This is a genomic window from Campylobacter sp. BCW_4341, from assembly GCF_001764255.1.
Classification (GTDB): Bacteria; Campylobacterota; Campylobacteria; order Campylobacterales; family Campylobacteraceae; genus Campylobacter_D; species Campylobacter_D jejuni.
Window position 1 is genome coordinate 1 of the sequence record NZ_MKAH01000052.1, and the last position, 57,671, is coordinate 57,671.

The 57,671-nt window shown below is 30.9% G+C and carries 61 protein-coding genes and 2 pseudogenes (1 of these 63 running past the window's edge); 12 read left to right on the plus strand and 51 right to left on the minus strand.

What is annotated here, in order from left to right; translation table 11 throughout:
• The 4 genes and pseudogenes from gmhA to gmhB form a co-directional block, all read right to left on the minus strand.
• On the minus strand, positions 1-554 hold a 554-nt coding region (gene gmhA / locus AJN70_RS08435), incomplete at its 3' end, for a D-sedoheptulose 7-phosphate isomerase (protein ID WP_070232981.1).
• Entirely contained in the window at positions 551-1,936 is a 1,386-nt protein-coding gene (rfaE1, locus tag AJN70_RS08440) for a D-glycero-beta-D-manno-heptose-7-phosphate kinase (protein WP_070233528.1), read from the minus strand. The genes gmhA and rfaE1, both read right to left, overlap by 4 nt.
• Positions 1,929-2,882 (minus strand): ADP-glyceromanno-heptose 6-epimerase, encoded by a 954-nt coding sequence (gene rfaD, locus AJN70_RS08445; protein ID WP_070233529.1) that lies wholly within the window; start codon positions 2,880-2,882, stop codon positions 1,929-1,931. Before rfaD ends, rfaE1 begins: the two co-directional genes overlap by 8 nt.
• Positions 2,883-3,444, minus strand: a pseudogene (gene gmhB / locus AJN70_RS08450) (D-glycero-alpha-D-manno-heptose-1,7-bisphosphate 7-phosphatase).
• Positions 3,445-3,524: 80 nt separating this feature from the next.
• Here gmhB and AJN70_RS08455 point away from each other — a divergent pair.
• Entirely contained in the window at positions 3,525-3,827 is a 303-nt protein-coding gene (locus tag AJN70_RS08455; protein WP_002870485.1) for a c-type cytochrome, read from the plus strand.
• Between the two features lie 22 nt (positions 3,828-3,849).
• Here the strand turns inward: AJN70_RS08455 and ccoS are convergent, their stop codons facing one another.
• On the minus strand, positions 3,850-4,056 hold the full coding sequence (gene ccoS, locus AJN70_RS08460) for a cbb3-type cytochrome oxidase assembly protein CcoS (protein WP_002852798.1): 207 nt from the start codon (positions 4,054-4,056) through the stop codon (positions 3,850-3,852).
• Positions 4,053-6,410 (minus strand): heavy metal translocating P-type ATPase, encoded by a 2,358-nt coding sequence (locus AJN70_RS08465; protein WP_083262339.1) that lies wholly within the window; start codon positions 6,408-6,410, stop codon positions 4,053-4,055. Before AJN70_RS08465 ends, ccoS begins: the two co-directional genes overlap by 4 nt.
• A 108-nt stretch (positions 6,411-6,518) precedes the next feature.
• Between AJN70_RS08465 and rho the strand changes: the two genes are divergently transcribed.
• Together rho and AJN70_RS08475 are read left to right on the plus strand one after the other, a co-directional pair.
• The gene (gene rho / locus AJN70_RS08470) at positions 6,519-7,817 is read left to right on the plus strand and encodes a transcription termination factor Rho (RefSeq protein WP_002853705.1); all 1,299 of its coding nucleotides are present in this window, start codon (positions 6,519-6,521) and stop codon (positions 7,815-7,817) included.
• 3 nt (positions 7,818-7,820) lie between these two features.
• A complete protein-coding gene (locus tag AJN70_RS08475) occupies positions 7,821-9,347 on the plus strand; it encodes a DNA polymerase III subunit gamma/tau (protein WP_002870483.1) in 1,527 nt (508 codons plus the stop codon).
• Here AJN70_RS08475 and AJN70_RS09435 read toward each other — a convergent pair.
• From AJN70_RS09435 to AJN70_RS08535, 13 genes and pseudogenes are all read right to left on the minus strand, one after another.
• Positions 9,344-9,717: pseudogene (locus tag AJN70_RS09435) on the minus strand (DUF2165 family protein). The gene AJN70_RS08475 and the pseudogene AJN70_RS09435 sit on opposite strands and share 4 nt — an antisense overlap.
• Positions 9,695-9,814, minus strand: a complete 120-nt coding sequence (locus AJN70_RS10080) for a DUF2165 family protein (protein WP_353477116.1) — start codon at positions 9,812-9,814, stop codon at positions 9,695-9,697. Before AJN70_RS10080 ends, AJN70_RS09435 begins: the two are co-directional and overlap by 23 nt.
• 90 nt (positions 9,815-9,904) lie before the next feature.
• Positions 9,905-12,004 (minus strand): copper-translocating P-type ATPase CopA, encoded by a 2,100-nt coding sequence (copA, locus tag AJN70_RS08485; RefSeq protein WP_070274778.1) that lies wholly within the window; start codon positions 12,002-12,004, stop codon positions 9,905-9,907.
• Complete coding sequence (locus AJN70_RS08490; RefSeq protein WP_070247796.1) at positions 12,004-12,198, minus strand: heavy-metal-associated domain-containing protein; 195 nt, start codon at positions 12,196-12,198, stop codon at positions 12,004-12,006. Before AJN70_RS08490 ends, copA begins: the two co-directional genes overlap by 1 nt.
• Positions 12,188-13,138, minus strand: a complete 951-nt coding sequence (gene czcD / locus AJN70_RS08495; protein WP_070261264.1) for a CDF family cation-efflux transporter CzcD — start codon at positions 13,136-13,138, stop codon at positions 12,188-12,190. The genes AJN70_RS08490 and czcD overlap by 11 nt, the downstream gene beginning before the upstream one ends.
• 74 nt (positions 13,139-13,212) lie before the next feature.
• Positions 13,213-13,476: a zf-TFIIB domain-containing protein gene (locus AJN70_RS08500; RefSeq protein WP_002870479.1), complete on the minus strand. Its 264-nt coding sequence runs from the start codon at positions 13,474-13,476 to the stop codon at positions 13,213-13,215.
• A gap of 72 nt (positions 13,477-13,548) precedes the next feature.
• Complete coding sequence (locus tag AJN70_RS08505) at positions 13,549-14,043, minus strand: threonine/serine exporter family protein (protein ID WP_070261265.1); 495 nt, start codon at positions 14,041-14,043, stop codon at positions 13,549-13,551.
• Positions 14,040-14,816: a threonine/serine exporter family protein gene (locus AJN70_RS08510; RefSeq protein ID WP_002881600.1), complete on the minus strand. Its 777-nt coding sequence runs from the start codon at positions 14,814-14,816 to the stop codon at positions 14,040-14,042. Before AJN70_RS08510 ends, AJN70_RS08505 begins: the two co-directional genes overlap by 4 nt.
• Positions 14,817-14,897: 81 nt before the next feature.
• A complete protein-coding gene (locus AJN70_RS08515; protein ID WP_070295693.1) occupies positions 14,898-15,497 on the minus strand; it encodes a DedA family protein in 600 nt (199 codons plus the stop codon).
• 80 nt (positions 15,498-15,577) lie between these two features.
• Positions 15,578-15,805 (minus strand): hypothetical protein, encoded by a 228-nt coding sequence (locus AJN70_RS08520; protein ID WP_002894642.1) that lies wholly within the window; start codon positions 15,803-15,805, stop codon positions 15,578-15,580.
• A gap of 10 nt (positions 15,806-15,815) precedes the next feature.
• Positions 15,816-17,258 carry an outer membrane tyrosine kinase gene (gene omp50 / locus AJN70_RS08525; protein ID WP_070295694.1) on the minus strand — a complete coding sequence of 481 codons (1,443 nt, stop codon included), beginning with the start codon at positions 17,256-17,258 and terminating at the stop codon, positions 15,816-15,818.
• A gap of 145 nt (positions 17,259-17,403) precedes the next feature.
• Positions 17,404-17,877 carry a peptidylprolyl isomerase gene (locus AJN70_RS08530; RefSeq protein ID WP_070295695.1) on the minus strand — a complete coding sequence of 158 codons (474 nt, stop codon included), beginning with the start codon at positions 17,875-17,877 and terminating at the stop codon, positions 17,404-17,406.
• A gap of 10 nt (positions 17,878-17,887) precedes the next feature.
• Positions 17,888-18,595 carry a YebC/PmpR family DNA-binding transcriptional regulator gene (locus AJN70_RS08535; RefSeq protein WP_002787769.1) on the minus strand — a complete coding sequence of 236 codons (708 nt, stop codon included), beginning with the start codon at positions 18,593-18,595 and terminating at the stop codon, positions 17,888-17,890.
• Positions 18,596-18,700: 105 nt separating this feature from the next.
• Here AJN70_RS08535 and AJN70_RS08540 point away from each other — a divergent pair, with 105 nt between their 5' ends.
• Entirely contained in the window at positions 18,701-19,042 is a 342-nt protein-coding gene (locus AJN70_RS08540; protein ID WP_070278201.1) for a DMT family transporter, read from the plus strand.
• Positions 19,042-19,350 carry a DMT family transporter gene (locus AJN70_RS08545; protein ID WP_070277821.1) on the plus strand — a complete coding sequence of 103 codons (309 nt, stop codon included), beginning with the start codon at positions 19,042-19,044 and terminating at the stop codon, positions 19,348-19,350. Before AJN70_RS08540 ends, AJN70_RS08545 begins: the two co-directional genes overlap by 1 nt.
• Positions 19,351-19,367: 17 nt before the next feature.
• Here the strand turns inward: AJN70_RS08545 and argS are convergent, their stop codons facing one another.
• From argS to cetC, 17 genes are all read right to left on the minus strand, one after another.
• Positions 19,368-20,960 carry an arginine--tRNA ligase gene (gene argS, locus AJN70_RS08550; protein ID WP_070295696.1) on the minus strand — a complete coding sequence of 531 codons (1,593 nt, stop codon included), beginning with the start codon at positions 20,958-20,960 and terminating at the stop codon, positions 19,368-19,370.
• 11 nt (positions 20,961-20,971) lie between these two features.
• Positions 20,972-21,211: a twin-arginine translocase TatA/TatE family subunit gene (locus AJN70_RS08555; protein ID WP_002852866.1), complete on the minus strand. Its 240-nt coding sequence runs from the start codon at positions 21,209-21,211 to the stop codon at positions 20,972-20,974.
• A 1-nt stretch (position 21,212) separates the two neighbouring features.
• Positions 21,213-21,830, minus strand: coding sequence for a guanylate kinase (gene gmk / locus AJN70_RS08560; protein ID WP_070295697.1), 618 nt, complete (start codon positions 21,828-21,830; stop codon positions 21,213-21,215).
• A 2-nt stretch (positions 21,831-21,832) separates the two neighbouring features.
• The gene (locus AJN70_RS08565) at positions 21,833-23,464 is read right to left on the minus strand and encodes a highly acidic protein (protein ID WP_070295698.1); all 1,632 of its coding nucleotides are present in this window, start codon (positions 23,462-23,464) and stop codon (positions 21,833-21,835) included.
• A 56-nt stretch (positions 23,465-23,520) separates the two neighbouring features.
• A complete protein-coding gene (gene fliR, locus AJN70_RS08570; RefSeq protein ID WP_002855878.1) occupies positions 23,521-24,288 on the minus strand; it encodes a flagellar biosynthetic protein FliR in 768 nt (255 codons plus the stop codon).
• Positions 24,275-24,910: an ABC transporter ATP-binding protein gene (locus tag AJN70_RS08575; protein WP_044780077.1), complete on the minus strand. Its 636-nt coding sequence runs from the start codon at positions 24,908-24,910 to the stop codon at positions 24,275-24,277. Before AJN70_RS08575 ends, fliR begins: the two co-directional genes overlap by 14 nt.
• 12 nt (positions 24,911-24,922) lie before the next feature.
• The gene (gene tsf, locus AJN70_RS08580; RefSeq protein WP_070295699.1) at positions 24,923-25,996 is read right to left on the minus strand and encodes a translation elongation factor Ts; all 1,074 of its coding nucleotides are present in this window, start codon (positions 25,994-25,996) and stop codon (positions 24,923-24,925) included.
• Positions 25,996-26,787: a 30S ribosomal protein S2 gene (gene rpsB, locus AJN70_RS08585; RefSeq protein WP_070287571.1), complete on the minus strand. Its 792-nt coding sequence runs from the start codon at positions 26,785-26,787 to the stop codon at positions 25,996-25,998. Before rpsB ends, tsf begins: the two co-directional genes overlap by 1 nt.
• 115 nt (positions 26,788-26,902) lie before the next feature.
• Positions 26,903-28,066, minus strand: coding sequence for an SAM-dependent methyltransferase (locus AJN70_RS08590; RefSeq protein ID WP_002861892.1), 1,164 nt, complete (start codon positions 28,064-28,066; stop codon positions 26,903-26,905).
• 127 nt (positions 28,067-28,193) lie between these two features.
• Entirely contained in the window at positions 28,194-29,318 is a 1,125-nt protein-coding gene (locus tag AJN70_RS08595) for a cytochrome c1 (RefSeq protein ID WP_070287570.1), read from the minus strand.
• Entirely contained in the window at positions 29,315-30,565 is a 1,251-nt protein-coding gene (locus tag AJN70_RS08600) for a cytochrome b (RefSeq protein ID WP_002852758.1), read from the minus strand. The genes AJN70_RS08595 and AJN70_RS08600 overlap by 4 nt, the downstream gene beginning before the upstream one ends.
• A 1-nt stretch (position 30,566) precedes the next feature.
• Positions 30,567-31,070: a ubiquinol-cytochrome c reductase iron-sulfur subunit gene (gene petA, locus AJN70_RS08605; RefSeq protein WP_002852880.1), complete on the minus strand. Its 504-nt coding sequence runs from the start codon at positions 31,068-31,070 to the stop codon at positions 30,567-30,569.
• Between the two features lie 89 nt (positions 31,071-31,159).
• Entirely contained in the window at positions 31,160-32,446 is a 1,287-nt protein-coding gene (locus AJN70_RS08610; RefSeq protein ID WP_070295700.1) for an arsenic transporter, read from the minus strand.
• Positions 32,447-34,306 carry a tRNA uridine-5-carboxymethylaminomethyl(34) synthesis enzyme MnmG gene (gene mnmG, locus AJN70_RS08615; protein ID WP_002861896.1) on the minus strand — a complete coding sequence of 620 codons (1,860 nt, stop codon included), beginning with the start codon at positions 34,304-34,306 and terminating at the stop codon, positions 32,447-32,449. It abuts the gene before it with no gap.
• Between the two features lie 87 nt (positions 34,307-34,393).
• Positions 34,394-34,891: a bipartate energy taxis response protein CetB gene (gene cetB, locus AJN70_RS08620; protein WP_002861897.1), complete on the minus strand. Its 498-nt coding sequence runs from the start codon at positions 34,889-34,891 to the stop codon at positions 34,394-34,396.
• Positions 34,892-34,908: 17 nt separating this feature from the next.
• A complete protein-coding gene (cetA, locus tag AJN70_RS08625; protein WP_002861898.1) occupies positions 34,909-36,288 on the minus strand; it encodes a bipartate energy taxis response protein CetA in 1,380 nt (459 codons plus the stop codon).
• A gap of 119 nt (positions 36,289-36,407) precedes the next feature.
• Positions 36,408-36,902, minus strand: coding sequence for an energy taxis response protein CetC (gene cetC, locus AJN70_RS08630; protein WP_070242795.1), 495 nt, complete (start codon positions 36,900-36,902; stop codon positions 36,408-36,410).
• Positions 36,903-37,163: 261 nt separating this feature from the next.
• On the opposite strand from cetC, the gene AJN70_RS08635 reads away from it, so the two are divergent.
• On the plus strand, positions 37,164-38,540 hold the full coding sequence (locus tag AJN70_RS08635) for a cation:dicarboxylate symporter family transporter (RefSeq protein ID WP_070287568.1): 1,377 nt from the start codon (positions 37,164-37,166) through the stop codon (positions 38,538-38,540).
• On the opposite strand, the gene AJN70_RS08640 is transcribed toward AJN70_RS08635, so the two are convergent.
• A complete protein-coding gene (locus AJN70_RS08640) occupies positions 38,537-39,343 on the minus strand; it encodes an inverse autotransporter beta domain-containing protein (protein WP_070233543.1) in 807 nt (268 codons plus the stop codon). The two genes, AJN70_RS08635 and AJN70_RS08640, sit on opposite strands and share 4 nt — an antisense overlap.
• Before the next feature lie 141 nt (positions 39,344-39,484).
• Between AJN70_RS08640 and AJN70_RS08645 the strand changes: the two genes are divergently transcribed.
• Positions 39,485-41,011, plus strand: a complete 1,527-nt coding sequence (locus AJN70_RS08645; protein ID WP_044794129.1) for an inorganic phosphate transporter — start codon at positions 39,485-39,487, stop codon at positions 41,009-41,011.
• Between the two features lie 7 nt (positions 41,012-41,018).
• On the opposite strand, the gene AJN70_RS08650 is transcribed toward AJN70_RS08645, so the two are convergent.
• From AJN70_RS08650 to AJN70_RS08685, 8 genes are all read right to left on the minus strand, one after another.
• Positions 41,019-42,197 (minus strand): metal-dependent hydrolase, encoded by a 1,179-nt coding sequence (locus tag AJN70_RS08650; RefSeq protein ID WP_070295701.1) that lies wholly within the window; start codon positions 42,195-42,197, stop codon positions 41,019-41,021.
• 9 nt (positions 42,198-42,206) lie between these two features.
• A complete protein-coding gene (locus AJN70_RS08655) occupies positions 42,207-43,103 on the minus strand; it encodes an NAD(P)H-dependent glycerol-3-phosphate dehydrogenase (RefSeq protein WP_074468983.1) in 897 nt (298 codons plus the stop codon).
• A complete protein-coding gene (gatB, locus tag AJN70_RS08660; protein ID WP_070240412.1) occupies positions 43,100-44,518 on the minus strand; it encodes an Asp-tRNA(Asn)/Glu-tRNA(Gln) amidotransferase subunit GatB in 1,419 nt (472 codons plus the stop codon). Before gatB ends, AJN70_RS08655 begins: the two co-directional genes overlap by 4 nt.
• 118 nt (positions 44,519-44,636) lie before the next feature.
• Positions 44,637-44,822: a hypothetical protein gene (locus AJN70_RS09950; protein WP_053872368.1), complete on the minus strand. Its 186-nt coding sequence runs from the start codon at positions 44,820-44,822 to the stop codon at positions 44,637-44,639.
• The gene (locus AJN70_RS08670; RefSeq protein ID WP_002858390.1) at positions 44,819-45,499 is read right to left on the minus strand and encodes a F0F1 ATP synthase subunit A; all 681 of its coding nucleotides are present in this window, start codon (positions 45,497-45,499) and stop codon (positions 44,819-44,821) included. The genes AJN70_RS09950 and AJN70_RS08670 overlap by 4 nt, the downstream gene beginning before the upstream one ends.
• A gap of 68 nt (positions 45,500-45,567) precedes the next feature.
• Complete coding sequence (gene radA, locus AJN70_RS08675; RefSeq protein ID WP_053872367.1) at positions 45,568-46,908, minus strand: DNA repair protein RadA; 1,341 nt, start codon at positions 46,906-46,908, stop codon at positions 45,568-45,570.
• Positions 46,908-47,774, minus strand: a complete 867-nt coding sequence (gene ftsY / locus AJN70_RS08680; protein WP_053872366.1) for a signal recognition particle-docking protein FtsY — start codon at positions 47,772-47,774, stop codon at positions 46,908-46,910. The genes radA and ftsY overlap by 1 nt, the downstream gene beginning before the upstream one ends.
• Complete coding sequence (locus AJN70_RS08685; RefSeq protein WP_053872365.1) at positions 47,774-48,331, minus strand: TlpA family protein disulfide reductase; 558 nt, start codon at positions 48,329-48,331, stop codon at positions 47,774-47,776. Before AJN70_RS08685 ends, ftsY begins: the two co-directional genes overlap by 1 nt.
• An 82-nt stretch (positions 48,332-48,413) precedes the next feature.
• On the opposite strand from AJN70_RS08685, the gene AJN70_RS08690 reads away from it, so the two are divergent.
• Genes AJN70_RS08690 through AJN70_RS08705 form a run of 4 tightly spaced genes read left to right on the plus strand, consistent with a single transcriptional unit; the run spans position 48,414 to position 52,339 of the window.
• Positions 48,414-49,040, plus strand: coding sequence for a 5-formyltetrahydrofolate cyclo-ligase (locus tag AJN70_RS08690; RefSeq protein ID WP_044779072.1), 627 nt, complete (start codon positions 48,414-48,416; stop codon positions 49,038-49,040).
• Positions 48,961-50,514 (plus strand): ribonuclease Y, encoded by a 1,554-nt coding sequence (rny, locus tag AJN70_RS08695; protein WP_052857493.1) that lies wholly within the window; start codon positions 48,961-48,963, stop codon positions 50,512-50,514. The genes AJN70_RS08690 and rny overlap by 80 nt, the downstream gene beginning before the upstream one ends.
• Positions 50,515-50,522: 8 nt before the next feature.
• Entirely contained in the window at positions 50,523-51,080 is a 558-nt protein-coding gene (locus tag AJN70_RS08700) for a DedA family protein (RefSeq protein ID WP_053872364.1), read from the plus strand.
• Positions 51,080-52,339: a ComEC/Rec2 family competence protein gene (locus AJN70_RS08705; RefSeq protein WP_070295702.1), complete on the plus strand. Its 1,260-nt coding sequence runs from the start codon at positions 51,080-51,082 to the stop codon at positions 52,337-52,339. Before AJN70_RS08700 ends, AJN70_RS08705 begins: the two co-directional genes overlap by 1 nt.
• Here the strand turns inward: AJN70_RS08705 and AJN70_RS08710 are convergent.
• From AJN70_RS08710 to AJN70_RS08720, 3 genes are read right to left on the minus strand one after another with little or no spacing between them, the layout of a single operon-like run.
• Entirely contained in the window at positions 52,283-53,089 is an 807-nt protein-coding gene (locus tag AJN70_RS08710; protein ID WP_070295703.1) for a YihY/virulence factor BrkB family protein, read from the minus strand. The genes AJN70_RS08705 and AJN70_RS08710 overlap by 57 nt on opposite strands.
• Before the next feature lie 3 nt (positions 53,090-53,092).
• On the minus strand, positions 53,093-54,475 hold the full coding sequence (locus AJN70_RS08715; protein ID WP_070295704.1) for an FAD-linked oxidase C-terminal domain-containing protein: 1,383 nt from the start codon (positions 54,473-54,475) through the stop codon (positions 53,093-53,095).
• Positions 54,476-54,477: 2 nt separating this feature from the next.
• On the minus strand, positions 54,478-55,203 hold the full coding sequence (locus tag AJN70_RS08720; protein ID WP_002853792.1) for a plasminogen-binding N-terminal domain-containing protein: 726 nt from the start codon (positions 55,201-55,203) through the stop codon (positions 54,478-54,480).
• 121 nt (positions 55,204-55,324) lie between these two features.
• Here AJN70_RS08720 and AJN70_RS08725 point away from each other — a divergent pair, with 121 nt between their 5' ends.
• Positions 55,325-56,485, plus strand: coding sequence for a M23 family metallopeptidase (locus tag AJN70_RS08725; RefSeq protein ID WP_002852845.1), 1,161 nt, complete (start codon positions 55,325-55,327; stop codon positions 56,483-56,485).
• Here the strand turns inward: AJN70_RS08725 and AJN70_RS08730 are convergent.
• The 3 genes in view from AJN70_RS08730 to AJN70_RS08740 are tightly spaced (at most 1 nt apart) and all read right to left on the minus strand, a layout consistent with a single transcriptional unit that may run on beyond the window.
• On the minus strand, positions 56,482-56,685 hold the full coding sequence (locus tag AJN70_RS08730) for a hypothetical protein (RefSeq protein ID WP_070295705.1): 204 nt from the start codon (positions 56,683-56,685) through the stop codon (positions 56,482-56,484). The two genes, AJN70_RS08725 and AJN70_RS08730, sit on opposite strands and share 4 nt — an antisense overlap.
• Before the next feature lies 1 nt (position 56,686).
• Complete coding sequence (locus tag AJN70_RS08735; RefSeq protein ID WP_070295706.1) at positions 56,687-57,367, minus strand: polyphenol oxidase family protein; 681 nt, start codon at positions 57,365-57,367, stop codon at positions 56,687-56,689.
• Positions 57,331-57,671, minus strand: partial view of a riboflavin synthase gene (locus AJN70_RS08740; RefSeq protein ID WP_070295707.1) — the 3' portion only. The gene runs 271 nt beyond the window's last position; 341 of the gene's 612 nt are visible here — the last part of the coding sequence; the start codon falls outside the window, past its right edge — the gene reads right to left on this strand; the stop codon is at positions 57,331-57,333. The genes AJN70_RS08735 and AJN70_RS08740 overlap by 37 nt, the downstream gene beginning before the upstream one ends.

Consider the following 57,671-nt stretch of genomic DNA (forward strand, 5'->3'; position numbering starts at 1 on the left):
CTCTCATCTATGATCTGACAAAGTGTGTGTATGATCAAAATATGCATTTCTTGAATTCTAGCCGTATCATCGCTTGGTACGACAAGATTATAATCACAAAGCTTATTCATCATTCCACCACCCTTTCCGCTAAGCCCTAGACAAAGCATATTAAGCTCTTGTGCTTTTTTTAAGGCTTCTAAAACATTAGGACTTTTTCCACTGGTTGAAATGCCGATTAAAACATCATTTTCGTTTCCTAAAGCCTCTACTTGTCTTGAAAAAACAAATTCAAAACCATAGTCATTTCCTATAGCACTAAGTGCTGAAGTATCGGTTGTAAGTGCTATGCCCGCTAAAGCCTTGCGTTCTTTTTTATAACGCCCGCTAAGTTCAGCCGCAAAATGCTGAGCATCAGCCGCACTTCCACCGTTTCCGCAAATCAAAATCTTGCCACCTTTTTTAAGACACTCGCACAAAAGCTCGCCTACTTTAGCGATTTGTCCTTTTAAAATTTCACCTTCTTGAACGATTTTTTGATGTTCTTGCCATTCTTTTTCCACTAAATTTATCATTTTTTATCCTTAATCTTTTCTATAATCTTACTTGTACTAAATCCTTCTTCAAAGTCGATTAATTCAACCCTTGAAACGATATCCGCACCCACAACAAGCTTATCTTTATAATCAGCCCCTTTAACCAAAATATCGGGTTTTAAAAAGCTTATAAGCTCTAAAGGCGTATCTTCATCAAAAACTACCACAAAATCTACAAAATAAAAAGCTGCCAACATACAAGCTCTTTGAAATTCTGAATTTATAGGACGACTCTCACCTTTGAGTCTTTTCACACTCGCATCTGAGTTCAAACCTACAATCAAAACATCACCCAATCTTTTAGCTTTTTCAAGGTATTTTATATGTCCAAAATGCACGATATCAAAACAACCATTTGTAAAAACAATCTTTTTATTATTTTGTTTCAAAAGCGTTAAAAGTTCTTCTTTGCTTTTGATTTTTTTCTCAAAATCCACACGATTAAAACTCTTAATCTCATCAAAACTCACACTCACACTACCTATTTTACTCACTACAACAGCTGCAGCTTCATTGGCAAATTCGCAAGCTTTAAAAATTTCAATCCCATTTGCCAAACAAAAAGCCAAAATGGCGATCACAGTATCGCCAGCTCCTGTTACATCATAAACTTCCAAGGCTTTAGCAGGTGCGATTTTTAAATCCTCATCAAAAAGTGCAATCCCTGCTTCTGAAAGAGTGATAATAGAATAACGCAAAGCAAAATCTTCTTTTAATTTTTTAATCCCTTTTTCTAAATTTTCACCCTCTAAATTTTCAAATTTCAAAGCCTCTAAAGCTTCTTTTTTATTAGGTGTAAGTAAAGTTGCACCACTGTATTTGCTAAAATCACTGCCTTTAGGATCAACTAAAACAGGGATATTTAAAGCCTTAGCCTTTTTTATCACAGCCTTGCAAACCTTAGGCGTTAAAATACCCTTAGCATAATCGCTTAAAACCACAGCTTTAAAGTCTTTAATCTTTTCATCAAATAAAGCAATAAGCTCATTTTCAAGTAAAATCTCGCTTGCATCTTCTTCATCTAGTCTTAAAACCTGCTGATTGTGTGCCATAATGCGATTTTTAAAAGGGGTTTTGCGTCCTTTTTGGATCAAAAATTCTCCTTTTAAATTTTCTTGTAAAAATTTCCCACTCTCATCATCACCCACAACACCAAGTGCAAAAACATCAGCTCCTAAACTTTTTAAATTCGCATAAACATTCGCAGCCCCACCTAATCTTTTATCTTCCTTAAGAGTTTTAGCTACTAAAACAGGGGCTTCAGGGCTGATACGCGAACAATCACACCAAGTGTAATTATCCACCATAAAATCCCCTATAATTAAAATTTTAGGTTTTTGCTGACTTAAAAACTCAAGCATTTACTTCCTTTTCAAAAAGTCTTTTTATCTCACCTAAATAATCTTTTATCCCTTCTTCTAAAGTGAATTTTGGCTGATAATCCCAAGTTTGATCTAGCTTTGCTTCAGTATGGAATTGATAAAATTTTACATAAGGATTTGGGATATATTCGCAAGGCAAATCAGTCTTTAACTCTTTTTGCAAAATATCAACTATATCTTGAAAAGTCCTTGCTTTACCACTACCCACATTATAAACTCCACATTTTGAGTCAAGAGCGATTAAATTGGCACTAATAACATCTTTGATATAGGTAAAATCTCTATAAATTTGATCACTTCCTTCAAACAAGCGTGGATTTTTTCCTGCTAAAATTTGATGGCCAAATTGCAAAACCATAGAAGCGGTTTTGTTTTTATAAAATTCGCCTTTTCCATAAACATTAAAATATCTAAGTCCTACCAAATGAGCTTTATCGTAGTATTTTTTCGCTAGCTTATCCATCATCAATTTTGAAAAAGCATAAGGATTTTTTGGTTCTTCATGTTTACCTACGGTTTGTGGACTTTTTGCATCACCATAAACCGAAGCTGAACTTGCATAAATAAGCTTTGCATTAAGATCTATACTAAGTTCTATAAAATCTTTAAAAGTATTTAAATTAGTTTGTAAAACCTTAGTTTGATCAAAAACCGTAGTGTCTGAAATTGCTGCTTGATGAAAAATAATCTCTGGCTTAAAATCTTCAATCTTTTTTAAAACTTTTTCATCATTAATATCGCCTGCAAAAAGTTCTCCATCAAATTCAAGCAAATTTTTAAAATGCCCAAAACTTTGCAAATTTCCATTTTCAAAAGTCGCACTACTACGCATTTTATCGATGATTAAAATTTCATGTTTTTCTTGCAAATTTAAAGCCAGTTGCGAACCTATAAATCCTGCGCCACCTGTGATTGCTATTCTCATTTAAATGTCCTTTTCTTTAAAAAAGCTCAAAATTTCTTTTAAATTTTTAAATTGTCTAAAAAAATCGCCTTCTTTTTTTTCTTCATTTACTAAAATCAAAGTGCCAATATCAGCATTTAACCCTGCTTGCATATCGCTTAGATTATCTCCGATAAAGATAGAATTTTTCATATCTAAATCAAACTCATCTTCTGCTTTTAAAAGCATTCCTATTTTAGGTTTGCGACACTCACAACCTTCTAAATGTGGACAATGATAAATTTTATCAATTTTTATATCTTGTTTGGCAAATTCTTTAAGCATATAATCACAAAGCTTAAAAAAATCACTTTCCTTGTAATATCCTCTTGCAATGCCTGATTGATTTGTCGCTATAAAAAGCAAATAATTTCTAGCTAAAAAATATCTACAAAGCTCAAAAATTCCATCACAAAATTCAAAATCTTCTATTTTATAAACATATTTTTTATCTATATTAATCACACCGTCTCTATCTAAAAATAATGCTTTTGTTTTCATAAAAAACATTATAATATAGCTTTTTTAAAAAGAAAATAAACATTATCTTTAATTTCTTAAGATTTTTATAAAAATAAAGATATATAATACCTAGCAATCTAATTTTTACTAAGGAGAAAACAAATGAAAAAATTATTAGTAGTTTCTGCTTTGGCATGTCTTGGTGTTTCTGCTTTTGCTGCAGATGGTGCTACACTTTTTAAAAAATGTGCAGTATGCCATGGTGCAAAAGCAGATAAAGTTTATTTAAACAAAGTTCCAGCTTTAAAAACTCTTTCTTCTGCTGAAAGACTTCAATACATGAAAGAATATTCAGAAGGCAAAAGAAATGCTTATGGTCAAGGTGCGATCATGAAACTTAACCTTAAAGGTTTAACTGAAGAAGATTTTAAAGCTATCGAAGCTCATATTGAAACTTTAAAATAATTTCTAAAAAAGGCTTTTCTTTTTAAGAAAGCCTTTTTTTATCCAAAGCTTCTTTTTTACGCCTTTCTAATTCTATAGCATCACGCAAAGAATCCTCATCATCATTTAAAGTAGTAAATTTATAATCATCATCAAATTGTTTATTTTTAATCCCCCAAAGCAAAGTTGCCAAAATGATAAAAAACGCTAAGATAGAAACCCCTATCATCATCATGATTATACTATTCATTCTTTAATCCTTAAAGCATTTAAAATAACTATTATACTACTAAAAGACATAGAAATAGCAGCGAATAAAGGATTAATCATACCCAAAAAAGCCAAAGGTATGGTACAAGCATTATAAAACAAAGAAAAAGCAAGATTTTGCTTGATAATTTTAAAGGTATTTTTAGATAATTTGATGGCTTTTTTTAAAGAAAGCAAGTCATTTTTCAAAAGTAAAACATCACTACTTTCTATAGCTAGATCACTTCCTTCTCTTAAAGTCATCGAAACACTTGCATATTTTAAAGCTAGTGCATCATTTACCCCATCACCTACAAATAAAACTTTGTAATTTTTGCTTAAATTTTCTATAGTTTTCATTTTATCTTCTGGCAAACAAGAAGCTTGATAATTTTGAATTTCTAACTTTTTAGCGATTTTTTCCACTGCTTTTTGATGATCGCCACTTAGTATCATTAATTCTTTCTTTTCTTTTTTAAGATAAGCGATAAGCTCTTTTGCACCTTCTCTTAAAACACTATCAAACTCAAAAGAAGCTAAAATTTTACCTTCCTTAGCAAAAATAAAATGTGTATTATCAAATTCTTTAGCCACAATACCCTTTTCTTGCAAAAATTTAGAACTTCCGCCTAAAAGCAACCCTTCATTTAACTCAGCACTTAAACCTTTAGCTTGAATGCTCGAATGCTTTTTAAAATCCAAATTTAAATTCTTAGCTCCTTTTTGCTTTAAATACGACGCAATATTTTGAGAGATAGGATGTTTAGAAAGTTTTACAAAACTATAAAGCTCATTTAAATCAAGCGCTTCATCTAAAAAAATCTCTTTAAGTTCAAGCTCTATTTTGGTTAAAATACCCGTTTTATCAAACACCACGCAATCACATTTGCTTAAATCTTCTATCACGCTAGAACTTTTAAACAAAATATGTTTTTTCAAAGCTCTACCTAAAGCTACAAGATTGCTCACTGGCGTTGCTAAAGCCAAAGCACAAGGACAAGCGATAATCAAAACTGCAATCGCATTGACTAAAGAAATTTCAAAACTCTCTTCCTTGTAAAAAAACCAAAAAGCAAAACAAACAAAAGCGATCAATAAAACCGTTCTAGAAAAATAAGCCGAAAGACTATTGACCAAACTTTCAAGTTTTGCTTTTTTAGAACTTGCAAGTTCTAAAAGCTGGATAATTTGACTGAGTTTTGAATCTTTATAAAGCTTTGTTGCTTCATACTCCACACTTCCATCAAGCACTATACAAGCTGAAAAAATTTCATCTTCTTTTTGTATGAGTTTTGGAATACTTTCTCCATTTAAAGAAGAAGTATCCACGCTCATTTCGCCACTTTTACAGATCCCATCGATTAAAATTTTATCTCCAGTTTTAAGTAAAACTCTATCTCCTAAACAAACCTTTTGCACTTCTTTAGGAACAAATTCTTTACCATTAAAAACTAAAACTTCATTTTGCAAAAAATCATTAAGCCCATCTATAGTATCTAAAGCACGCTTTTTACTAAACATCTCAAGATATTTTCCTATAAAAACAAAGCAAACTATCATCGCCACAGAGTCAAAATACACTTCCCCCACCCTAAAAAACATAGCCCATAAAGAATAAACATAAGCTAAACTCGCTCCGCTAATCACCAATACATCCATATTTAAACTATGCATTTTTAAAGTTTTAAAAGCGCTTTTATAAAAATGAGATCCCGTATAAAAAAGCACAGGAGAGCAAAGGATAAATTCAGCAAAATTTAAAATATCCTTAGTATCCTTATCCATACCGCTAAAAAATCCTGCGTATTTTGCCACTGCTATCCACATGATATTCATCACACAAGCTATAGCCACAACAAGCTTAGAATAAAATTCTCTTTTTAGTAAATCCGCTTTTTTTGAAGCCTTGCTCGCATCGTAAGCACTCGCTTTATAACCTATGCTTTCAATAAGTCTTAAAATTTGCACCAAAGAAATACTTTGTTCATCAAAAACAATGCGTGCTTTATGGCTTAAATGATTGATATCAAGTTCTAAAATTCCTTCTTGCTTGGTTAAAATTTTCTCATTAAGCCACACACAAGCTGCACATTCTATACCGTGTATCATGAGATAAATTTCACTAAATCCTTCTTTAGTTTTAGTAATAAACTCATCATAATTTTTCATTTCATTTTGAAAATTTACAGGGCTTAAGGTTTGATTTCCAAGCTTTTCATAAAACTCATCTAGTCCACTTTCATGTAAAATTTCCCAAACGCTCTCACAACCCTTACAACAAAAAAATTTACCCTTATACTCTATCATTTGAGCTTGTTTATAATCAAGTTTGCAATGTTCACATTTCATAATCATTCTTTAAAAAAATATTTTTTATAATTATAAACAAATTTGACAAAAAGTGCATTTTTTTACTAAAATCACATTTTACAAAAATTATTCTGCTAAATCTTACGAGGACTTATGGAAAAAGAAAAAAAACAACATCAAAGAACCCACGTTCCAGTGGAAGGTTATAAAATCGAAGAATTAAAATTATTAGATTTAGAAAATCTAGTTAAAATCGCCAATGAATGTGAAATCGAAAACCCAAGAGAATTTCGCCGTCAAGAACTTATTTTTGAAATTTTAAAAGCACAAACAAAAAAAGGCGGTTTCATACTTTTTACAGGGATTTTAGAAATTTCTTCTGAAGGTTATGGCTTTTTAAGAGGCATGGACTCTAATCTTAGCGATAGTGTTAATGACGCTTATGTTTCAAATTCACAAATTAGAAAATTTGCTCTGCGTGTAGGCGATATCGTTACAGGACAAGTTAGAGAACCTAAAGATCAAGAAAAATACTACGCTCTTTTAAAAATTGAAGCGATCAATTATCTGCCTTTACAAGAAGCCAAAGAAAGACCTTTATTTGATAACTTAACCCCTATTTTTCCAACAGAAAAAATCAAACTCGAATACGATGCGATGAAGCTTACGGGTCGTGTTTTAGATCTTTTTACCCCTATAGGAAAAGGACAACGTGGGCTCATCGTTGCTCCACCACGCACAGGTAAAACAGAGCTTATGAAAGAACTTGCTACTGCTATTGCAAAAAACCACCCCGAAATGCATTTAATCGTGCTTTTAGTCGATGAAAGACCTGAAGAAGTTACTGATATGCAAAGATGCGTAAAAGGCGAAGTTTTTAGTTCTACTTTTGATTTGCCTGCTTATAATCATGTGCGTGTAGCTGAACTTGTGATAGAAAAAGCCAAAAGAATGGTAGAAACAGGTAAAGATGTTATTATCCTACTTGATAGCATCACAAGACTTGCACGTGCTTACAATACTGCAACTCCAAGCAGTGGAAAAGTCCTAAGCGGTGGGGTGGATGCTAATGCCCTACACAAACCAAAACGCTTCTTTGGTGCAGCTAGAAATATAGAAAATGGAGGCTCTTTAACCATAGTTGCTACGGCTTTAATTGACACAGGTTCAAGGATGGATGATGTAATTTTTGAAGAATTTAAAGGCACAGGAAATAGCGAAATAGTTCTTGATAGAAATATCGCTGATAGAAGAATTTATCCTGCGATTAATATCATCAAATCAGGAACAAGAAAAGAAGAATTACTCCAAGGCGTAGCAAATCTTCAAAAAATTTGGGCGATCCGTTCGGCGATTTCTCAAATGGATGATGTTGAGGCATTGAAATTTTTATATTCTAAAATGCTTAAAACCAAAGACAATGTAGAACTTTTATCTATAATGAACGAGTAGAAAATGCTTCAAGCTTTAGCGATTAAATACAGACCAAAAACCTTTGATGAACTCATAGGACAAAAAACAGTTAGCGTAAGTTTAAAATACGCTCTAAATCATAATCGCTTAGCTCATGCTTATCTTTTTTCAGGACTTAGAGGAAGCGGAAAAACCTCAAGTGCTAGAATTTTTTCTCGTGCTTTAGTTTGCGAACAAGGACCAAGTGATACTCCATGTGGCACTTGCAAGCACTGTCTTGCAGCACTTGAAGGCAAACATATAGACATTATAGAAATGGATGCTGCAAGCAACCGTGGACTTGAAGACATACAAACCTTAATCGAGCAAACCAAATACACCCCTTCTATGGCAAGATTTAAAATTTTCATCATTGATGAAGTACATATGCTTACCCCACAAGCTGCAAATGCACTTTTAAAAACCTTAGAAGAACCCCCAAGTTATGTTAAATTTATACTTGCAACAACAGATCCTTTAAAACTTCCAGCCACTGTACTTTCAAGAACGCAACATTTTCGCTTTAAACAAATTCCACAAAGTGAAATTTTAAATCATCTTAAAAAAATTTTACTTAAAGAAAATGTTAAATTTGAAGAAGAAGCTTTAAAATTCATAGCAAGAAGTGGCAATGGATCTTTAAGAGATACTTTAACCTTGCTTGATCAAGCCATTATTTTTTGTCAAAATGAAATCAGCATTAGTAAAATTACAGATATGTTAGGCTTTTTAGATCCTCAAAAAATCAAAGCCTTTTATCAGGCTATTTTAACAAAAGACAAAGAAAAAGTTTTTGCATATTTAGAAGAATTGCAAGACTATGAAGCTTCAAGCGTGATTGATGAAATGCTTTTTTATTTAAAAGAAAGTTTTTTTGCAAAAAGTACAGAATTTTCTACTTTAATTTATGAAAGATTTTTCCGTATTTTATCAAAAGCTAAAAATATGCTTTGCGATGATGATGGCTTTACGCTTTGTGTTATGGCTTTTATGATGATGGAAGCAAGTCATTTAAAAGAAATTGACGCACAAATCCAAGAAATCAAACAAGAAAATATAACAAATACTACACCTAAGATCACACCTTCTCCTATCATGCCTAATCTTGAGAAAAAAATAGAAAAAAATGCTTATGAAATCTTGCTTGATAGTATTTATGATAGGGATTTTGATCTTGCAGAATGCTTTAAACAAAGCACAAAATTTATTAGTTTTGAAAGCAATACTTTAAATATAAGCTCAAACGCACAAGGACAAAATCGCGATACGCTCAATAAAGGTTTTAAACTCATACAAGAACTTTTTAAAGCTAAATTTGGAGAAAATGCAAAAATTAATGTGCAAAAAGCACTAACAATTGATGAAAATAAGCTTCAATCCTTAACTCAAGAATTACCAAACAGTGAAAATAAAAACAATATTCAAAGTTCTATTAATATGCTTAAAGAAGGAGCTAAAAAATTTGACCCACAAGAAGATCTTAAAGAGGCTCTTAAAGATTGTTTTGGGGAGCCTAGTATAGAAAATTAATCATCATTTTTAAGAGAGATGAAAATCAAAGCTAAAAACATATAAGTTACCAATCTTGTAGCACCAGGCAAACCATTCCAAACATTACTCATCCACATTTCAAACCATTCTGCAGCAACTACTTGAAAGGCAAACCATAAATACAGCAACAAGTTAAGGAAATAATCCCAAAAATCTTAGCGTTAAGAAAGCTTTGAGCATCTAAATTTCTAGCTTTAAACATATCATAAACACCTTTTAGGGCTGTTAAGGTAATAAAAATTTCAAAAAGAATAATTATTATATAGCCTATATGATGAATCACAGGAGAAGTAATAACCCCATAAACTATAGCATTACCTAAATAATCAGACTTTATATCCGCACTCATCACAATGCGAAACAAATTGGAAATTAGAATTGTAATCTGTCACATTTCTAAAAACCACTATACCTGCTAACGATGCAACGGTAAGCAAAATAATAATTTTTGAAAATCAAATCATTTTACTTATGCAAAAACATTTTTATTACATTTATACCATTTTAATAATATATTCTTAATAAAAATTAAATTTTTAAATTCTTTTAAGCCTTAAAGAATTAAGTACCACAGCAACAGAACTAAAACACATTGCAAGTGCTGCTATATGAGGACTTAAAGTGATAAAAGGTACAAATCCTGCTGCGATAGGAATGCAAAGTACATTATAAATAAAAGCCCAAAAAAGATTTAGCTTGATAATACTGCGTGTTTTTTTAGCAAGTTTAAAACATTTAAAAATCGCTGATAAATCATCTTTTATCAAGATAAAATCTCCTGTTTTTTTTGCAAGTTCATTTGCCTTTGAAAAACTCATACTCACGCTTGCAGCAGATAAAGCCGCCGCATCATTGATCCCATCTCCTACAAAAAGAGTTTTTTTAAATTTTTGAATGATTTGTAGTTTTTCTTCACTCTTAAGTTGGGCATGAAATTCGTCTATTTGTAATTCTTTAGCTATTTTTTCTACATTTTTTATATGATCACCACTTAAAATAAAAGTTTTAAGATCTTGCCCTTTTAAATTTAACACAAGCTCTTTGGCCCCATCTTTTAAAGCATTACTTAACAAAACACCACCTAAACACTTTTTATTCTTAGCAAAATACACCCTAACATATTCTTTAAAAGAATCAAAAAAAATATCGCTTTCTTTTGTGTCAACTTCATTTTTGTGCAAAAACTCCGCACTACCTACAAGATAAATATTATTATCTTCTTTGTATTTTATACCAGAACCCACAATCACTATTCCCTCGCCCTTTAAATCAAAAATTTGATCTTTATGCAAAGCCTTGGCTATAGGATGAGAGCTTAAACTTTCAATTTGACATAATTTATCAAAATCATCTTTAGAAAGATTGTGCTTAAAAATACTCAAATTTTCCTTTGTTAATGTACCTGTTTTATCAAAAAAAGCGTACTTAACTAAGGCTAATTTTTCTAAAGCAGCAGGATTTTTAATAAGAATGAAATTTTTTGCCGCATTTGCACTTGCCACAACCAAAGCTATAGGCGTTGCAAGCCCTAAAGCACAAGGACAAGAAATCAAAAGCACAGCACAAGCGTGTAAAAAAGCTGTATTTAAATCCGCTTTTACCGCCCAAAAAACAAAAACTAAAAAAGCAAAAAATATTATACCCCCTACAAAGTATTTAGAAATTTGATCTGCTAAATTTGCCAAAGGACTTTTGATATTTCCTGCTTCAAAAACTAGATTTTTGATTTGTTCTAAAGTACTATCCATAGCCTTTTTGTTTGCTTTGATCCTTAAAGCGCCATTTAAAACTACTGCTCCTGCTTGAACTTCATCGCCTTCTTTTTTTAAAACAGGCAAAAACTCTCCATTTAAAAAACTCATATCAAGCTCTGCGCTCCCTAAAAGCACTACTCCATCTGCAACAATGCTTTCTCCTTCTTTTACCAAAAGCACATCGCCACTTTTGACAAAAGAACTTGGAATTTCTTTAATACTTTCATCTTCAAGCAAAATTTTTGTCTTTTTTGTATCTATATTTTCCAAAATTCTTTGATAATCTTGTGCTTTAAATTTAGCTTTACTTTCAAGATATTTTCCTAAAAGCACAAAGGAAATAATCATCATTGCACCACTAAAATACAAATCTTCTTCTTTAAAAATTTGCAAATACACTAAAAAAGAATACACAAAAGCACTCAAAGTCCCTAAAGCTACAAGGGTATTCATATCTAAATTTTTACTTTTAAGTCCTAAAAAAGCATGAGAAAAAAAGTCTCTCCCGCAATAAAATATCCCAAAAAAACTCAAAGCCATTTGGATATTTTGCGAAAAAGAAGTTTTAACAAACATTTCAAAATACATAATAATCACACTCAAAACTATACTTAAAAGCAAATTTTTTCTTAATTCTAAGTGTTTTTTTGCCTTGTATGCGTTCAAGCTTTGTTCATCTTCTAAAATTTCAAAACCTAAATTTTTAATTTTTGCGATGATATCTTTGCGTTTTTCTTGATCTTCAAGTAAAAAAACTCCGCTAGAATTCACATAAGAAACACTAGCATCTTTAACACCATCAATTTTTTTACAAGCTCTTTCTATAGCGTTAGAACAATTAACGCAAGTCATTTTACCTATTTTTATACGCAATTCTTCCATTATAAACGCTCTATGATTTCAAAACCTAAATCTTGAAATTCTTGTGTAAAATTTGATACTTGATTTTCTTCTAAATTTAAACTTAAAATTTTTTGCTCCAAATCTACTTCTATATTACCAAATTCATCTTCAAGAGAATTTTTGATCAAATTTACACAATTCATGCAATTAACATTTTTTACTTTAAATTTCATTTTCACTCCTTATAGGATGTATGGTAATATGCCCGATTTCAAATTCATGTAGTAATTTATGGGATAAATCCTGAGATAGTTTTTCAAATTCCTTTAGATCGCAAACTTTCACTTTTAAATGCATAGAAGCTACTAGCATTTTATTGGTGATTTGAGTAATATGCAAATCCACTACCTCATCCACACTAGGATTTAAAAGCAAAACTTGTCTTACTTTTTCTATATCCACAGGAGAACTTTCAAGTAAGACATTAGCGCTTTGTTTAAGCAAGATAATTGCCCATCTTAAAAGCAAGATTGATAATACAATAGCTAAAATCGTATCTATATAAACAATACCACTAAAATACACCGCTATTCCACCTATAATAACCACTAAAGAACCCAATAAATCACTCATCATATGTAAAAAAGCGGACTTCATATTGACATTTTCTAAATTTGCACCCTTAAACATCATCAAAGCATTAATCCCATTTACCAAAAAGCCCAAAATAGCTACAATTATCATGGTTTTAGCGTCAATTTCTTTTGGATTAATAAATTTTTCTATAGCCTCATAAATGATAAATAAAGCCGATAAAATAATGGTTAAAGCATTGACAAAAGCCACTAAAACTTCAAGACGAAAGTACCCAAAGGTCTTTTGATGATCTTGCCATTTTTCTACAGCTATGATGGCTAAAAAACTAAGAGCTAAGGCAAAAACATCAGAAAACATATGCAAAGTATCGCTTAAAAGTGCCAAAGAATTTGAAAGGATTGAATAAATAAATTGCACAAGCATCATAGAAAAAGTCATTAAAAGAGAAATTTTTAAAATCTTTTTATCCATACTCCTTGCATCAGCATGGGAATGATGATGTTCATGAGAATGTTCTTCGTGATTATGATGACAAGATTTGTTAGCTAAAGGCTCGTGTGATAAAAATTTATACATTTTATATCCTTTTTGCTTGACATTTTAAGATATTAAGCTAAAAAGAATATAAATATTTGTTATTCTTATAAAAATTAAAAGTCAAAAAGTTCGCCTAACCAACTTTCTTTCTTTTTCTTTTTATAGTAATCATTGTGCTGATGATAAGCTGAGTTATTATATCTTGACTCTTGTCTTGAAGCTTGGTTAAAATTTGCTGTATTAGGGACACTGCGTTCTATGATTTTGTCAAGTTCTCCACGATCAAGCCAAACGCCACGACATTTTGGACAATAATCAATCTCAACTCCACTCCTATCGCTCATAACCAAATCCACATTGCAAACTGGACATAACATACAATACCGCCTTTTTTTAAATTTTTGATTTAAAATTATAAAAAGAAATACTAAACAATTTTACAACAAGTTTTAATGTTTTTTTGCATGTCTAGTCATCATAAAACTTTGTTCAAAAAATATAAGCAAAGTAACACTCACTCCTATAGCTAGAGCCAAAGTCACAGAAACAGTTGTAAAAAAATAATCAAAAAATTGAACCAAAAATTCAGACTTAGCCTTCAAATCATCACTGCGTATAAAAGAAATAAGATACAAAATCGCTTTATAGGCATAAATTCCAGGTATCATAGGAATAAGAGCAGGAAAAGCGATAATTTCAGCAGGGGTTTTGATGATTTTTGCTAGAACAATTCCTAAACATCCTATACAAAATGAAGCAACAAAAGTTGCAATTGCTAAAGTTTGAAAATGAAAATATTCCACCAGGGTAAAACGAAGCCCATGCGCAATTGCTGCTAAAATAGCAGATAAAATAAGGGTTTTTAAAGGTGGATTACAAGCATAAGCAAAGCCAAATCCCGCCACAGCAGCAAAAAACATATCTCTTAAAATAAATTCAATCATCTTAAAATCCCAAAATCCGAAATACTAAGTGTCATGTAAATTCCAAGTGCTATACAACAAATCAAAATAGCCACGCTGATAATACGACTAAGCCCCATTAAAATATGATCTTTTAATATATCAATCACAGAATTTATAAAAAATACCCCTGGTATAAGATATAAAATACTAGAACCCAAAGCCACATCAGAAGTATTGGTATATCCCATATCCAGTCCAAAAAATACAAACCACGATGAGATAAAAGAACAAAGGATGTATTGAATTCTTAAATCAATCTTTGCTTTAGTTAAAATATATCTTAACAACAATCCCACAAAAGTTGCAAAAAACACCAAATTTCCAGCGCCAAAATCACCGCCAAAAAGCCTACAAAAAGCCGAATTTGCCATAGAAACAAATAAAAGATTAAGCAAATAAGAATGCTTTTTTTGTTGAGAAATTTTCTCAAAAACAACTTGTGCTTTTTCAAGATCGTATTTGTGATCATATATAGCCCAGCTTAAAGCACTTAAATCAAAAATAAGCTTAAAATTAACATGGGCATGATGATTGGGTATGACATAAGTTCTTTGAATGGAGTTATCATCCATATCTACAACATTTAAAGTAATATGATGAAAAAAGAAATTGATATTTATCTCATAGCCATAAACCTCGGCTATTCTTCCTACGCATTTTGCCACCCTAGCTGTATAAGTTCCAGCACCTAGCAAAGTTTTAGTATATATAATTAAAAAATTAGTTAATCTTTGTATATCAGGTTTTTCCATATTTTGATCATCTTTAACTTGAATTTATTACAATTATAGCAAATTTGAAAATAATAAAGAAAAAAATATTTATAATTTAAATCATTTATTAAAAGGCTTTTTGATTTTGATATAAATTAAACTTGCTAAAATCACAAAAACAATTATAATGATTAAAATTTGAGTCAAATAAGTTTTAATCAACTCTTCATTTTGTCCTATATAATAACCCAAAAATACAAGTATAGCCACCCAAATAGCACTACCAAGTGCAGTAAAAAGTATAAAATTTATAAGTTTCATTTTTACCAAACCTGCAGGCATAGAGATATACTGACGAATCCCTGGTAAAAGACGACAAGTAAAGGTTGAAAATTCCCCGTGTTTGTTGAAAAATTCTTCGAATTTAGCAAATTTGACTTCATTTATACCAAAATACTTACCCCATTTTAATACAAAATTTTTACCCCAAAAAAAGCAAATATAGTAATTAATCAAAGCCCCTAAAACAGAACCTAAAGTCCCACTAAGTATACAAAGAGTAATATCAAGTTCGCCTTTATGTGCCAAATATCCAGCAGGTATCATAACAACTTCACTTGGAAAAGGTATAAAACAACTCTCTAAGGTCATTAAGATAATAATACCCAAATACCCCCAAGCACTAGCCGTCTCAACAATAAAAGAAATGATTTCTTGCATATTAGCCTTATTTGAAGAAAATTTTAAAAAATTGTAGCTTAAAAGATTAAACAGTAAAAAGCGGTTTTACACCGCTTTTTTTATTTACCTGCAACTGAAACTTGATTTGGATTGTCCGCTGCACGAGCGATCATGCACTCTTTTAAAATAGCAGCATCAGCTGGATCGCTAACTTTTTTATTAATCCAGCGTTCAACTTGTTTCATTGTTTTTGACTCTGGCTCTGGAGCTTCGTATTTTGCCATCAAACTTGCACAATCAGCCAAAGCAATGATAGGTAATAAACTTGCAAAAAGTATTTTTCTCATCTTTTGCTCCTTAGAATTTTACATTATACATTAACATAATATTATCAGCTCTTGCTTTATCTTTTTTCGCTCCACCAAATGGTAAGCCACGATTACCCCAAATGTTTTGGATATTAGTATAGCTTAAGCGTAAGAATTGATATCTATCAAGTTGATAAATCACATAAAAATCATGTGCTGTTCCTCTTGTCATTCTTATATTAAGCGGATCATTGATACTTGGACGGCTCATAGTATACCAGTATCTACTTCCCCAGAAGAACTCATACCCTACTTTTAAAGCCTTGGTAAAATCATAGCGTCCACCTACATGCACAGCATAACCATCTTTTTCATTGAATTTTCCATCACCATAACCTTGTTTTTGAAGAGCTGCACTTAATAATGGATTTATCTCATTATTGCTTCCATTAGAATATCCCAAAGATGCGAACCAATTAAAATTTGTTCCAAAAGCTTTGTAATTTTCAAAATGAATATTAGCTAAAGTAAGATTACCTAAATTAATAACTCCATCATCATCTAATAATGTCGATCCTGGAATAGGCAATGCAAAATCAGTCATATGAGCTACATTGAAGATAATAAGATTATCTCCCATGCCTTCTATAGGAAGTTCTCCTTCTACCGCAGCATAGTAAAGATTTGCATCAGCATCTTTTTGATCGCTCATCCAGTCTCTTACCTTACCTTCTTCATCCCATTGATAAGTTTTACCATAAGCCGCACGGATAGCTACCTTATGATCTTGCAAACTTTCAGGTTTATAAGTAATCACTGCTGCATCACCTAGAGCGTTGATTGCTAAGGCTGGATAAGTTGATTGTCTTAAAGCATTGTTTCTAAGATTACTTCCTGGGCCATCGGTTCCTGGCTGTCTTCCTATAGTTGCAATCCACTCAGGCGTGATATAGTAGTCAAGATAAGCTCTATCTACATAAAGTACAGGCCCACTTGTTCTTGTGTTTCTTCCTGCATCTAAGTCATAAGGAGTGCCATTCCAACCCATTTGAGACCAGTTTTTAGCCATAGATAAACGACCATAGAATTTGGTTTTATCGTTAATATCAGCATTCATATTTAAATGAAGCTCATTCATCCATTTGTTATTTACACTATAATCTTTATATCCTCTTGTTTGACCTTCTTCATAAGGGATATGATTAAAGTTTGTATTTGATACAGCAGTTGAGAATTCAAGTCCAAATTTAACCTTGCTTAAAGCAGCTTGAAATTCTGTTTCATCAGCTCTATCGTTAAGATCAGCAAGTTCAGCTTTTACAGCTTCATTTTGCTTAGCTTGAGCTTCTCTTTCTTTTCTGATTTGTGCAAGTTCAGCTTGAATTTGTGCAAGCTGTTTTTGAAGCTTGGTTATTTCATCATCTGTATTTTTAGCAAAAAGTGAAGATGAAAGAAGACAAGCACTTAAAATAAGTGAAAACTTAGTTTTCATAATCATAACTCCTTGTAATTTTGTTACATTTCACTGAAATAAAATTATAATTATAGAAAAAAAAGCTTTAAAAAAAATTATGTGTTAATTATTTTTAGCTAGTCAAATTTTATGACTAGCTTTACATTATAAGATTTAAATTTAATTACAAAATTTTTATATCTAAAATTTTATCTCCTTGGCGTATAGAGTCTAAAACTTCCAAACTTTCTTCATCTTTTGGATCAATTTGCCCAAAAACAGTATGAACCCCATCTAAATGAGCTTGAGGGCTGTGACAAATGAAAAATTGGGATCCACCCGTATCGCGTCCTGCATGTGCCATAGATAAGGTTCCACGCTCATGTTTATGTTCTTGATCATCACATTCACAAATGATTTCATATCCAGGCCCACCTATACCATTGCCGTGTGGACAACCCCCTTGTATGACAAAATTTGGGATCACACGATGAAAATTTAAATCTTTATAAAATCCTTCAATAGCCAAAGTAGCAAAATTACAAACCGTTTGTGGAGCCTCATCACCAAAAAGTTTTAGCTTCATTGTACCTTTTTCAGTTTCTATAAGAGCAAATTTGTATTCATTTACTTTGCTTATGTCAATTGTTTTTATCATATTTTTCTCCTTAATCTATATTTGTATAAACAGCTTGAACATCATCATCATCTTCTAACTTATCTAAAAGTTTTTCTATATCACTAAGCTGTTCTTCGCTAAAGCTTACAGGATTGTTTGGTATATACTCAAGTCCTGCTTTTTTAAGAACTAAACCCTTAGTTTCTATAGCAGAGCTTAGCTCACCAAAAGCAGTATAATCACCGCTAATTACTAACTCTTCTTCATTTTGTTCTAATTCTTCAAGCCCTGCATCGATCAAATCAAGTTCTAATTCTTCTAAATCCCCTGCAAATTTTTCAAGATGAAAAACCGCTTTTCTAGTAAACATAAAGCCTAAAGATCCATTTTGCAAAACTTCTCCACCATTTTTACTAAAAATAGCTTTTACATTAGCCACGGTGCGTGTAGGGTTATCGCTCATACATTCAACTATAACCAAAGCTCCATGTGCAGCTTTTCCTTCATAATGAATGTTTTTAATATCTGCGCTATCTTTTCCACTCGCACGCTTAATAGCCGCATCTATATTATCTTTTGGCATATTATTTGCTTTTGCTGTAGCTATAGCACTTCTTAATTTTGGATTCATATCAGGATCAGTGCCACCTTCTTTGGCAGCTACTTGTATGGCTTTAGCAAGCTTAGGAAAAAGCTTGCTCATTTTATCCCATCTAGCCTCTTTAGAAGCTCTTCGGTATTCAAATGCTCGTCCCATAAATTCTCACTTTCTTTAAAGATTTTCAAACTTAAAAGTATAAACTAAAAAGGCTAATTAAAGCTTTAAATGGTATGATTTTACCATTTATTTTAGGAGAAGTTTTTGAATATCGCAAAAAAAGAACTTTTTGTTGCTTGGTTTTTCTTGATTGCTGCTATTGTATTTGAAGTTTTAGGTACTAGTTTTTTAAAAATGGAAAATCAAATTTTAGGCTATATATTTATGGCTTTATTTATAGCTTTTTCTTATTTTTTTATGGGCAAGGCGATTAAAAAAATTCAAGTAGGCATAGCCTATGCTATATGGGAACTTTTAGGGATTATTCTTATACTTTTAGTTTCTTTTATAGTTTTTAAAGAGAGTTTAACCTTAACTCAAATTCTAGGCATTGTTCTTTCTATCGTTGGAATTATCATGATTAATATAGGCGAGGTTAAAGAATAATGTATATTTTTATCATTGTTTTATCAGCATTCTTAGATATCATAGCAAATTTATTGCTAAAAAAATCAGATGGTTTTAAACATAAAATTTGGGGCTTGGCTGCGATTATCAATGCTATACTTGCTTTTTTTCTACTTTCTTTTTCTTTAAAATACGTTCCTTTAAGCATAGCTTACTCAACTTGGGGTGCTATAGGCATCATAGGAACTTGTCTTGGTGGATGGATTTTATATAAAGAAAAATTAAACAAAATAGGAATTTTAGGCATCATTATCGTAATAATAGCAGTATTTTTACTAAATTATTAAAACAGCAAAATGCTGTTTTAATGTTCCATTTTGTTTTTCGCTTCAATACCCATTAAAGAAAATGCGGTTTTAATACTAAGAGCAACTAAAGAAAATAATTTAAGCAAATCATTTTCATTTGCAGAGCCTACAACTTTATTTTCATTGTAGAATTTATGAAAATTTGCAGCCAAATTTTTAAGATAATCAGGAATTTTTTGCAAAGCTCTAGCCTCAAAAGCATCGTTTAAAATAGCTTTTAAATTCAAAGCTTCAAAAAGTAAATTTACACCATCTTGATTTAAACTTTGTAAATCAGCTCCCATTACATCATCGATTTTTTTACCAGCTTTAGCAAACACTTGATGAATTCTAGCGTGTGCGTAGTTGATATAATACACAGGATTAGAACTATCTTCTTTTTGCAAATCACTAATATCAAATTCCAAATGAGTATCGCACTTTTTACTCAAAAAGATATAACGCAAAGCATCACTTCCTATTTCATCAATCACATCGCTCATCAAGATAAAATTTCCTGCTCTTTTACTCATTTTATAAGGCTCTCCATCTTTAAGCAAGGAAACCATTTGTGCTAAAATAATCTCAAGATTATTAGAGTCAAATCCCAAAAACTCCATCGCAGCTTTCATTCTAGGGATATAACCATGATGATCTGCTCCCCAGATATTAATACACTTGCCATAACCACGACTCATTTTATCCTTATGGTAAACAATATCTGCTGCCAAATAAGTCCCGCGTCCATCTTCACGGATAATTACCCTATCTTTTTCATCGCCTTTTTGCGAAGAAGCAAGCCAAATTTTACCTTCTTGCTCGTAAATTCCTTTATATTCTTTTAAAGATTCTAAAGTTGCATTTAAAGCGTCATAATACGATCTTTCGCTTACATAGCTGTCAATTTTAATCTTTGCTTGTTCTAAATTTTGTTTAATCAAAATAAGCATTTTATCTTTTGCCCAATCAGCTAAACTAGGGATATTTTCTTCACTAAAAAATTCTTTACCAAATTTTTCAAAAGCTTCTTTTGCCAAATCTGCTATATACTCGCCTTTGTAATATTGCTCTGGATATTCAACATTTTCATGAAGTATATTTTCTTTCACACTTAGTAAAATAGAAAGCCCTAGTAAATAAATTTGATTACCCGCATCATTGACATAGTATTCTGTATCAAATTTATAGCCCAAATGTCTCGCAAGTCTTGTTAAGGTGTCTCCAAAAACAGCGCCTCTTGCATGTCCTATGTGCAAAGGCCCAGTAGGATTTGCACTCACATATTCAAGCAAAAAACTTTCTTGTTTTTTTTCTCCTTTAGAAAAATCATTTGGATTTGCTAAAGCCTGATTTGCAAGTTCATTTAAAAAAGTTTTGGAAATTCTAAAATTTAAATACCCATTTATAGCTTCAACTAATTCAAAACAATCATGATTTTGAAATTTGCTCGCTAAGTCGCTAGCGATCAACATAGGAGATTTTTTTAATTCCTTAGCCAGTGAAAAAGCCAAAGGGGTAGCAAAATGTGCTAAATTTTTATCCTTTGGATTTTCAAGTGTAAAATCACACTCTAAAATCTTTTTAATTTCATTAAAAATAATACTTTTCAAAAGACTAAACCTTAAGCTTTTTTTGTTTCGTCTATACTTGCGTCAGCATTTGTATTATTAGTTGTGTTTTTGTTTTCTTCTATTTTTTGAGTATTTTTTGCTACTTCATCATCATTATTCATTTCATCTTTAAAAGTTTTAATACCTTTACCTAAACCCTTTGCAAGTTCTGGAATTTTTTTTGCTCCAAAAAGCAATACAACAATCAATAAAATAATCAACCAATGACTTGGACTTGACCAACCACCCATTTTATTCTCCTTCATTCCAAATATTTTGAATTTGTCCTAGATTCTGCCCTTTGGTTCTAAATTTATGGGCGATTAAAATCGCTCGCAATACTTCATAGCTTTGCTTTAGCTCATCATTAATGATAAGATAATCATACTCGCTAAGCTCTTTCATTTCATCACTAGCGTTTTGTAATCTTTTTTCTAGTTGTATTATTGTATCAGTATTTCGCTTAATAAGTCTTTTTTTTAACTCATCTTTATTTTTTGTAGTAATAAAAACAGAAACAATCTTATCAGCCATTTTTTGTCTGGCTATTTTAAATCCTTGCACATCAATATCAAAAACAATTATTTTTCCATTATCTAAAGCATCTTGAGTGTGCTTTAAAGAAGTGCCATAAAAATTTTCATGCACTTTAGCCCATTCTAAAAAATGATCACCATCTATACCTTTTTGAAATTCTTCATGAGATATAAAATGATAATGTATTCCATTTTTTTCACCCTCTCTTGGTTTGCGAGTTGTTGAAGAAATAGAAAAATAAAGCTCATCTTCAAATTCATCAAAAAGTTTTTTTAAAAGAGTTGATTTTCCAGCTCCACTAGGACCTGAAATCAACAAAATAAAACCTTGCAATTTTAATCCTCTTTAAAACTAATGTTTATATTTATATTCATATTCATACCCTTAAGAGCAGCTTTTAAGGTATCATCCTTAATACTTGAAGTGATCGCTCCTACTATACTTTGGCTAAGCTCATTAACTATCTCTTCACTATTATCATCTTTAGTTGCATTACTTACTATAGGCTCTTCATTTTTTTCTACAATTTCCTCTCCAAGAGCTTCTTGTATATCACTTTCTTTCAATGCATCAAAATCACTTATATTTAAATTTGGCACAACCACTTCCTCTTCATTTGTTCCTAATTCTTTATCGTCTAAAATTGGCTCATCTTTAAAATCTTCTAAAACCTTGCTGCTATTGTCACTATCAATACCATAATCAAGCTCATCAAGTTGAGCTAGTTCTTCTTTGATTTGATCTTGAGTACTCAAATTTGAAGTAAAATCATCCATTTCATCTTGAACATCTTCTTCCACAACAGGAGTAAACTCCTCTAAAATTTCCTCTGATTCTTCATTATCTTTTGCTTGACCTAAAAATTCAGCATCCTCAGGAATATCATCAAAATCCATTTCTTTTTCTTGCTCTTCGACCATAGGAAGATCATCAAAGTCGCTTATATTAGCTTGCAATTCTTTGTTATCTTCTAAATCTTCATCATTTTTATCATCTAGTTCATCTATACTAGGCTCAGAATCCAAAGCTGTATGTTCTTGGCTTAAGTCTTCTTTTTCGCTTTCGCGATCTTCCAAAGTTAAATCTAAATCAGTTTGAATGTCTTCTTGAGTCTGTTCTTTAATTGCTTCTTGTTCTAAATTTTCATCTTCTAAATTTTGAGTTTCTAAAGTTTTGTTTGCATTATCATCTTGAGCGTTAAGCTCTTCTTGCATTTCTAATGTATTTGTTTTAGAATCGTTTAATAATTCTTGCTTTTCTATTTCTTCATTTTTGTCATCTTCTTTGATTTCTAAATCTTCATCATTTTTATCATCTAAACTAGGTTCAGTATCCAAAGCTGTATGTTCTTGGCTTAAGTCTTCTTTTTCGCTTTCGCGATCTTCCAAAGTTAAATCTAAATCAGTTTGAATGTCTTCTTGAGTCTGTTCTTTAATTGCTTCTTGTTCTAAATTTTCATCTTCTAAATTTTGAGTTTCTAAAGTTTTGTTTGCATTATCATCTTGAACATCATCATCAAAACTCAAATCTTTCACTCCCTCTGAATTTATATCTAAAGAATTTTCATCAGGCAAATCATCTAAATTTAAATTATCTAAATCCAAGCTTATATCAGCATAGGGATTTTCATCATTGCTTAACATTGGCAAATCAATAGGTGTATGTTTGTTTACATCTTTATTATTAAGTAAATTTAAAAAATCTGTAGGTAAAAAAGGTTTTTGTAAAATTTGCGCATCTATATCTTCTACATTTTGGTTTCGCGGAGCTAAAAAAATCAATCTATCACATTTTTCTTTAAGAATTTTTAAAGGTGCTGGAGTATCGCTATCTACAACAATCACATCATAATTACCCAAATTTTCACTATAAGCATTAAGTTCTTCAAAATCATAAGACATTTTTTTAGCACTAAGGCTTACAAGTCTTGAAACTACAGGGTTTTCATTTAAAAGTAAAATTTTCATCACTTTAATCCTTAAAAAATAATCGCTATTTTACGATAATTTCATTTATCCTTTCCTTAGGAGAAAAAAAGAGTTTGCATATGAGTGAAAAGTTCTAAAATTAAATTTTTAAAATATTGCATCATAACTAATAAAATAGCGATCAAAACTACAAAACCTAAAGCTATCTTTATAGGATAGCCAATAACTAAAAGATTAAATTGTGGCATTGTTTTCATCAAAAGTCCAAAAATAACATCGGCTAAAAGTGAAATTCCAAGTATGGGAAAGCTCATAGTAAAACCTATGATGAAAATATTAAACATACCCATATTTAGATAATGCATTAAATTCTCATGCGGATAAAATCCACCTAAACTAATATAACCCAAAGAATGACTTAAAAACAAAAGCATTAAATGATGGCCATCAAAAGCAAGAAAAAACATCAAAGCAAGCAAATTTAAAATTTGAGATGTGATAGGCATACTCGTTCCAGAACTTGGATCTAATATACTTGCCATAGTAAATCCCATAGTAAAAGCAATCTGCTCACCTGCCATCATAATAATAGCAAAAATAATTTGAAGCATTAATCCTGCTATCATTCCAAAAATCACTTCACTAATAAGCTGCAAAACAAAAAAACTATCTAAATGCAAAGATTCTAATCTAGCCAAAGGATATAAATACATAGTCAAAAATAAAACTATAGTACTTTTTATCACCATAGGAATAGAATTATGTGAAAAAAAAGGAAAAAAAACTATAAGACCACTCATTCTAGCAAGAAGCAACATAAAAGTTACAACATTTTTATCACCTAAATAATTAACAAATTCCATTGGCGTTTATAGTATAAGTTTTATCACAAAAACTTGCAAGCTTGCTATCGTGAGTTACAAAAAATAAAGCTGCATCATTTTCTTTAACATAGGAAATTAAAAGTTCGATAACATTTTTAGCATTATCAAAATCCAAATTTCCAGTTGCTTCATCAGCAAAAATAATCTTTGGTTTTTTACAAAGCACGCGCGCGATACTCACACGCTGTTGTTGTCCGCCGCTAAGCTTTCCTATTTTTTGATGTAAAAGCGCATCAATACCTAATCTTTTTAAAATTTTCTCATCTAAATCTTGACCCGATAAAACACTAGCAAGTTCGATATTTTCTAAAGCTGAAAAACCTTTAAAAAGATAATGTGTCTGAAAAATAATACCAAAATCATAACGGCGAATTTTTAATCTTTCGTTTTCATCTATCTGATAAAGACTAGAACCTTTAAAAAAAACTTCACCTTTTTTTGGAATTAATAAAGAAGAAAGTATATGTAAAAGAGTAGATTTGCCACAACCGCTACTCCCTTGAATAGCAATGCAATCTTTAGTGTTTAAAGTAAGATTTAAACCCTCAAAAAGCGGATAATCAAAACTATGGCTTAAATTTTCCGCTCTTAAGAGTTCCATTTTTAACCGTTTTTAAAGTTGTGCAGCAACTTCAGCCGCAAAATCTTCAGTTTTCTTTTCTAAACCTTCGCCAACTTCAAAGCAAATAAATTCGACAATTTTAATTTTTCCGCCAAATTCTTTTTCTTTTTCGGCAATTACTTGTTCTACGGTTTTTTTATCATCCATTACATAAAACTGACCCATTAAAGTAAGTTTGCTATCAAGTTGAGAATTATCTGCTATAAAGCTATTTATTTTACCTGGGATAATATTGTCCCAAATTTTTTCAGGTTTACCTTGAGCTTTAAGCTCTTCTTTGATTTTTTCTTCAGCTTCTTTTAAAATTGCATCGCTTAATTGTTTGCGACTTGCAAATTGAGGAATTTTATGTTCAGGTTTATTTGGATCTTTAAGTCTGCGTCTTTCTTCATTTTCTTTTTCAAGTTCAGCAGCCAAAGCTTTGTATTCATTTTCAACAAAAGTCATATCCAAATCTTCATAACTTAAATAACTTGGTCTCATTGCTGCAATATGCATACAAATTTGTCTTAACAAATCTCTTGATTTTGAAGCCACTTCAGCACTATCACAAGCTGCAGCGATCACAACACCAACACGGCCATTTGTATGGATATAACCATTTACAACGCCGTTAGCACCTGCTTTTAAAGTTGCAAATCTTCTTACAACTAAGTTTTCTCCTATAGTTGCAATTTGACTTTTTAAATATTCTTCAAATTTTACACCATTGATTGTGCTTGAATGAAGTTCTTCCACACTTTGTAAGCTATTACTTTGAATATGAGCTGTAGTATCTTTTGTTAAAGCGATAAACTGATCATTTTTTGCCACAAAATCTGTTTCGGAATTAATCTCGCTTACAGTTGCGCTTGTAAAATCATCGCTTACTTTTACACTTACTAAACCTTCTGCAGCAAGTCTGTCTGCTTTTTTAGCAGCCTTACCTAAACCTTTTTCTCTTAAAAGTTGTACTGCTTTATCAAAATCTCCATTAGTTTCACTCAAAGCATTTTTACAATCCATCATCCCCGCACCTGTACTTTCGCGGAGTTCTTTTACCATTGCAGCAGTGATTTCAGCCATTATTCTTGCTCCTCACCGAAGTCTTCTTCGCTCATCGCTTCATCTAAAACTTCTTTTTTCTCTTCATCGGTGATTTCTTTTTCTTCATTTGCTAAAGCTTCACTATCTTGTTCTCTTAAAGCTTTTCCTTCATTAATCGCTTCAGCCATTTCTTGACAGAAAAGTTGCACTGAACGAATTGCATCATCATTTCCTGGAATAGGATAAGTTACCAAATCAGGATCGCAGTTTGTATCTAGTGGAGCTACAACAGGAATTCTTAATCTATTTGCTTCTTGAACAGCAATTTTTTCCTTTACTGTGTCAACAACAAAAATCATATCAGGTTGAGTTTTCATATAACGAATTCCACCTAAATAAGCTAATAATTTTTCTTTTTTTCTTGTAAGCATTAAAGCTTCTTTTTTAGTTAAAAGCTTAATACTTCCATCTTCTTCCATTTTTTCAATTACTTCTAATTTTCTAATTGATTGGCGAATAGTACCAAAATTTGTCATCATACCGCCAAGCCATCTATGATTTACATAAGGCATACCGCATTTTTCAGCGTATTCTTTAATCGCTCCACCTGCTTGTTTTTTTGTTCCAACAAAAAGTATAGTTTTTCCTTCGGCAGCAGCGTCACGAACGATATTATAGGTATATCTAAAATATCTTAAAGTTTTTTGTAAATCAATTACATAAATACCTTTTCTCTCGCCAAAAATGAATTTTTTCATCTTTGGATTCCAGCGTCTTGTTTGGTGTCCAAAATGCACACCGCATTCTAATAAATCTCTCATACTAACCATGAGTTTCTCCTTATAAATTTAGCTTTATTCCTCCACATCCCTTAATTTACACAAGCTAAAAAGAATTGATGTGTGTGAAATGAAGCTAAGATTCTATCAAATTTAAGTTTAGTTTTTACTTATATATGTAGTCCTTGGTAAGGCTTAGATTATTATTGATTTCTTTTGTGATTAAAAATTGGAACAAATCCACGCTTCCAACACGAAAAGCAGAGGCACAAGAACGAAGGTATAAATCCCACATTCTTATAAATTCTTCATCATATTTTTCCCTTACCTTGTCCAATACTTTGTTAAAATTTTCATCCCATAAATCTAAAGTTTTTGCATAGTGCATTCTTAAACTTTCTGCTAAAAGAAGATGAAAATCCCACTCGCTCATAGCACTTACAACCTCTCTTAAAGAAGGTAAATATCCTCCTGGAAAAATATATTTATCTATCCAAGCATTTGTTTTTCCTTCAAACATGGCTAAAATAGAATGTAAAAGCATAGAACCTCCAGGTTTTAACACTTGTTTTACTTTCATGAAATAAAGTCCTAAATTCTCTTTACCTACATGTTCAAACATACCCACAGAAACAACTTTATCAAAATAATTTTCAAATTCTAAATCTTGATAATTTTGAAGTCTTATTTCTATTTTATCTTCAAGACCAAGTTCTTTTACTCTTTCCTTAGCTTTTTTACACTGCTCCTCTGAAATAGTAATTCCAACAACCTTAACTCCATACTTTTGAGCCGCCATAATAGAAAGCCAACCCCAGCCACAACCTATATCTAAAAGCTTTTCTCCTTCTTTTAAATCAAGTTTTTTAAGGGTATGTTCTATTTTGTTAATTTGAGCTTCATAAAGAGTATTATTAGGCTCTTTAAAATAAGCGCAAGAATAGCTCATAGTATCATCAAGCCAAAGCTTATAAAAATCATTACCTATATCATAATGACTTTTGATATTTTTACTTTCTTGCTTTTGAGTTATTTTACTCAATACATCTTTTTTGGTTTTAAAAAATTGCTGATTAGAAAAATAATATAATACCCTAGCCATTTCATCATAATCGCCCTCTATGTCAAGTTTTGCCTGCATATAATGTCTTGCAAAAACCAAACTTGTATCACCAAATAACTCCAAAAAAGGAATTTTTTCTTTAAAAATTAAAGAAAATTTAGCAGGTTTGTTTCCGATAAAAAATTCTTCTTTATCCCAAAAAACAACTCTAAAATCCCCATAATCCCATTTTTTTAAAATAGATTTGATTAAAGTTTTTTCTAACATAAAATACTCCTAAATTCTAAAATAATTATATTTTGAAGTATCTCTCTTTAAATATTAAAAATTAATAAAAATGAAGAAAAAATAAGATTTTTGCCATTATCATTAAATAATGGCAAAAAATGTAATATTAATGTAATTTAGACCAAACAGAACGCTTCCAACCTATAGCAAAAATACTTAAAATTACAAAGAATATCATTACATAAATTCCTGTAGTTTTTCTTTCTTCTTTTTTGCTATCACCCACTTGATCAATATAAGATACAACCTTAGCCTGTGCAGCTTCTGTTAAACCTACTCTTGGCATAGCGGTTCCTGGAAGAAGTTTTTGAGTGTTATTAATAAAATCATGTAAATATTGCTCACCACGAGATCTTATCATCATAGAAAGATCAGGCGGAACAGAACCTAAATAAGTTTTTAAATCATTTTGATTTGATGGAGTAAAAAAGCTATCGTATTTCATATCATGACAACGTCCGCAAGCCTCAATAAAAGTTGCTTTATCTTTAGCAAATTTTATATCTTTTTCCATTAAAGCCGCTTTTTGAGCACTATTTTCCATTTTAGCATATTTTGCCTCAACATCTTTCTTAATAGTAGCATCTTCATTGGCTTCAAATTTAACACTCACATCTTTAAGATAAGCAATTACATTGGCTATATTTGCATTTGTAGCTTCTTCGCTTTCTCCTGAAGTATCTTTATTGTAAGCTGTCATAATAAAAGCATCACCAAATTTATGATCTACTTTTAAAGCAAGCGCAGGATGCATAATCAAAGCTGCTAAAAATTTTTCATCAAAAATAGCACCAGCTGCACTAAGATCAGGTGGTATTACTCCCATAGAAGAATCAGTAATATTAGCTGTTATTCCATCTTCTTTTAGACCATGACATGCAAAACAGTTATTTTCAAAAAATTCTTTACCTTTTTTTGCATCACCCTTAGCAAAATCGATCTTTGCAACATCTGCCCAAAGTGTTTCAACTTTGCTTAATTCTTCTTTTGCTTTTTCAAGTTCTTTGTTTGCACTCTCTATTCTTTTAGCATCTCCTGAAGCTTGTGCATCTTTTAGAGCTAATTCTTTAGCTTCAACTATACCTTTTGCAAAAGTAGTATCTTCAACAGCAAAATCAAAATTTGCAGGAGCAACATGAGGTTTCATCACTGAATGAGCATAAGGCTCTACCCCCCAATATACAAGCGCAGTAAAAACTACCACAACTAAAAATATTTTTATTTCTCTCATTGTTTAGCTCCTTTTCTCTCCATAATAGTAATAACCGGTAAAACTACAATAAGTAAAAGTAAAAATACTATAGAAGCATAAAATCCTACCCAAGCATTTACACCTGTTGGAGGTAATTTTCCATAAACTGTTAAAACAATTAAATCGATAAGCAATATCCAAAACCAAATGAAAAATAAAGGTCTTTCATGAGCTGGTTTTACAACATCACTTCTATCAAGCCAAGGAAGCAAGAAGAAAATCACTTGAGCAATACCAAATGCAGCCAAACCTATATCAAAAGCTTTAATACCTGCAATATCAAAGAAAAATCCTCTTAAAACTTCATAACTCCATAAGAAATACCACTCAGGATAAATATGAGCTGGTGTTTTAAGCGCATTAGCTGGATCAAAATTAATTGGATCCATTGCAAATTCAAATTTAAAACAGACCAAATAAAAGAAGAAAATCATAAAAAAGCTTATATACATAAAATCTTTTGATAAAAATCCTGGCCAAAAAGGAATCACTTTAGAACCCTTTGTGTCACCTGCCATGTATTTTTCAGCCTCTAAATCAAAGTCAAGTTCTTCAGAAATTTCATTATTAACATGAGGAATTCTTAAAGAATAGAAGTGAAATGCTATAATAGCAATGATAACTATAGGAAGCAAGCACACATGAAGCATAAAAAATCTTGTTAAAGTTGGATCAGAAACCGCATAATCTCCACGAATCCAAATCACAAGCTCAGGGCCAATAAATGGTATCCCTCCAAAAAGATTAGTGATTACTTGAGCTGCCCAATAACTCATTTGTCCCCAAGGAAGCATATAGCCACTAAAAGCTTCAGCAGAAAATACAACAAACAAAAGCATACCGCTAACCCAAATCATCTCACGACCTTTTTTATAAGAACCGTAATAAATTCCTGTTAGCATATGTATGTATATAATCAAAAATACAACAGAAGCGGCAACACCATGCATGTGACGCCAAAGCCATCCATAATCCACCTCTTGCATAATAGTCTTATTCACACTATCAAAAGCAAGTGCAGTATCTGGTTTATAATACATTACAAGTAAAAGTCCTGTAACAAAAAGCACTGCAAAAAGAGTGGTTAAAATAACCCCCATTGCCCAAAGAAAGTTAATTTGCTTTGGTATCCAATACTTTACCATTAAAACATCAAGCAGTTTATGTACTGCAAGTCTTTGATCAAGCCAATCTACAAGGCCATTAGCTTTTCTAATTTGTGCCATCTTAAGCCTCCGCTATCATTTTTTTATATTCAGGACCCTCTTCACCTAAAACAAGTTTGGTTCCATCAATCTTAAAAGGAGGAATTTCAAGAGGCTTTGGAGGAGGTCCAAAGACATTTTTTCCACTTGTGTCAAATTCTCCACCATGACAGGCACATTTAAACAATTGCTCACTTGGTTGGTAAGCAGGTATACAACCCAAATGCGTACAAAGTCCTATAACCACAGTATAAGCTGCGTTATCTACCACAACATCACGTTTTTCATCTTTTGGCATACTCGCATCTTTTTTTAATATAAAAATAGGCTTTTTACGCCATTCTATAGTTCTAAGCTCTCCATCTTGCATTCCTGATAAATCTACTGTAGTAAAACCTGCAGCTTTGACACTTGGAAGCGGATCCCAAGTTTTTTTCATCGCAACAAGCGAGAAAACACCGCCTACAGCAGCTACGCTTCCAAATGCAAAGCCCATAAAGCTTCGTCTACTCTCAGATGTAGCCATAACTTGTCCTTTCGATTTTATTTTTTAACCAAGTTAAAAGTTTATCGAAATTAAAATAAATTTTTTCTTTGTTTAACAAATTTTGATATTTAGACAATAAGAGCAAAAAGAGAAAAAACAAGCACAGGTAAAGTTATCAAAAAGCCAAATTTACAATATTGCCAAAAAGAAATATTAATGCCTTTTCTAGCCAAAACTCCAAGCCAAAGCAAAGTTGCCAAAGAACCTATTGGCGTAAGTTTTGGGCCTATGTTTACCCCCAAAAGATGCGCATAAATCATCAAGGAATCAAAAGAAAAATTCTCAAAATATTCTTTTAATGCCAAATCGCCGATTAAAACCATAGGCAAATTATTAAACACAGAAGATCCAAAAGCTGAAATCAAAGCCACACCAAAAATTCCACTCTTATCTTGCATCAAAAAAGCATAGCTTTTAACCAAAATTTCACTCACGCCTATTTTATGTAAAGCAAAAACCACCATATAAAGCCCAAAACTAAAAAGCAAAACTCCATAAGGTGCTTCAAAAAGAATTTTAACACTTTTTTTACCTTGAATTTTTAAAACAATAAGCCAAAAAATTCCCGCCCAAAGCAAAGCAAAAAAACTTATTTTAATATCAAAAATTTCACCTATAAAAAAACTGATCACAAAAAGAAGTAAAAATACTATGCAAAGAAAAAACAATTTCAATGAAATTTGCTCTTTTTTGACTAATTTAAATTCAAGCCTTTTAGGCAAAACTCTCCCATAAAGCATAAAAACCATAACTATAGTAGAAAGCAAAACAAAAAAATTTGGCAAAAACATATTTTTAGCAAATTCTAAAAATTCTATCTTAAAATAATTTGCTGTAATAATATTGGTTAAATTTGAAATAACCAAAGCGTTTGAACTTGCATCACATAAAAAAGAAAGACTAAGCAAAAAAGAACTTAAAATAAAAACATGATTTTTACAATCTTTAAGAGTTGAAAATAAAGCTATAATAATAGGTGTAATGATTAAAATCGCTCCATCGTTAGCAAAAAATGCAGAAAGAAAAAAGACAAAAATCAACAAAAATAACATCAATTTTTTTGTGCTAATATAAATTTTTTCTTGATTTTTCTCTCTAGAAAAATGCAAAATTTTACTCGCAATAAAATCAAAAAATCCCAAAGCTTCCAAGCTAAAAGAAAGGATAATCAACCCAACCAAAGTTAAAGAACTATCCCAAACCAAAGAAAAAACAAAATAAGCGTCTGTAAAATCTACCAATTGAAAAATAAAAACAAAAAAAGCTCCCAAGCTAGAAAATACCCAAATAGGTAAATTCCATGGACGCCAAAAAAGTAAAATTAAAGTAGATAAAAAAATAAAAAAAGCAAGCATTTAAGCTTTTTTCTTTTGCATTTTGATATAAATTTGCAAAATATCCAACGCCGCAGGAGTGATTCCACTGATTTGACTTGCAGCAAAAATAGTTGGAGGTTTATGATGATTAAGCTTTTCTACAACTTCATTACTCAAACCGCTTACACTTTTAAAATCAAAATTTTCAGGAATTTTAAGCTCGCTAAGATTTTTCATTTTTTCTACTTGAGCTTTTTGCATACTAATGTAATGATAATACTTTGCCTCATTTAAAATCTCTCTTAAGGAGTAATGATCCATAGTTTCAAACATAGGATCAAGTTTTTTTAATTTTTCTATATCAAAACTTGCTCTTGCGACAATTTTTTGAAGATTGACTATAGAAGAAATTTTATCTTCTCCTAAACTCTCTAAAAAAGCATTATTTTGGTTATTAGGTGTGAATTCTTTAGAAAGTAAAAATTCAAGTCCTTTTTGAAGATTGTTTGCGATATTTTGTATATAAGTAAAATCTTGCTCACTTAAAAGCCCTAAATCATAGCCATATTTTCCAAGTCTAAGTATAGCATTTTCTTCCCTTAAAAGCAGTCTAAATTCCGCTCTTGAAGTAAACATTCTATAAGGTTCTTTTGTACCTTTTACTACCAAATCATCGATTAAAACTCCTATATAAGCTTCATCACGCCTTAAAATCAAAGGCTCTTTCATATCTATGCTTAAACTTGCATTGATTCCTGCCATAAAGCCTTGTGCTGCAGCCTCTTCATAACCTGTAGTTCCATTAATCTGTCCTGCACAATAAAGATTTTTAATCTTTTTAAGTTCTAAAGTATGCTTAAGTTCAGTTGGCTCTATATAGTCATATTCTATAGCATAACCAAAACGGGTTATTTTAGCATTTTCAAAACCCTTTACAGAACGTAGCATTTGAGTTTGCACTTCATAGGGCAAAGAAGTAGAAAAACCATTGATATAATACTCCGTTGCATCGATAGTTTGAGGCTCTATAAAAAGATGATGACTTTCTTTGTCGCTAAAACGATTGATCTTATCTTCTATAGAAGGACAATACCTTGGCCCCACGCCTTCAATCTGTCCTGTAAAAAGTGGGGCACGATAAAAATTATTCTTAATAATCTCATGTGTAGTTGTATTAGTGCGTGCGATATAACAAGGAAGTTGAGTAGGATTAAAATTTCTTGAACGAAAACTAAAAGCTTTAGGATTTACATCGCCATCTTGGATTTCAAGTGCGCTAAAATCAATACTTTTTGCATCTACTCTTGGGCAAGTTCCTGTTTTTAAACGCCCCATTTTTAAACCCAAAGTTTGTAGATAATTGCCTAAATTTACTGAAGCAAGCTCCCCTACCCTTCCTGCTTGAAGTTTATTTTCGCCTATATGAATAAGTCCATTTAAAAAAGTCCCTGTTGTAAGTATCACTTTTTTGGCAAAATATGTATTTTCTAAATTTGTTTTTACGCCTTTAACTTCATCATTTTCTACGATTAAAGCATTCGCTTGTTCTTGAGAAATTTCTAAATTTGGAAGTTTTAAAAGTTTATTACGTGCAATGATACGGTACTTATCCATATCAATTTGCGCCCTACTTCCTTGAACGGCTACACCCTTACTTTCATTTAAAATGCGAAATTGTATTCCCGCTTCATCGGTGATTTCACCCATAAGACCACCCATGGCATCAAGTTCTTTTACCAAATGCCCTTTTGCAAGTCCACCTATAGCTGGATTACAACTTGCTGCTCCTATTTGCTCAATCAATGTAGTTAAAAGTAAGGTTTTTTTACCCATTCTAGCAGCAGCAGCACTTGCTTCAACACCCGCATGTCCACCACCTATAACAATGACATCAAACATATTTTGCCTTGAAAAATGTGAATTTTTAAAAGAAAGATTATATAATATTTAGACTTAAAACAAACTCGTTTTAAGCCTAACAAAAATTTATTTAGCTTCTTGGAGAGAGAAAATTAACTCATTATAAGTTTTATCTGCATCTTTGCAGAAATTTTTAAGCATCTCAACACCTTTATTTAAACCTTGTTGCTGTTCTACTCTTAAAAGATCGCTATAAAGGCTTTCTATTGTAGAAATAGCGCTTTTATTTGGCATACGACGAACGGAATAATAGCCTATGATATTATTATTAATATCTATTGATGGAGTTACATTTGCAAAAACCCAGTAGTAATTGTTATCTTTAGTTTTGTTTTTTACGTAAGCAAAAATTTCCTTACCCTCTCTCATATAATCCCATAAATATTTAAAAACAGTTTTTGGCATCTCTTCATGTCTTACTATGTTATGAGGTTTATTTAAAACTTCACCCATGGTATAACCTGCATACTTTAAAAAATCATCATTTGCATAAACTATTTTACCTTTTAAATCTGTTTTAGAAGTAATTAAACTATCTTCTTGTAAAAAAATTTCTCTTGACATTTCCCCACCCTCTTAATTTATATTTTTAATTTTGCTAAGATTTCAGCACTTCTTTGCTCTAGTGATTTAATATCATTTACAATCGCATCATAAGCTTTTTGATCGATATAATCTTGACTTGATTCTTCTATTGCTTTTTTAGCGTTATCTTTTATAAATTCTTTAGCTAAATTTAACTCAGTTTCAGAACTAAGTTCATTAATAACACCTTGAGCTCTCTCATCTTGGCAAAGATTAGAAATTGGATCTACACTTTCAAGATTGAAATTTTGAGCCCCATTTAAATTTAAATATATATTTGATTTATAAAGAATATGATCGATTTTAACCACAGACAAAATCAATCTCTTTGCAAAGGATCCAAAATTAACACCAAGAGCACTACTATTTTCTTCTAGACGTTTAAAAGCTTGAGAAAATTTATTAATTCTTTCTTCAGATTCACTAACAATGTTAAAAACTTGATCGCTGCCACTTTGGATATTTACAAAATCCTGTTGCATAGTCTGAATTGCAATGGAAATTTCACTTGTAGATCTTTGAGTTCTTTCTGCTAACTTTCTAACTTCATCAGCCACAACCGCAAAGCCCCTACCATGTTCTCCTGCACGTGCAGCTTCAATAGCAGCATTTAAAGCTAGAAGATTGGTTTGATCAGCTATATCGCGTATTACTTCAACCACTGAAGTAATATTTTGGGAATTAGCCACAAAAGTTTGCACTGTTTCCTTGCTCGAATTTACAACATCCATTAAAGAACCCATGGCACTTTGCAAAGAATCCACCTCTGAGCCATTTTCTGTAGCTGTATGAGTAATGGCATCAACTGTATCATATACATTTTTCATCATGCTAATATCTTGATTTAATGAGCTAGAAATTTGAGACATATCTTTATTTTGATTTCCAAGGCTTAAATCCATTAAAGTTCTTGATAAAGCATTTTTAAAAGTGGATCTTGCTGTCACTTCTATGTTTGCTAAAGCTTTATTTATAAATTCGATATTATGAGCAAAAATTCCTTTTAAACCTTCAGGCAAAGCCTTACGATAAAATTCGCCTTTTTGGGAACAAGAAATAGAAGTATTAATTTCCCTTAAATAAGCTTCTAGTCCATCAATAGTATTGTTAAGATTATCTGCTATTTCGGCTAATTTTTTGCTTTTTGTTTTTACATAGATCATTCTATTGTCAAAATTTCCTTCTTTTAACTCTCTACAAAGAACCAAAAGTTTATCTATCATTATTTGCTCATCTTTGTGTTGTCTAAGCAAATAAATCATTAAAACAGCGATTAAAATAAAAATTATCACTCCAACATAAATATGAATAAAAATGGCACCTAAAACACCGATAATACTTAGAAAAATAGTTAATAATAATCCATTTTTCACCATAAATTTACCCCTTTATTAAAAATTTTTGAAGTCATAAATTAAAGTAATACTTTAATAATATATATTACTTTAATTTTTAGGCGAAGATTATACAATAAAAAAGATTAAATATATCTTATTTAGTTATCTTCTTGTAAGTTAAAAACAAGTTCATTATAAGTCATTTTATAAGAACTTACAATATCTATTAAAGCTGAAACTCCAGCATTAATGCCTGATTTTTGCTCTTTTTCAAGTAAAATTTTATAAACTTCTTCAATTATAGGAAGAGATTTTCTATTGGGTGCACGACGAACAGAATAGTAGTTGATGATATCTCCATTGGTATCAAATGAAGCACTTACATTTGCAAACACCCAGTAAAAACTACCATCCTTGGCTTTATTTTTTACAAATGCAAAAATTTCTTCTCCTTTTTGAATATAATCCCAAAGACATTTAAATACAGTACGTGGCATATCTTCATGTCTTACTATACTATGAGATTTATACAAAAGCTCATCGACTTTATAACCTGCGTATTGTAAAAAGTCATTATTGGCATAAATGATATTCCCCTTAAGATCTGTTTTAGAAGTAATTAAAGCATTTTCAGACAAAACTATTTCTTTCATAATTAAAACATCCCAATAAAACAAATAAATCAAAAATAGAATTATTACTAATAATAAACAATAAAAAGTATACTAAATTATAAAATTTTCAAAAAATATTTTAAATTTTATAATGCAAATAATGAGAAATTTTGTAACATTTATATAAAAAATTGTCATATCATATAAAAGAAAGTATTTCTAGAGTTGTTTTTTTGTTAAAATTTACAATACGCATTGTTAAAATTATATTTCACAAAAGATCAAAAGGAGTGAATAAACTTGGAAACTTTAAGTCAAACTTTAGCTGAAAGAAAACCGCCTTTATATAAACGTATTATAAAAAGTCTTGGATTTTGGGTGATTATAGGCATTATTACAGGTATTATACTTGGCTATACAGATAAAGAATTAGCCATTGCTAGCAAACCAGGAGTTGATTATTTTATAGGTGCTTTAAAGGTTCTTATAGGTCCTATTATTTTTGTTACTTTGGTTTTGGGTATCATTAGTCTTGAAAGTTTAAAAAAAGTAGGTAGTATTGGTGCTAAAGCGGTTATTTACTTTGAAGTTGTAAGTACTTTAGCACTTGCTATAGGTATTTTTATGGCAAATGTTATGCAACCAGGTCATGGAATGAATCTTGATCCAAGTCAACTTGATACAAAAAGCGTTCAAAAATACATTTCTCAAACCACAGAAGTAAGCGCAAGCTCTGAGATTATGCATATTTTAAAAGATGCTATGCCTACTGATATTATCACGCCTTTTACAGAAGGAAAAACCATACAAGTTTTAGTTATTGCTATAATTACTGCTTTGATTATTTCTTTAATGAGAATAGAAGATAAACAGGCAATTCAAAGAGTTTTTGAAGTGGTGCAAAATTTTGTTTTTAAAATTCTACAAATCATTATGTATTTTAGTCCTATTGCCGCCTTTTCAGCAATGGCTGTACTCATAGCTCAATACGGAATTGGCTCTTTGATCAACTTAGCATATTTACTTTTAGTAATGCTGATTTCATGTCTTGTTTTTATATTTGGAATCTTAGGTCTGATTTGTTATTTTGCAAAAGTAAATATCTTCAAATTTATGAGATTTATCTCAAGAGAAGTATTGATCGTTTTTGCAACCAGTTCAAGCGAGTCTGCACTTGCTCCTTTAATGAGAAAACTAGAAAAAGCGGGACTTTCTAAAGCAACAGTCGGACTTGTTTTACCAACGGGATATAGTTTTAATCTTGATTGTACAAATATTTATCTAGCTATGAGCTTAATCTTTCTAGCACAAGCTTTTAATGTAAATTTAAGTTTAACACACGAAATTAGTATTTTAATAGTATTAATGATAGCTTCAAAAGGTGCAGTGGGTGTAACTGGATCAGGTTTTATAGTGCTTGGAAGTACGCTTGCAGCTCTAGGAAATATGGAAATTTCAGAAGCAAATGCAACCTTAGCGCAAGTTCTACCAGTAGCTGCTATAGGCGTTCTTTTAGGTGTTGATAAATTTATGTCTGAAATGAGGGCTGTTGGAAATCTTTGTGGAAATTCAGTAGCAGCCTTAATCGTTGCGATCTGGGATAAACAAATTGATCGGGAAAAATTCAACTATGCTATAGATAATCCAGAAAAATTCCATAATGCTGGAATGAACTAATGGGTTCTTTGGAGGAAATCATATCGATTAACCTCCTCTAAAGTATTATCTTTTTTCCTAAATTGTTTTAAAAAACTTTCATTGAAATTAAAACTAAATCCAACTTGAACAACGGTATCATCAACAGTCTCTCTTGCGCTATAATCACGACGCAATAAATTTAAACTAAATACACTATAAGGAGAGTAAGATACTTGATAATTAGTTTTATCATTATCCTTGCTTATATCAAAAGCAAAAGCGGTGTAAGTTGGAATTACAAAACTCATTCCAAGCTGTAAATTCTTTTCTGCTTCATTGGGTATGTAATAATTACTATAAGCCTTTATAAATTTACTATAACCAAACTCTGTACCAAAGCTTTTAGTATCTTTTTGTTCCTTTTGTTTGTCAATAAAACCATTAACTCCAAATAAAAAATCATCTTTTTCATAACGATTGATTAAGCCCCCTGAGTAATTATAATTATCTTGAGCCACAAAAAGTTCTTTTTGAAAAAGCAAAGAATTATTCTCTCCCTCATAAAGAGAACTTAAATTTTTAACCTGCGCGTTTTCGTTTTGAAAATCTAAATTCCCATCTGTTTTATCTATACCATTATTATTTTCTAAAGTTTTTGAAAGCAAGCTATCAAAAGTACTTTTAAAATCCACATTCTCTTCTTGAATTTTTGGAGCTTCTTTGGTGTTTTTATAATCAAAGTGCTCCCAAGAATTTTGATTATTATTTTTTACTAAAGCCTCTGCAAGTTCATCGGCATGGAGTAAAGAAAACAATGCTATTATATAAAAAATACCCCTCATTATTCTTATATTCCTTATTATTTCTTGTTTGAGTATTTATTATAAAAAAATAATATAAATAAAAATTCCACAAAGACTAAAAACTAAAATTAGCAAATTTAAAGTAAATAAGTGTATAATTAAAATAAAAAAGGGTTATTAATGCAAAAAGACAACCTCATAGCTTTTGTTATTTTTATTATCAGTACTATCGCATTTGTTATTTGGGGATTTGGTTATATTTCGCAACATCAACTCATTCTTTTTATTCTTGCTTCTATATTTGGCATTTTTATGGCATTTAATATAGGTGGAAATGATGTAGCCAATTCTTTTGGAACAAGCGTTGGTGCAAAAACAGTAACCATTAAACAAGCTTTAATTATAGCAGCTGTTTTTGAGCTAAGCGGGGCAATCTTCGCAGGCGCAGAAGTTACTAAGACCATACGCAGCGGTATTGTTGTTTTTCCAAATTCTTTAGATCCCATGCTTTTTGTTATCATTATGCTTGCTGCACTTTTAAGCTCTGGAGTTTGGATTTTTATTGCAACCAAGAAAGGCTTACCTGTATCAACCACACACAGTATAGTTGGTGGGATTGTAGGTGCTAGTATTATGATGGGGCTTTTAAAATTTGATGGGATTCAAACACTCTCCATGGTTAAATGGAGTGAAATTTTAAGAATAGCTATTTCTTGGGTAGCTTCGCCTCTTTTAGGGGGTATTGTAGCTTATACTATTTATTCATACATTGATAAGAAAATTTTGAAACCATCAGAAAAACTAAACGATGATTTGAAAAATATCAAAAAAGAAAGAAAGAAATTCAAAGAAGAATATTTTTTAGATTTAAAAACAAAATCCCAAGAAGAACAAATTAAAGAACTTTCCGCTATAGCTTTAGATGAGGAAGAACAAGAAAATAATTTCTATAGAAATAAAATGAAGGAATTTAAGGATCAAGAAAAAGATATAGATATTTACTCTATTTTAAAAACTCATATGCCAATCATTGCTTGTATTGCTGCTGCTATCATTTCGGCAATGTTTTTATTTAAAGGTTTAAATAATGTTAGCACTTTAGATATTTTACAAAACTTTTGGATTATCGGAATTATAGGAACTATAAGTTATGTTGTAACATTTGCTATAGTCAAAATCGTTAAAAAAACAGAACTTAATAAAACTACTGATAGAATTTTCTCATGGTTTCAAATATTTACAGCCTCTAGTTTTGCATTTTCACACGGAGCCAATGATATAGCCAATGCTATAGGTCCTTTTGCGGCGATTTTAGATGTCTTAAAAAACGGCACAATTAACGCGACTTCTCCTGTACCTTTTGCTGCTTTAGCTATGTTTGGAGTTGCTCTAGTTGTAGGACTTTGGTTTTTAGGTAAAGAAGTGATTACTACAGTGGGTTCAAAACTTGCAACCATACGCCCTACTACTGGATTTTCTGCAGAACTTGGTGCAAGCATAGTTATACTCTTAGCTACACAATTTGGGATTCCTGTTAGCTCCACCCATATACTCATAGGTGCTATCTTGGGTATAGGAGTGTATAATAAAAATGCAAATTGGATTATGATGAAGCCTATAGGATTGGCTTGGATTATCACTTTACCAGCTGCTGGTATTATGGCAGCACTTGTATTTTTAGGATTTAAACTATCTTTAGGAATTTAAGTAAAGCTTATTTTTCTAAAATATTTTTTCCTTTAATTATATGCATTTTAATCTTTCCAAAAAGTTTATCCTCAGAATAAAGAGAACTTTTTGGAGCAAAAATTTCTTCATTCTCATCGAAAAGAACTAGATTAGCTTCTTTGCCAACTTCTATAACTCCACTATTTAAACCTAAAAATTCACTAGGATTTTTACTTGTAAATTGACAAAGCTCTTGCCAATTTAAAAATCCTTCTTTGATTAAAAAAGTATAGCAAAGACTTATAAATTCGCATACGCTATGGATTCCAAAGGCCGCTTCATCAAAAGCTAAATCTTTTAAAGAAATTGATTTTGCACTATGTAAAGAAGTTAAAAAACTAATTTTTCCTTCTTTTAAAGCCTCTCTTAAAGCCAAAACATCTTCTTTACTTCTTAAAGGTGGCATAAGTTTCGCAGCAGTATTAAAATCTTCACAAGCACTATCATCTTTGATAAGATGATGAATGCTTACAAGTTTTAAATCCTTTTCATCTAATAATACTAAAGAATCTCTCAAACTTAAAAGATCAAAAACAACCTTATTTTTATAAAATTTAGCCAATTCTTTCATTTTAGCTATCTGGCTAGTTTCAGCAATTTTACTCATGCCTATAAGCCCTAGCTCAAAACTCATTTCACAATCATTCATCACTCCATTATCATCAAAATCCTTATCATAACAACGCACAAAAATTGGAGAGTCTTTCATAAAAGCATATTGTGAACTTACTTTTAAAGTATTTGCATCCAAAGAGCTATCAAGCTCTAAAGCACAAGCCCCCTTGTTTAAAAGAGTGGCTAAATTTTTAAGCTTGCCATTTGCATCCTTAACCCGCACACTTGAAAAAATTTGCATCTTTCTTTGAGCTAAATTTTGTAAAAATAAAGCAAAACTTTCTTCATCAAAATCCATGCAATCACGCAAAACTATACTAGAAATTCCTCCTTTTAGACACTCATTTTCTAAAAGCTCTAAATTAGCTAAAGAAAATTTATCATTTTTCAAACTTACACACAAATCCACAAAAGATGGAAGTAAAGTCATACCTTTAGCATCTAAAATTTCTTCACCTTGTAAATTAGAACCAATATTGGTAATTTTTCCTTCTTTAATCTCTATATCTTGTAAAGAATCTCCATAAATTTTTGCATTTTTAATTATCATGATTTTTCCTTAATCATTTTGCTTTAATAAATTCTGCGTTGCTTCTTGCACACTTTTACCCTTAAAAATTGCCACTACTTCATTTACAATAGGTGTATAAATTCCTTTCATTTTTGCTAATTTTTCTATAGCATAAGCAGTTTTTACACCTTCTGCTACTTCATTAAGCTCAGCTAAAATACTATCTAACTTTTGATTTTGCGCCAGTTTTAAACCCACTCTATAATTTCTTGATAAAACACTGGTTGCAGTTAAAAACAAATCCCCTGCTCCACTTAACCCTAAAAAAGTTTCTTCTTTAGCACCAAAAAATTTACCAAAACGGTGCATTTCTATAAGTCCTCTTGAAATCAATGCTGCTCTTGCATTATTGCCAAGTTTTAACCCATCACTAATCCCACTTGCAATCGCTAAAACATTCTTATAAGCACCACAAATTTCAGCACCACGCACATCATTATCAATATAAGTTTTAATAAAATCAGGGAAAAAACTCGCAAATTTTTTACAAAGCTCTTGATTTATCCCACTAATCATCAAAGCAGTAGGAAGTTTTTGCATTACTTCAGCAGCAAAAGAAGGACCGCTTAAAACACAAAAATTTTCTTTTGGCACAAAATCTAAAAAAATTTCATCTAAAAATTGACAACTTTGATCTTCTATGCCTTTTGAAGCAATTAAAATTTTTTGTCCTTTGTTGATGAAATTTTCTTTAAGCCAAGCACGCATCCCTTGAGAACTTAAAGCAAAAACAAGGTATTCACATTCTAAAGCTTCTTTTATGCTAACAAAATCTTCTAAATCACGCTGATGCAAAGAACTGATAAAACAATTGTGATTTTCTTTTAAGGCTAGATGTAAAGCACTGCCCCATTTTCCCGCACCAATAACCGCTATACGCATCAACCAAGCTTTGCTTTTAAAATTTCATTTACTTTTGCAGGGTTAAAAGCTCCCTTACCCTCTTTCATTGTTTGACCCACAAAAAATCCAAAAAGCTTGTCTTTACCGCTTTTATACTCTGCAACCTTATCAGCATTTGCATTTAAAATTTGTTCAATTACCGCTTCTATAGCTGAATCATCACTTACTTGCTTAAGTCCTAGCTTTTCTATAGCATCATCAATTTCCATGCTAGTATTTTCAAACACAAAAGCTAAGACATCTTTAGCCGCTTTTGCACTGATAGTGCCATCTTCTATACGTTTAATTAAAACTCCAAGCTTTTGAGCATCTACGGGAGAATTTTCTATAGTCAATTCTCCTTTTAAAAGTCCCATAAGTTCAGTATTTAACCAATTTACACAAAGCTTAGGATTTAAATTTTGAGAAATAAGACTTTCAAAAAAACGACTCATTTCTAAAGAACTGATTAAAACCTCAGCATCACTTTCTTTTATACCAAGCTCGTCTATAAAGCGTGCTTTCTTCTCATCAGGAAGTTCAGGGATTTTAATATCCAAAAACTCATCTTTTAATAAAACAGGCAATAAATCAGGATCTGGAAAATAGCGATATTCTGCCGCTTCTTCTTTACCACGCATACTTCTTGTAACTAAATTTGTTGTATCAAAAAGTCTGGTTTCTTGAACTACTTCTTGTTCGTAAGTTCCATCTTCCCAAGCCTCACTTTGTCTTTTCACCTCATATTCTATAGCTTTTTGGATAAAACGAAAAGAATTAAGATTTTTAATCTCTACCCTAGTATAAAGTTTTGTATCACCCTTAGGTCTTATACTAACATTTGCATCGCATCTAAAACTTCCTTCTTGCATATTTGCATCTGAAATGTCTAAAAAGCGTATGATAGAATGAAGCTTTTTAAGATAAGCTACTGCCTCATCGCTACTTCTAAGCTCAGGTTCGCTGACAATCTCAAGCAAAGGAGTTCCTGCACGATTTAAGTCCACTTTAGAAAAATTATTTTCGTGGATATTTTTACCTGCATCTTCTTCTAAGTGTGCTCTTGTAATACCTATGCGTTTATTTTCACCCTTTACATTGATAAAAAGCTCACCCTTTTCTACTATAGGGATATCAAATTGTGAAATTTGATAAGCCTTAGGTAAATCTGGATAAAAATAATTCTTACGATTAAAAACACTTTTTTTATTAATTGTTGCATTGACAGCTTTTCCAAAAGCTATAGCTTTTTTTACAACCTCTTCATTTAAAACAGGCAAAGCTCCTGGTAAGGCCAAACAAGTGGGACAAACATTGGTATTTGGAGCTTCTCCAAAAGAAGTTGCACATGAACAAAAGATTTTTGTTTTAGTATTTAATTGAGTATGAACTTCAAGACCTATAACTACTTCAAACATAAAATTTCCTTGAATTTTTAAATGCTTTATTTTATCTTTTTTTCTTTTAGAAAAGGCTTTAAATATTAGACTTTGATTTGTATTTGTTTAATTTTAAAATTATGAAATTATAAAACAACTATTTTTTCTGATTTTTAAGTTCATGGTTTTCTATAAACAACATAAAAACCAAAAATAAAAGCAGGCTAAAAATAAACCCCAAAACAAGATAAAAATAAGATATAAATTTAAAAAAGAGAAAAAAGGTGCACAAAAGCATTAAAGCTAAAGATGCACCTTTGAAAAATTCTAAAATATAGATCAATGACCTTCCTCAACAACAGTTGCACCCGCTAAATATACATAAGTTAAAATCATAAAAATAAAAGCTTGTAAAAATGCCATAAAAGTTAAAAGCACATAAGCAGGAAGTGGAGCTATATAAGGAACTAAAGCTAAAATTACCATCAAAAATAAATCGTCACCTTTAATATTTCCAAACAAACGGAAGGACAAAGAAACCACACGAGAAAGATGAGAGACTATCTCTATAGGAAACATCAAAGGAGCTAAAAGTTTAATAGGTCCCATGAAATGAGCAAAATACTTTACAAAACCTTGCGCCCTAATACCCTCAAAATGATAATATACAAAAACTATAATAGCCAAAGACAAAGTCAAATTTAAACTTGCAGTTGGAGCGTGAAAACCAGGTATTATACCTATAATATTGCTAAAAAACACTATAATCCCCAAAGTTGCAACCAAAGGAAGATATTTTCTTGCACCTTTTTCACTTCCCATGGTGTCTCTACCCATAGATAAAACTCCCTCTAAAAAAGCCTCGCCTAAATTTTGCATACCGCGTGGAACAAGTTGCATAGAACGAGTAGCCATCATAGCCACTATAACAGCAATTAAAGCTACCAAACCTATGTGAAAAAAATAAGAAAAAGTATGACTTGCATCAAGCAAAGAGCTAAATAAAAATAAATCTTTCATGGTTTCCTCAAAAATTTTATTCTAAACTCGAAATTTTAGCAAAATCTTACTTATATTTTAATGAAAATTTACATCCATTCTAAAACTTGCGAAAGTTCTTTAGCAACAAAACACTTAAGCCCTATATCTTCCAAAGGCTTAGAAGGAACAATGGCATTTTTAAATTTTTGCATTTTAGCTTCTTTTAAACGAATATCAAGGCTAAAAACCTCTCTAATTTCTCCATTTAAACTAAGCTCCCCTATAAAAATACTATCTTTGCTCAAAGGGCGATTTTTAAAACTTGAAATAATAGCTGCAACCACAGCCAAATCCGCCGCAGTTTCACTTACTTTTACTCCGCCGCTAATATTTACAAATACATCATAATGCCCTAAAGGAATTTCAAGTTTTCTTTCAAGCAAAGCCAAAAGCATATCTAAGCGATTTTTTTCATATCCTGTAGCGCTGCGTTTTGGGTAAGAACTTTCACACACTAAAGCTTGAACTTCTAAAACCAAGGCACGAGATCCTTCCATCACAACACCTAAAGCACTTCCTGAAATAGCCTTTCCACGAGTAAAAAAACGATTTGCTAAATCTTTTGCACTGATCAAACCCTTAGCAGTCATCTCAAAAATACCTACTTCATTCGTTCCACCAAAACGATTTTTAAAGCCTCTTAAAAGTCTGATTTCTTTAGTGGCATCTCCTTCAAAATAAAGCACCACATCTACCATATGCTCAAGAACCCTAGGCCCTGCTATAGCACCTTCTTTAGTAATATGCCCTATGATAAAAGTACTGATATTATAAGCCTTGCTAACACGCATAAGTTCAAAAGTAATCTCACGCACCTGAGTGATGCTTCCTGCTGCTGAAGTGACTTTATTTGAATATAGAGTTTGTATAGAATCAATGATAAGAATACTATAATCCTTTTTATGTAATTCTTCTAAAATATTTTCAAGGCAAAGTTCAGTAAGTAAAAATAAATTCGGAGTATTAGCCTCAAGGCGATCAGCTCTTAATTTAATCTGAGCTTTACTTTCTTCGCCACTGACATAAAGCACTTTTTTACCCTGTTTGGCTAAATTTGAAGCAATTTTTAACAAAAGCGTAGATTTTCCCACACCTGGACTTCCGCCTATAAGCACTAAAGAACCTTCAACAAGCCCTCCGCCTAAAACCAAATCAAGCTCATTATCATCTGTGCTGTATCTTGTAAAATGTTCTAATTCCACATCTTCAATACAAACAGCTTCACTTGTTTTCATACTAACTTGCGCAAGCTCTTTTAAAACTTTAATTTGCTCAGCTTTTAATTCTACAAAACTATCCCAAGCTCCACAATCAGGACATTTTCCAAGCCATTTGCTTTGTTGATTTCCACAAGCTTGACATTCAAAAAGTGCTTTATTTTTTGCCATTATTCAAAAATAGGATCTAATAAAGTATCTAAATAAGCACTTGCATTAAATTCTTGTAAATCCGTCATTTGCTCACCTACGCCTACGTAAAAAATAGGAAGTTCAAGCTCTCTTGCTATGCTAAAAAGCGCACCCCCTTTAGCAGTCCCATCAAGCTTTGTGATAATCACGCCATCAAGTTTTACAAGCTCATTAAAAGCTTTAGCTTGTAAAATTCCAGCATTTCCCTGTGTTCCATCTAAAACTAAAATTTTTCTATGTGGTGCACCTTCTAAAGCTTTGTTTGAAATTCTTACAATTTTTTCAAGCTCATGAGTTAAATTTTTTTGATTTTGCAAACGCCCTGCTGTATCGATAATAACCCTATCAAAATCCTTTGCTTTTGCTTTAGAAATGGTATCAAAAGCAACCGCTGAAGGATCATGCCCTTGTGCAGTTAAAACTATATCTACATCCACTTTTTGCGCCCAAAGTTTTAATTGCTCAATCGCACCTGCTCTAAAAGTATCACACGCTCCTAAAATCACTTTTTGATTTTGGTTTTTATATAAATAAGCAAGTTTGGCAATACTTGTTGTTTTTCCCGCTCCATTTACTCCTAAAATAAGCTCTACAAAAGGTTTTTCTTGATTGGTTTCTTTTTTTTCATAAAGAAAATAAGAACCCATAACACGCTTTAAATCTTCTTTTTTTACTTCATTTTGAGGCGGTAAATAATAAATTATCTCTTCAACTATTTCATAACTTACATCTGCTTCAAGCAAAATTTCTTCAAGCAAATCTTTGGTTATCTTTTTATTCTCTCCTTTAACTCCAATAATATTTTCAAGAGTTTTTGCAAGTCCTTTTTTAAAAAAATTAAACATTAAAGTATAGCCTTTTGTATATCGATTTCTAGCATTTCTTCAGGAATAAGCCCTAAATACTGATTAATCAATTTAGAATGCTTGTTGTAAAGAAACATGGTAGGAATTCCATTTACCCCACCTAAAACTTTAGCTAAAAGATAGTTATTTTCACCATTAGAGACTTTATAAGATATTTTATGTTGTTCTATAAATTTTTGAATCTCCTCATTAGACTTATCCTCTAATAAAACTCCAACTATATTAAAATCATTGTTATACTTTTCTTGCAGTTTGTTAAGATGAGGAATTTCGACAATACAAGGAGTACACCAAGTAGTAAAAAATACAAACAAAGTTGCCTTATCTTCATCGTTGAAATTTAAAACGGCATTTTCTTTTTTTACTGAAATTGATCCTCCATCAATCAAATTAAGTTTAAAATTCATATCATCACTTTGATTTATACTTGCCTCGGTGCTTAAATTTACATCATTTTGCTGTTTTTCTTTATCATTGCTACAAGCAACAAATAAACAAGATATTACCACTAGTAAAAGTATTTTTTTAATCTTCATTATTTATCAATCCTTTATTCTTCTTTATAAAAATGCTAAAATTATAACATATATAAGATAATATTTTTTTAAAGGCATATTAATGGAAAAAACAGATTTTAGAGCATTGCAAAAAATACGCCTTTTCAAACATTCAAAACTAAATTTCAAACAAGATTATAAAATATTTAAAGAATGTCTTAAAATAATAAAACTATTTAAAGCTAAAAATATTTTAATTTTTATTCCCTTGCATTATGAACCAAACTTAATAAAATTTCGCCATATTCTTAATAAAAATTACAAACTTTTTGTTCCATTTATGCAAGATAAAAGTTTAAAAATTGTAAAATTAAGATTGCCTTTTATTAAAAAAAGGTTTGGGGTTTTAGAGCCTATAGATTCTTTTTTTAAAGCAAAAATTGATTTAGCTATTGTGCCTGTAATTGGCGTCGATAAAAATTTAAAAAGAATAGGACATGGGCAAGGTTTTTATGATAGATTTTTTGAAAATTTAAATTACAAACCTCATATAATATTTGTCCAAAGTATAGATGCTTTAAGTCAAAATAATCTAACACAAAAGCATGATATTTCAGGAAAATTATACATAAACCCTTATAAAAAATATTACAAGAAAGAAAGAAAAAATGATAGAATCACTTATCGCATTTATAGCCGCTATAGTCGGACTCGGTATAGGATATTTAGTTGCAAAAAAAATCAATGATGCCAAATATGAAATTTTCGTAGAGCAAGCTAAAGCTAAAGCCAAAGCTATAGAATACGAAGCAGAGCTTATTTTAAAAGATGCAAAAAATTCAATTCTTAATGCAGAATTAGAAGTTAAAAAAAAATATGAAGAAAAAACTCACAAAATTCAAAAAGATTTTAATCAAAAATTTGATGATCTTTCTAAAAAAGAACAAAAACTTCAGCAAGAAGAAGAAAAACTAAAAGAAGATAAAGAATACCTTTGTAAGTCACAAAAACACATTCAAGACTTACAATCTGATGTTGATAAATTAAAAAATAAATATCAAGAAAAACTTGACGATGTTTTAAAAATTTTAGAACATTCTACAGGACTTACACAAAATGAAGCTAAAGCAATCATTCTTAAAAAAGTAGAAGAAAATTCTCGCGAGCAAATTGCACATATAGTAAGAAAATATGAAGAAGAAGCAAAAAATGAAGCCAAAAGAAAAGCTAATTTCATCATTGCTCAAGCTACCTCTCGTTTTGCAGGTGAATTTGCGGCTGAAAGACTTATCAATGTTATTAACATTAAAAACGATGAACTTAAAGGACGTATCATTGGTAAAGAAGGACGCAATGTTAAAACCTTGGAAATGGTTTTAGGTGTTGATATTATCATCGATGATACACCAGGTGCTATTATAGTAAGTTGTTTTAATCTTTATCGCCGTGCTATTGCTACAAAAGTTATAGAACTTTTAGTTGAAGATGGCAGAATTCAACCCGCGCGCATAGAAGAAATTCACGAAAAAGTGTGTAAAGAATTTGATAGTGCCATTCTAGAAGAAGGCGAAACCATAGTTATGGATCTAGGTTTAAATAAAATACACCCTGAAATTGTAAAACTCATAGGAAAACTCAAATACCGAGCAAGCTATGGACAAAACGCTTTAGCACATTCTTTGGAAGTGGCTCACCTTGCAGGAATCATTGCTGCTGAGTGTGGTGGAGATGAGAATTTAGCACGTCGTGCGGGAATTTTACATGATATAGGAAAAGCATTAACCCATGATTTTGAAGGATCTCATGTGGATTTAGGTGCAGAACTTTGCAAACGCTACAAAGAGCATCCTGTAGTAATCAATGCTATTTACGCACATCATGGACACGAAGAAGCTACAAGCATAGAATCAGCAGCTGTTTGTGCAGCAGATACTTTAAGTGCTGCACGACCTGGAGCTAGAAGAGAAGTGTTAGAAGCTTTCTTAAAAAGAGTCAGCGAGCTAGAAGATATCGCTAAAAGTAAAGAAGGAATTAAAAATGCCTATGCAATCAATGCCGGAAGAGAGATTCGCGTCATAGCCAATGCTCAGCTTGTTAATGATGATGAAAGTGTACTTTTAGCTAAGGAAATAGCAGCTGAAATTCAAGAAAAAATGCAATATCCTGGTGAAATTAAAGTCAATGTTATACGTGAACTTAGAGCTGTAGAATACGCTAAATAAGGTTTATTATGCAAGATATGATTGATACTTTAATAAAATATGGTTATATTGTTTTATTCTTTTACTCTTTAGGAGGTGGAATGGTTGGAATTTTAGCTGCAGGAGTTTTAAGTTCTCAAGGAAAAATGGATCTTAGTTTTTGCATTGCTCTTGCTTTTATTGCTAATACCATAGGTTCAACTTTGCTTTTTATACTTGGAAAATATTATAAAAAAGATATTATGCCTTATTTTAAAAAACACCGACGCAAGCTAGCCCTTGCTATGATGAAAACAAAACAACACGGAATTATTTTATTTGTAACTCAAAAATTTATTTATGGTTTAAAAACTTTCATTCCTATAGCTGCAGGTATGGCAAAATATAATTTTATTAAATTTTTTATTATCAATACTCTAGCTAGTTTGTCATGGGCTATTGTTCTAGGTTTTACTGCTTATACTTTTGGGTATATTATTGAAGCAATTTTTGATAAACTGAGTTTATATCCTTATGCTGCTCCTTTATTTTTATTATTTTTAGCTGGAATAATTTGGTTTTATTTAAGTAAATTTTCCAAAAAATAATGTCTCTATGGAATTCTTTTTTTTACTCTTTTAAAGAATTTCATTATTTATTTTTATCTGTTATTATTATTTTTATTTTTAATATCCTTTTAGAATATAATAATTTTTTAAACTTTAAAAACCAAAAACATTACTTTATAAGTAACGCTCTATTAACGCACCAATATATAAAATATAATAAAAAAAATAAAAAATACTGGGTTTTAAAGCTACAAACTGAAAACTTCACTTTTTATACTACAAGTTTTAAGGATTTAAATTTAAGCAAGAATCAACTTTTAAGCCTTAGAATTATCACCCATAATATTAACTTTAAAGACTATCTGAGCAAAAGTTTTTATGCACCTTCTTATGATTTTAAAAAATTAAAAGAAAAAGAATACAATCCCATTATATCTTACTTCTTAAATCAACATACAAATGAAAAAATTAAAGAATTTTATGGTGCTTTATTTTTTGCACTGCCCATATCTTTAGAGCTTAGAAACGATGTAAATTACTACGGCATAGCACACCTTATAGCAATTAGCGGTTATCACATAGGCTTACTTTTTAGCTTAGTTTTCTTTATTTTAGCTCCAATTTATAGTTTTTTCCAAAAAAGATATTTTCCTTATAGAAATTTACGTTTAGATTTAAGTATTTTAATTTTTACACTACTTTTAGCTTATGCTTGTTTAATAGGGTTTGTCCCTTCTTTTGTGCGCTCCTTGATTATGGCTTTTTGGGTTTTTTATCTATTGTGTAAAAATATAAAAATTATTAATTTCTTTACACTTTTTTGTAGTATTTTATTGTGCATTTCTCTTTACCCTAGACTTTTATTTAGCATTGGATTTTTATTTTCTATTTTAGGTGTTTTTTATATTTTTTTATATATGCATCATTTTGCAAATAAATTTAATAATCTTATAAATATTATTTTGCTTAATATTTGGACTTTTTTTGCTATGGTTTTACCTGTGCTTTATTTTTTTCCACTTATAAGCTACCAACAAATTTTAGGTATTATTTTGAGTGGAATTTTTGTAATATTTTATCCTTTAGTATTATTTTTGCATCTTATAAACTATGGAGATTTGCTCAATTTTATCTTGGATGAATTTTTTAAATTTAAAATTTATGGAACTAATATCCATATCCCGTTTTGGATTTTTATAAGTTATCTTATTGCTTCTTTAATCTCTGTGCGATTTAAATATCTAGCTTTTCTTTGTATTTTTGCGAATTTTATTCCCTTCATTATGATTGTGATTTAGAAAATAATAGAGTTTAAGCCCAAAAAGATAAATAATCCAAGAAATATAAATCCAAATAAAAAAGAATAAAATAATAGAAAAAGATCCATAAACACTAGCGTATGTTTTATTATATACCACATAATATACAAATAAATTTTTTCCTATATACCAAATAGCACCCGCTCCAAAAGATACTAAAGCTAAACTTTTAAGAGTTCCCTTATGAACAGAACTTGAATAAGATATAAAAAATAAACCCCAAATAATTACAAAGGGTAAAATTTCAAAAAAATTAAACCCTATTTTATAATCATCTAAAGTTTGTTGGATAAAACCTGAAATATAAAAACTAAGCCCAAGCCCTAAAGGAACAAGAGTCAAAAGAGTCCAATAAGAACTAATGCTTTGCCAAAGTCCTTTAGGTTCATTTTTAGTAATGCGATTGATTACAAAATCATAGCCTGAAAAAAAAGCTAAAGAAGTAAATGCCATAGCAATAAGACCTACAATACCCAAATTTACACTATTTTTTAAAAAAGTATCGATGTAAGTAGCAACAATATCTTGTTGCGTTGGTATTAAAAAAGCAAAAATTACTTGCTTTGCTTTTTCATAATAAGCTTTAAAACTGGAAATTTGCGTAAAAACAGAAAAACATACAAATAAAATAGGTATTAAAGATAATACAGTATAAAAACTAAGCGCTGCTGCATAATTTAAAATTTCCTTATCGCGCAAATTTAGCAAAATAGTAAAAAAATTTTTCACCTTCTAAAGTCCCATTTTAAAAGGATTTAATATATTATTTGGATCAAAAGCTTTTTTAATATTTCTCATTAAATTCATTTCGGCTTCAGAAAAAGCTAAATTCATAAAAGGTGCTTTAGAGAGTCCGATACCATGCTCTCCGCTTAAAGTTCCTCCAAGTTTCACTGTTAATTTAAAAATCTCTTCCACAGCTTCGTAGCCTTTTTTCACCTGCTCTTTATCATTTTTATCAGGAATCATAACATTAGTATGCACATTTCCATCCCCTGTATGCCCAAAACAAGGAATTTTAAAACCATATTTTTTAGAAATCTCATCTATACCTTCAAGCAAAGTAGGTAGTTTAGAACGCGGAACTGTAATATCTTCATTAAGTTTTAAAGCTCCATACATGGTAATGCTTTGAGAACAATTTCTTCTAGCAAACCAAATATCTACGGTTTCTTGTTCATCTTTTGCTATTTTAAATTCGCTAGCGCCAGCTTCTAAAAAATAATATTCTAAATTTCTTAAATCTTCATCAATAGCCTCTTTAACATTACCATCCACATCAGCAATCAAAATAGCGCCAGCTTCTATGGGCAAACCTTTATTAAATTTACTCTCAACCGCTCTAATGCTAAGATTATCTAAAAATTCCATAGATACAGGACTTACACCGCTAGCAAGACTTTTATAAACCGCATTCATAGCACTTTTTACACTTGGAAAAATAGCAAAAGCAGTTTTTTTGAATTTAGGTAAAGGTATTAATTTTAAAGTAAGCTCACTTAAAACTGCCAAAGAACCTTCACTAGCGATTAAAATTCCTGCCAAATTATAACCTGCTACATCTTTAATAGTGCGTTTTCCTGCACGAATGATTTCTCCGCTAGGCAAAACAGCCCTTAAAGCCATCACATAATCTTTTGTAATGCCATATTTTGCAGCTCTCATTCCCCCAGCATTTTCGCTTACATTACCCCCTAAGCTAGAATACTCCATGCTAGCAGGATCAGGCGGATAAAAAAGTCCGTATTTAGCCACTTCTTTTTGTAAATGTATATTAATAACCCCAGGTTGCACAACAGCCACTAAATTTTCAAGATCAATTTCTAAAATTTTATTCATATGCTTTTCAAAAGCAAGCACCACACCGCCATTAACAGCTAAAGCTCCTCCTGTAAAACCAGATCCTGAGCCTCGTGGTATGACTATGATATTATTTTCATTGCAAAATTTTAAAATTTGAGCAATATCTTCTTCATTTCTTGGAAAAAGAACCCCATCGGGTAAATAATGTTTTTTTGTCGCATCATAGCTATAAGCTCTTTTGTGAATTTCATCAAAATAAGCGTTTTCTTCTCCTAAAAATCGTTTAAAATATTGTTCAAATTCTTTTTTCATGTTTATTGCACCTTAGGAAGATTAATCAAAGCATCATAATATCTATAATAATTTCCTATTTCTTGAGAGTTAAAATCAAAAAAATTACTTTTATATCCACCTATACGAGAATAAAAAGGAACCTGAACGCTAGTTGGCTTGCTTATAGGCACTTCATAAAGCTTATTAAAATCTTGACAATCCACAACTTCTGCTTGATTTTCCAAAGCTACAACCAAAATACCAACCGCATTATCATCACAAAATTGCCTAAAATCTGAACGCTTAGGAGAAAGAGTGGCCGTTCTAATTAATTGTGCTCCAAAAATGTCAATATGGGTAAAATATATCTGCGGAAATTCTCTAACAAGTTCATTATAAGTTTGTTCATCAGGAGCAATTACCAATCCTCTATCATAAAGAAAATTTAAAACAACCTCATCACCTACTTTAGGTAAAACATTTGGTAAAGGCAAAGCATCTTGCTTAAGAGCTGAAAAAACGCTAAATTCTAATTTTGCCAAACCATTTTTTTTATCTATAACACTTGCTCTAGCGATGATACTTTGCGAATTGCTAAAATGTTGTACTACTACGCCACTTGAATAAAGTTTTATATCATCACTATCTTTAATATAACCATAAATATCATCAACTTTTACAAGTTCACTTTTTATAGGTTTTAAATCAAATCCAACCGCAAAGAGGCTAAGGTTTAAAGCTAAAAAACACACTATAGTTTTAAACAAATTTGCTCCTTAAATAAAAATTTATAGAATTATAATCCTTTTTTGTTAAGCAATTGTAAGAAAAATAAAGTAAAATATAGCTTTCAAATTTCAAAATTCTTTTAAAAATTAAGGTTATCTCATGAAAAAATTATTGCTTTTATTTATTTTTGTTGTTCAAAGTTTTGCAGCTTTAAGTGTTGAAGAGTTAACTTGGGATAATGGAGATACCTTGCTTAAATTCTTACAAAGAAATTCCATACCTATGTCGCTTTATTATGGACTTGATAGAGAAGATCAAGAACTTGCTTCTGATATAGCTTATAAAATAAAATATCAAGTTTTAAAAGATGAAAACAACAACATAGAACAAGTTTTAATTCCAATTAGCGATGATTTACAAATTCATATCTATAAAGATAAAGATGGACAATACACTCTTGCTTTTACTCCTGTATCTTATCAAAAAGAAGATAGAATTTTACATTTAACCATTAAAAGCTCTGCTTATCAAGATGTCTATGAAGAAAGTGGTAGCAGTACTTTAGCTCGTGCTATGGTTCGTGCTTTTCGAGGAAGTATAAATTTTCGCAATATCCAAAAAGGTGATGAAGTAACCCTATATTATGAACAAAAAAGACGCATGGGTAAACTTTGGGGCGATATAAATATAAAAATGGCAATGGTAGAAATCAATAAAAGCGCTAGAGAAGTCTTTTCTTATAATGATATATTCTATGATCGCGATGGCAAAGAATTAGAATCTTTTTTACTTACAAAACCTGTGAACTACACTAGAATTTCCTCTCCTTTTACAACAGCAAGATATCATCCTATATTAAAACGCTATCGCGCCCATCTTGGTATAGACTATGCTGCACCTACTGGAACTCCTGTAAAAAGTGCTGGCAAAGGAGTAGTAACCTTTATAGGCACAAAAGGTGGTTATGGAAATGTAATTCAAATCAAGCATGACTCAGGTTATATGACTTTATATGCTCATCTTAGTCGTTTTGCAAAAATTAAAAACGGACAAAAGGTAAATCAAGGACAAGTAATTGCATATGTTGGTTCAACAGGTATGAGCACAGGTCCTCATTTGCATTTTGGAGTATATTTAAATAATAAAGCTATAAATCCTGCATCTGTTGTAAAAATCGCCAAATCAGAACTTAGTGGAAAAGCAAAAGAGAATTTTAAACATATCATAGCTGGATACGAGCAGGTTGTTAAAGAAGCCCTAGCCTCGAATCAACCTAATCCTCCAAAAGAAGAAGATTTTGAAAACTATATAGAATTTTAATTACTCAACAACGCTTTATCTTTTGCATTGATTAAAGAATTTAGAAGAGTTGTAAGCTCTTCTTTTTCTTTTTCATTAATTTCACAAAAATCTGCATCAATCAATTGTTTTACCAAAGCTTCATTTAACAAATCTCCATCGCCAAATTCTCTAGCTTTTTGAATGATTTTTAACACTCTTAAATCTTTTCTTTCATACATTTTAATCCTTTAAATAAACCACACTCACAAAACGCTTAGGCGTTTTATCACGACGATAAGAAAAAAAACTCTCATCATCAAAACTACAAATTCCACAATCTTTAATATTTTCAATGCCTAAATTTTGCGCTTGAAATTTTACTAAAGCTTTTAAATCAAGTTTATCGTCTTGAACAAATTCTTTAAATTCTTTTTTAGCAAATTCTAAAATTTCTCCATCTATTTCATAATTTTTAGCACAAATTCCAGGCAGGATAAAAAGATGAAATTTATTTTTATCTAAATGTAAATTTTGCATAGCAATTTGATCAACGCATTCTTTTAGGATATTTTTAAAGCTTCCTTTTCTACCTGAATGCAAAGCTGCTATAATGCCACTTTCATGATATAAAATTAAAGGTAAACAATCCGCACTTAAAACACAAAGAGCAATATTTTTTTCCTTGCTTATAAGCCCATCACAACTGAGATTTTTTAAATTTTCATCATAAATAATAACTTTATGAGAGTGAATTTGATCCATAAAAACACATTTTTCAATGTCTTTAAAATCTAAATGAGAAAATAAATTCTCATTATGAATTTTAGCCCTAAAAACATTATAATCCTTATCAAAAGCACAAAAAATACCGACTTTATCATTTTCTAATAAAGATAAGAAATTCTTTCCACTTCTTCCCATGATAATCCTTTGTTTTTACCTTGTAATTGTGCATAAATATAACGAGCAAGCAAATCACTTTCTATGTTGATTTTTCTACCTACTTGATAGTCTTTAAAAAGCGTTTCTTGAAAAGTAATGGGAATAATAGTAAGCCGAATACCATTTTTTAAAATTTCATTGATAGTAAGACTTACTCCATCAACGCCTATACTTCCTTTTTCTGCCATAAATTTCATAGCTTCTTTGGGTAAAGATATATGAAAATCTACTCCATTTTCATCTTTTTGAATTTTTTCAAGTGTGCCAATAAAATCAATATGTC

Excerpts from the sequence above, each read along its gene's own strand:
- rfaE1 (WP_070233528.1), bottom strand. The coding sequence starts at position 1,936 with ATGCTTGAGTTTTTAAGTCAGCAAAAACCTAAAATTTTAATTATAGGG.
- rfaD (WP_070233529.1), bottom strand. The coding sequence starts at position 2,882 with ATGAGAATAGCAATCACAGGTGGCGCAGGATTTATAGGTTCGCAACTG.
- AJN70_RS08455 (WP_002870485.1), top strand. The coding sequence starts at position 3,525 with ATGAAAAAATTATTAGTAGTTTCTGCTTTGGCATGTCTTGGTGTTTCT.
- ccoS (WP_002852798.1), bottom strand. The coding sequence starts at position 4,056 with ATGAATAGTATAATCATGATGATGATAGGGGTTTCTATCTTAGCGTTT.
- AJN70_RS08465 (WP_083262339.1), bottom strand. The coding sequence starts at position 6,410 with ATGATTATGAAATGTGAACATTGCAAACTTGATTATAAACAAGCTCAA.
- rho (WP_002853705.1), top strand. The coding sequence starts at position 6,519 with ATGGAAAAAGAAAAAAAACAACATCAAAGAACCCACGTTCCAGTGGAA.
- AJN70_RS08475 (WP_002870483.1), top strand. The coding sequence starts at position 7,821 with ATGCTTCAAGCTTTAGCGATTAAATACAGACCAAAAACCTTTGATGAA.
- copA (WP_070274778.1), bottom strand. The coding sequence starts at position 12,004 with ATGGAAGAATTGCGTATAAAAATAGGTAAAATGACTTGCGTTAATTGT.
- AJN70_RS08490 (WP_070247796.1), bottom strand. The coding sequence starts at position 12,198 with ATGAAATTTAAAGTAAAAAATGTTAATTGCATGAATTGTGTAAATTTG.
- czcD (WP_070261264.1), bottom strand. The coding sequence starts at position 13,138 with ATGTATAAATTTTTATCACACGAGCCTTTAGCTAACAAATCTTGTCAT.
- AJN70_RS08500 (WP_002870479.1), bottom strand. The coding sequence starts at position 13,476 with ATGTTATGTCCAGTTTGCAATGTGGATTTGGTTATGAGCGATAGGAGT.
- AJN70_RS08505 (WP_070261265.1), bottom strand. The coding sequence starts at position 14,043 with ATGATTGAATTTATTTTAAGAGATATGTTTTTTGCTGCTGTGGCGGGA.
- AJN70_RS08510 (WP_002881600.1), bottom strand. The coding sequence starts at position 14,816 with ATGGAAAAACCTGATATACAAAGATTAACTAATTTTTTAATTATATAT.
- AJN70_RS08515 (WP_070295693.1), bottom strand. The coding sequence starts at position 15,497 with ATGCAAGAAATCATTTCTTTTATTGTTGAGACGGCTAGTGCTTGGGGG.
- AJN70_RS08520 (WP_002894642.1), bottom strand. The coding sequence starts at position 15,805 with ATGAGAAAAATACTTTTTGCAAGTTTATTACCTATCATTGCTTTGGCT.
- omp50 (WP_070295694.1), bottom strand. The coding sequence starts at position 17,258 with ATGAAAACTAAGTTTTCACTTATTTTAAGTGCTTGTCTTCTTTCATCT.
- AJN70_RS08530 (WP_070295695.1), bottom strand. The coding sequence starts at position 17,877 with ATGATAAAAACAATTGACATAAGCAAAGTAAATGAATACAAATTTGCT.
- AJN70_RS08535 (WP_002787769.1), bottom strand. The coding sequence starts at position 18,595 with ATGGGACGAGCATTTGAATACCGAAGAGCTTCTAAAGAGGCTAGATGG.
- AJN70_RS08545 (WP_070277821.1), top strand. The coding sequence starts at position 19,042 with ATGTATATTTTTATCATTGTTTTATCAGCATTCTTAGATATCATAGCA.
- AJN70_RS08555 (WP_002852866.1), bottom strand. The coding sequence starts at position 21,211 with ATGGGTGGTTGGTCAAGTCCAAGTCATTGGTTGATTATTTTATTGATT.
- AJN70_RS08565 (WP_070295698.1), bottom strand. The coding sequence starts at position 23,464 with ATGAAAATTTTACTTTTAAATGAAAACCCTGTAGTTTCAAGACTTGTA.
- fliR (WP_002855878.1), bottom strand. The coding sequence starts at position 24,288 with ATGGAATTTGTTAATTATTTAGGTGATAAAAATGTTGTAACTTTTATG.
- AJN70_RS08575 (WP_044780077.1), bottom strand. The coding sequence starts at position 24,910 with ATGGAACTCTTAAGAGCGGAAAATTTAAGCCATAGTTTTGATTATCCG.
- tsf (WP_070295699.1), bottom strand. The coding sequence starts at position 25,996 with ATGGCTGAAATCACTGCTGCAATGGTAAAAGAACTCCGCGAAAGTACA.
- rpsB (WP_070287571.1), bottom strand. The coding sequence starts at position 26,787 with ATGGTTAGTATGAGAGATTTATTAGAATGCGGTGTGCATTTTGGACAC.
- AJN70_RS08590 (WP_002861892.1), bottom strand. The coding sequence starts at position 28,066 with ATGTTAGAAAAAACTTTAATCAAATCTATTTTAAAAAAATGGGATTAT.
- AJN70_RS08595 (WP_070287570.1), bottom strand. The coding sequence starts at position 29,318 with ATGAGAGAAATAAAAATATTTTTAGTTGTGGTAGTTTTTACTGCGCTT.
- AJN70_RS08600 (WP_002852758.1), bottom strand. The coding sequence starts at position 30,565 with ATGGCACAAATTAGAAAAGCTAATGGCCTTGTAGATTGGCTTGATCAA.
- petA (WP_002852880.1), bottom strand. The coding sequence starts at position 31,070 with ATGGCTACATCTGAGAGTAGACGAAGCTTTATGGGCTTTGCATTTGGA.
- AJN70_RS08610 (WP_070295700.1), bottom strand. The coding sequence starts at position 32,446 with ATGCTTGCTTTTTTTATTTTTTTATCTACTTTAATTTTACTTTTTTGG.
- mnmG (WP_002861896.1), bottom strand. The coding sequence starts at position 34,306 with ATGTTTGATGTCATTGTTATAGGTGGTGGACATGCGGGTGTTGAAGCA.
- cetB (WP_002861897.1), bottom strand. The coding sequence starts at position 34,891 with ATGTCAAGAGAAATTTTTTTACAAGAAGATAGTTTAATTACTTCTAAA.
- cetA (WP_002861898.1), bottom strand. The coding sequence starts at position 36,288 with ATGGTGAAAAATGGATTATTATTAACTATTTTTCTAAGTATTATCGGT.
- cetC (WP_070242795.1), bottom strand. The coding sequence starts at position 36,902 with ATGAAAGAAATAGTTTTGTCTGAAAATGCTTTAATTACTTCTAAAACA.
- AJN70_RS08640 (WP_070233543.1), bottom strand. The coding sequence starts at position 39,343 with ATGAGGGGTATTTTTTATATAATAGCATTGTTTTCTTTACTCCATGCC.
- AJN70_RS08645 (WP_044794129.1), top strand. The coding sequence starts at position 39,485 with ATGCAAAAAGACAACCTCATAGCTTTTGTTATTTTTATTATCAGTACT.
- AJN70_RS08650 (WP_070295701.1), bottom strand. The coding sequence starts at position 42,197 with ATGATAATTAAAAATGCAAAAATTTATGGAGATTCTTTACAAGATATA.
- gatB (WP_070240412.1), bottom strand. The coding sequence starts at position 44,518 with ATGTTTGAAGTAGTTATAGGTCTTGAAGTTCATACTCAATTAAATACT.
- AJN70_RS08670 (WP_002858390.1), bottom strand. The coding sequence starts at position 45,499 with ATGAAAGATTTATTTTTATTTAGCTCTTTGCTTGATGCAAGTCATACT.
- radA (WP_053872367.1), bottom strand. The coding sequence starts at position 46,908 with ATGGCAAAAAATAAAGCACTTTTTGAATGTCAAGCTTGTGGAAATCAA.
- ftsY (WP_053872366.1), bottom strand. The coding sequence starts at position 47,774 with ATGTTTAATTTTTTTAAAAAAGGACTTGCAAAAACTCTTGAAAATATT.
- AJN70_RS08685 (WP_053872365.1), bottom strand. The coding sequence starts at position 48,331 with ATGAAGATTAAAAAAATACTTTTACTAGTGGTAATATCTTGTTTATTT.
- AJN70_RS08690 (WP_044779072.1), top strand. The coding sequence starts at position 48,414 with ATGGAAAAAACAGATTTTAGAGCATTGCAAAAAATACGCCTTTTCAAA.
- rny (WP_052857493.1), top strand. The coding sequence starts at position 48,961 with ATGATAGAATCACTTATCGCATTTATAGCCGCTATAGTCGGACTCGGT.
- AJN70_RS08700 (WP_053872364.1), top strand. The coding sequence starts at position 50,523 with ATGCAAGATATGATTGATACTTTAATAAAATATGGTTATATTGTTTTA.
- AJN70_RS08705 (WP_070295702.1), top strand. The coding sequence starts at position 51,080 with ATGTCTCTATGGAATTCTTTTTTTTACTCTTTTAAAGAATTTCATTAT.
- AJN70_RS08715 (WP_070295704.1), bottom strand. The coding sequence starts at position 54,475 with ATGAAAAAAGAATTTGAACAATATTTTAAACGATTTTTAGGAGAAGAA.
- AJN70_RS08725 (WP_002852845.1), top strand. The coding sequence starts at position 55,325 with ATGAAAAAATTATTGCTTTTATTTATTTTTGTTGTTCAAAGTTTTGCA.
- AJN70_RS08730 (WP_070295705.1), bottom strand. The coding sequence starts at position 56,685 with ATGTATGAAAGAAAAGATTTAAGAGTGTTAAAAATCATTCAAAAAGCT.
- AJN70_RS08735 (WP_070295706.1), bottom strand. The coding sequence starts at position 57,367 with ATGGGAAGAAGTGGAAAGAATTTCTTATCTTTATTAGAAAATGATAAA.